The organism is Streptomyces sp. NPDC006743, assembly GCF_040703815.1.
GTDB lineage: Bacteria > Actinomycetota > Actinomycetes > Streptomycetales > Streptomycetaceae > Streptomyces.
Genome location: NZ_JBEYJA010000035.1, coordinates 1 through 57,032, shown reverse-complemented (window position 1 = coordinate 57,032; position 57,032 = coordinate 1). Strand labels below are relative to the sequence as shown.

The window sequence follows — 57,032 nt, the reverse complement described above, 5'->3', positions numbered from 1 at the left end:
GGGAGGGACGTACGGCGAGGACGAGAAGACAAAACGCACAACTGTCCCCAACCCCGACCGGTGACTGCGCTCGCACACCCGACTCGCGTATGGTCACGCTCATCTACCCCCGGCGACCCGTGGTGCATCCGTGATCCGATTCGACAATGTCTCCAAGGTCTACCCCAAGCAGACCCGCCCCGCTCTCAGGGATGTCTCCCTGGAAGTCGAGAAGGGCGAGTTCGTGTTCCTCGTGGGGTCCTCCGGCTCCGGAAAGTCCACCTTCCTGCGGCTGATCCTCCGCGAGGAGCGGTGCAGCCACGGTCAGGTGCACGTCCTGGGCAAGGACCTCGCGCGGCTGTCCAACTGGAAGGTGCCGCAGATGCGCCGCCAGCTGGGCACCGTGTTCCAGGACTTCCGCCTGCTGCCGAACAAGACGGTCGCGGAGAACGTGGCCTTCGCGCAGGAGGTCATCGGCAAGTCGAAGGGCGAGATCCGCAAGTCCGTGCCGCAGGTGCTGGACCTCGTCGGGCTCGGCGGCAAGGAGGACCGCCGGCCGGGCGAGTTGTCCGGCGGTGAGCAGCAGCGCGTCGCCATCGCGCGGGCGTTCGTGAACCGGCCCAAGCTGCTGATCGCCGACGAACCCACCGGCAACCTCGACCCGCAGACCTCCGTAGGCATCATGAAGCTGCTCGACCGGATCAACCGGACGGGCACCACCGTGGTGATGGCGACCCACGACCAGAACATCGTGGACCAGATGCGCAAGCGCGTCATCGAGCTGGAGAAGGGCCGCCTCGTCCGCGACCAGGCGCGCGGCGTCTACGGCTACCAGCACTGAGAAGTCCACGACGGAAAGGCTTGACCAGACGCCATGCGCGCCCAGTTCGTCCTGTCGGAGATCGGTGTCGGTCTCCGCCGCAACCTGACGATGACGTTCGCCGTCATCGTCTCCGTGGCCCTGTCCCTGGCCCTGTTCGGCGGCTCGCTGCTGCTGAGCGACCAGGTGACCAAGATGAAGGGCTACTGGTACGACAAAGTCAACGTGTCGATCTTCCTCTGCAACAAGAGCAACGCCGAGTCCGACGCCAACTGCGCCAAGGGCGCGGTCACCGAGGACCAGAAGAAGGCGATCCTCGCCGACCTGCAGAAGATGCCGGTCGTGGAGAAGGTCACGTACGAGTCCCAGGACGAGGCGTACAAGCACTACAAGGAGCAGTTCGGACACTCCCCGCTGGCCGCCTCGATCACGCCGGACCAGATGCAGGAGTCGTACCGGATCAAGCTGAAGAACCCGGAGCAGTACCAGGTCATCGCCAGCGCCTTCAACGGCCGTGACGGCGTGCAGTCCGTGCAGGACCAGAAGAGCATCCTGGACAACCTCTTCACCCTGCTCGGCTATCTGAACTGGGCCGCCCGGGGCGTGATGGCGGTGATGCTCACCGTGGCGACGCTGCTGATCGTCAACACCGTGCGGGTCTCCGCGTTCAGCCGCCGCCGGGAGACCGGGATCATGCGCCTGGTGGGCGCCTCCGGCTTCTACATCCAGGCGCCGTTCATCATGGAGGCCGCCGTCTCCGGGCTGATCGGCGGCCTGCTGGCCTCCTCCTTCCTGGTGACCGTGCAGTACTTCGTGATCGACCACGGAGTGGCGCTGTCCTCCAAGCTCCAGCTGATCAACTTCGTGGGCTGGGACGCGGTCCTCACCAAGCTCCCGCTCATCCTCGCCGCGAGTTTCCTGATCCCCGCGCTCGCCGGGTTCCTCGCGCTGCGCAAGTACCTGAAGGTCTGACACACGACGACGGGGCCGCACCGCCGAGCGCGCGTGCGGCCCCGTCGCGTTGTCCTAGACTCACCGCCATGTCAGGCCGTGACCCGTTCTGCCCGCCCCGCCGCAGCCGCTCCGGGGCAGGTCTGACGTTGGTGTTCGTGGGGGTCCTCGTGGCCGGGGCGGCGACCGGTTCGCTGCCGGGGCACGAGCGCAAGTCCGCTGCGGCGGCAGGCCGTTCGGCGCCGCCCGGGTACGCGGACGGGCCGTCGTCCGGCTCCTCCGCCGCCTCCGGGCCGCCGGCCGCCGCGGACGGCCACGAGCAGGTGGCGCGGGCCGCCGCCGAGGCCATGGCCGCGGGCAAGTCCCCGATGGAGGCCGCCGAGCACGCCGTCAGCCGCAGCGGCGACCGCTGGGGTGCCGTCTACTCCCCGGGCGACTTCGCGCAGTTCCAGGATTCCCTGGCCGGCCGGTACACCGGCGTGGGCCTGTGGGCGCGGCGCGAGCGGGACGGCCGGATCGACGTGATGAAGGTGCAGACCGGCTCGCCCGCCGCCGACGCGGGGATCAGGGCCGGTGACCGGCTGCGCAGTGTGGACGGGGAGAAGGTGGACGGGCTGCCCGTCACCGACGTCGTCTCCTTGCTGCGCGGTGACGCCGAGGGCGCGGCCGCCGGCACCTCGGTCACCCTGGGGCTCGAGCGCGGCACGCGCACCTGGACGCGCACGCTGCGGCGGGCCCGGCTGTCGACGGACCCCGTCACCGTGCGGCGGCTCGCCGACGGGACGACGGTCATCAGGATCAGCGCCTTCACCCGGGGCGTCGGCGACAAGGTCCGTACGGCCGTACGGACCGCGCGGCCCGGCTCCGGGATCATCCTGGACCTGCGCGGCAACTCCGGCGGTCTGGTCACCGAGGCGGTCACCACCGCCTCCGCCTTCCTCGACGGCGGCCTGGTCGCCACCTACGACGTCGACGGCGAGCAGCGCGCCCTGCACGCCGAGCCCGGCGGCGACACGTCCAGGCCGCTGGTCGCGCTCGTCGACGGCGGCACGATGAGCGCGGCCGAGATGCTCACCGGGGCGCTCCAGGACCGCGGCAGGGCCGTCGTCGTCGGCTCCCGGACCTTCGGCAAGGGCTCGGTGCAGATGCCGACGCGGCTGCCCGACGGGTCGGTCGCCGAGCTGACCGTCGGCCACTACCGCACCCCGGGCGGGCGCGGCGTGGACGGCCGCGGCATCACCCCCGACCTGGACGCGGGGCGCGACCCGGTGGGCCGGGCCCGTACGGTCCTGACCGGACTGGGCGACCCGTCCTGACCCGGCGGCCCGGCCGGCCGGTCCGGGTGAGCCCCAGGGAACCGGGGGCGTGGGGGAAATGGACTTTCCGCGCACCCCCTGTGTGGTGCCAAAATGGTCGGCACTATGGCTAAGGAAAAAGGGCGCAAGCTGATCGCGCAGAACAAGAAGGCGCGGCACGACTACCACATCCTCGACACCTACGAGGCCGGTCTGGTCCTCACCGGCACCGAGGTGAAGTCGCTGCGCCAGGGGCGGGCCTCGCTGGTCGACGGCTTCGTGCAACTGGACGATCACGAGGCGTGGCTCCACAACGTGCACGTCCCGGAGTACAGCCAGGGCACGTGGACCAACCACAGTGCCCGGCGCAAGCGGAAGCTGCTGCTGCACCGCGAGGAGATCGAGAAGCTGGAGGCGAAGTCCCAGGAGACGGGCCACACCATCGTGCCCCTCGCCCTGTACTTCAAGGACGGCCGCGCCAAGGTCGAGATCGCGCTGGCGAAGGGCAAGAAGGAGTACGACAAGCGGCAGACCCTGCGCGAGAAGCAGGACCGGCGCGAGGCGGAGCGGGCGATGTCGGCGGTGCGGCGCAAGCAGCGGGCGTAGCGGGCGCCCGGCGGACGCGGGCAGGCCAGGACGCCAGGACGCCGGGAATAAGCTGGCAAGGACCCGCGTTGGTCACGTACGATGGCATCGCACCGCACAGCCGGTGCAGGCTCCCTTCTCCGGAAGGGTCCCTCTCCGGAGGGTTTGAAAAATCAACATGGGGATGATCGGTTTCGACAGCGGCTGTCGAAGCAGGGGAAGCGTGTCGAGGAAGCGGCCATGATCTCGTAAACCACAGGCCGAAAAAAATAATCGCCAATACCAAGCGCGATTCCTCCCAGCAGGCCTTCGCCCTCGCTGCCTGATCTCAGGTAGCGACCGCGAGCCTCCTATAAGGGAGTGTCAGCCCGGGGCTGTTCCCGACCCGGATCCTGGCATCAGCTAGGGGACTAAACCTTGATCCCGGTCACGGGGTGAAGAGGGAAACCAAACAGTGACTGAGCCCGTCGGAGACTTGTCCGCGTGATCTCCGGGGCCGAGAAAATCGAAGCGGACTGCACACGGAGAAGCCCTGGTTCCGCACCGTTGGACGCGGGTTCGATTCCCGCCATCTCCACTCGCCCGCACCCGCGGGTACCCCATGTGAGACAAGGCCCTGCCACTTCCGAGCGGCGGGGCCTTCGTCGTGCGGGCGGTGCCCCCTACAGGTAGGTCACCTGGTGCACGTGCAGGCATTCGTGCCGGGGCACCACCAAATACAGGAAGAACCCGCCGGGTACGTGGGCGACGTCGCCCTTCGGGCCCGTGCCCTGGTATGCCGTGCCCTCGAGGTAGAAGGCCGCGGCGGCACGGACCAGTTAGTCGGCCTTCTTCTCGACCTCCGCCACGAGTGAGGGCGGGGCACCCCCGATGACGTGAACCTCGCTGGGGTCGTACTCCCACCGCCAGTTCAAGCGGACACCGCCTGTCGGGCCTCGGCCTCGACCGCGTGCAGTTCGTCCATCGCGGTGCGGAACTCGGGGGCGTCCTTGCCGCTGCTCTCGTTGAGGGCAGTGAGCGCGGCGTGGTGGCGCGCGTGGAGGTCCGGGCGTCGTTCGATCTCGACCTGGACCTGCCAGTGGGTGAGCCAGTGCTGGAGGTGGCCGATCCTGCCGTCCTGGATGGCGGTGGCCAGCGCCTGCTCCTTGTGCTGTTCCATCTCACCCAGCCGGTGCGGAGCGACAGGGGCCAGGGCGACCCGGACCGCCTCGGGGGAGCGTTCGGGGCGCGGGACGAGTTCGTGTCCCTGCTCGGGATGCGTGGTCACGCCGGGCTCCTTCGGTGTGCTGTGTGCCCACGGTACTGGCAACCACCGACATCAGCAGGCGGTCCGAGGACACGCGTCCAGCTCGAACCAGACCGTCTTGCCGATCCCGCAGGGCCGGGGTTCCGCTCCCCAGTCGTCCGCCAGTTCGGCCACCAGGGCCAGGCCCCGGCCGGACTCGTCCTCCCATGACGCCTCGCGGGGGACCGGCAGGCTCTCGTTCGCGTCGGTGACCGTGACGCGCAGCCGGCCCGTGTCGTCCAGCACGCAGCGGGCCCAGATCTCGCGCCCCGGCGCCGTCCGCGCGTGCCGGTACGCGTTCGTCATCAGCTCGCTCAGCAGCAGTACGGCCGTCTCCGTCACCTCCTGCGGAACCTTCCACGAAGCCATCTGCTCCCGCAGGTACGTCCGCGCCCGCCCCACGCTGCGGGCGTGGCGCGGCATGCGCCACTCGATGTCACGGGGCAGCGCGCCGGGCGAGCGGCGGGGCGTGGTGCTGGGGGAGGGCGTCGTCGGCATGGGCGTGGGGTTCCTCGCGGGGGGTACGTGTGGGCTCCGTCGTTCGGCGGCACCAGGCTGCGGGCCGCCGCGCCGTCCCGGGAGTGCCCGCGGCGGTACGCGGCGCGGCTGTACACGGACCGTGCGGTGCACGGCGGCCCGCGATGAGATCATGAGGGCTCAGCAACTACACCGCTGTAGAGGAACGCACGCACATGTTCGAACAGCTCAAGAACCTGAAGAACCTCAAGGACAAGGTCGAGGACCTCGCCGAGACCCACGGCGACAAGATCTCCGCCGGTCTGGAGAAGGCCGGCGACTTCATCGACGGCAAGACCGGCGGCAAGCACCACGACAAGATCGACTCCGCCGTCGACAAGGCCCAGGACTACATCGGGAAGCTGGCGGAGAAGGACGAGAAGGGTCCGGAGAAGGACTCCGGGAAGACGGACTGAGCCGTCGGCCGCGCGCCCTTGCGGGTGTAACCCGGCCGAACCGCGGAAACGCCCCGTGGCCGGTGGCTAGCCTCATGGTGGCGAGTCGGGTACACAGCGTGTACGTACGCGCTGTGTCGGCGGGAGGCGGGTGAGGGCGCGTGGCCACGGGGGAGTCCCAGCAGGCGCAGCAGAACTGGCGGTACTGCGGCGGTCAGATCAAGCTGTGGCGCGAGGAGGCCCAGGTCAGCCGTCAGGCCTTGGCGGAGGAGGCCGGGTACGACTACGAGTACGTCAAGTCGATGGAGTGCGGGCGGCGCAGGCCGACGTTGCGGTTGTTGCAGATCGCGGATCAGTTGTGCGGGGCGCGGGGGAAGTTGCTGGCGGGGCACGAGTTTCTGAAACCGGAGCGGTACCTCTCGTACGCCGAGGACTACGTCCAGTACGAGGCCGAGGCGGTTGTGCTCAGTTCCTATCAGCCTCTGCTGATCCCGGGACTGCTCCAGACCGAGGAGACCATCAGGGCTTACCTCAACACCCACTTCCCTCCGTTGGATGACGAGACGATCGAAGAGCGGCTCACAGGCCGCTTGGAGCGTCAATCGCTGCTTGAGCAGCGGACCAAAGCCTTCAATTTCGTCATCGGAGAGCTGGCTCTGCGTAACCAGGTGGGTGGAACCGGCGCGCATGGAAGGCAACTGCGCAGGTTGAACGAGGCGGGCGAGTCGCGCAACGTAACTATCCAGGTGCTGACCTTCGACGGCGCAGGACCCGAACTCGACGGACCCTTCGTGCTGTTGGAGACGGCCGAGCATGAAGCGTTGGTCTACGAGGAAGGGCAAGCGACCGCAAGGCTGTACGCCGACCTCGATAAGGTGAGTACGGTCGCCCAGCGTCATGCGATGATCCTTCGGAAGGCGCTCAGCCCTGACGAGTCGGCGCGTTTCATCGGAAGGTTGGCGGAGGAGCTATGTCCACCGAGCTGATGTGGTTCAAGTCCAGCTACAGCAGCACCGGCGGCGGCGAATGCCTGGAACTCGCCTACGCGTGGCGCAAATCCAGCTACAGCGACTCGGAGGGCAGCAGCGCCTGCCTCGAAGTCGCCGCCACCCCCCACACCATCCACATCCGCGACTCGAAGCTCGGGGCTCGAAGCCCCCGTTTCTCCGTGGGCGCCGATGCCTGGTCGGCCTTCCTCACGCTCGCTGCCTGCGACGAAGCCTGAGCCCCGGGCTCCGGGCCGCGAGACCCGAGCCGCTTCTTGAAGGAATGGGCGGTAGGCCTCAACCCACCCTCCCGCCCTCCCCGTTCCCGCCATGCTGACTTTTCGTGAGCGAGTTGCGACGCACGGTCGCGACCCTCTAGCGTTCGCAGCAACAAACGACCCCGGTCGGGTGCTACCAACACCCGCCGGGGTCTCACCCTCAGATCGAACGCGAGTCGACCCGTGGCTGACGGAAACCTTATCGCTGCCCTGCCCGCACGCGCAGCGCATCCCCTGGCCAAGCCTGGTTACGGCAAGCGGTCCGCCCCGGACCAGGGGCCGCCCCGCGCGGGCGACTTCGACCGGCTGCACGCCCGCGCGGCGTACCTCGCGAGCCTGATCGACCGGCTCGACGAGAACGCGGCGATGGACGCGAAGACCCTCGCCAAGGCGCAACCGCTCTACGGCCAGCAGGCGGTGCGCTCGGCGCTCAACGAGCTGAGCGCGGCGGGGCACTTGCGGCGCGTACGGCGGCGGGTCGCCCCGGCCGACGGCGCGGCGACCGGCACGCGCTGGGTGTTCCTGACGTACTGGTCCCGTACCGCACGGGATGACGAGTGGTGGGCGCGGCTCGTGGAGGGTGACGTGCCGGGCGCGTCCGCCTCCGCGCCCGAGAGCGGGGCCCGCACTCCGGCTGAGCCGCCGTCCGCAACCACCACCGATGACCGACCCTCGACCGCCCGCGACACCCTCGCCCGTCTCGGCCTGCACGACCCCCGCCTCGCCCTCTCCGCCGCCGACTGCGCGGCACTGGAGGAGCAGGCGGCCGAATGGCTGAGGCGCGGAGTGAGCCCGGATCACCTCACGCGCGTCCTGGTCACCGGCCTGCCCGACCACGTCCACGCGCCCGGGGCGTTCGTACGGCGCCGGCTCGTGGACAAGCTGCCGCCCGCCCCGACCGGCCCGCAGGCACCCGCCGCGCCTCCCGCCCTCATGGAGTGCACGGACTGCCGCGTCCCCGGCCGCCCGGAAGCCCTGCGGGGAGGCCTCTGCCGGGCCTGCCGGGACGGGAGCGGGACCGCGCCCTCGGTGTCGCGGGCCCCGGTCCGCGCAGCGGCCCCCGCCCCGGGCCTCCTGCCACCGCACGCCGTACGGGCCCGCGCCGCCGATGCTCGCGCGGCCATCCGCCGCAAGGAACCTGAAACCTGCGGAAAGAACTTGCTCACCTGACGCGCGGGGACGGGCCTGGTGGCGGCCCTGGTGGCCGGCCTGACGGCCCCGGCCGTACAGCGGGCAGTGGGCGAGTCCCTGTGCGAACCCTTTACGCCCCCGTCCCGCCTGAGTAATCTCCCCGCAGAAACTTGCAGCGCCTTTCGCAAGGTTCTGCGGTCGAGTGGCGTGTCTCGGCCCTCAGTTCAGCCACCCGCTCAGCCGTTCCGCCGCTCGCCCCAGCTCCCCCCGTGGCCGTACGGGAGCTTCGTGCTGCCCGGCGGACCCGTCCGAGGAGCCCTCGATGGAGAGAACCCGACCCCGACCACCGCTGTTCAGACCCTTCCGCAGGACAACGCGGCGGGGCGCAGCCACCGCCCTGGCCTCCGTGGCCGCCCTGGCCGCGGGCCTGCTCGCAGCCGGGACGCCCGCCTCCGGTGCCACGGGCGACACCACCGCCACAACCACCACCGGCACCACCACCGCGACCGTCTTCTACTACACCAAGACCCGCGCCTGGTCCTCGTACTACCTGCACTGGGCACCGGACGGCGGCAGCTGGACCACCGTGCCGGGCGTGCGGATGGAGGCCGCCTGCACGGACTGGGTGAAGCAGACCGTCGACGTGGGGTCGGCGGCCGGGCTCCAGGCCACCTTCAACAACGGCACCGGCACCTGGGACAACAACGGCGGCAAGAACTACGACCTGGGCAGCGGCACCGTCACCGTCAAGGACGGCGTCGTCGCGCACAGCGACCCGTGCGGCGCCGACAACGGAGGCCAGGGCGGTGGCAGCGGCGCGCAGAGCGCCACCGTCTTCTACGCCACGACCGGCACCGGCTGGTCCACCGTCAACCTGCACTGGGCACCGAACGGCGGCGCCTGGACCACGGCTCCCGGCGTCGCCATGGACACGGCCTGCACCGGCTGGGTGAAGAAGACCGTCGACCTGGGCACGGCGACGGGCTGGCAGGCCACCTTCAACAACGGCAACGGCACCTGGGACAACAACAACGGCGCCAACTACGCGCTGACCGGCGGCCTCAGCACCGTCAAGGCGGGCAAGGTCACCAAGGACGCGAAGGACCCCTGCGCGGCCACCGCCCCCGACACCACCGCGCCCACCGTGCCCGCCTCCCTGAAGGCCGCCGCGACCGGCACCTCCGTCGTGCTGACCTGGGAACCCTCCACCGACGACACCGCCGTCACCGGCTACCAGGTCACCCGCACGGGCGGGAGCAAGGGCACGGCGGTGATCAGCACCGGCTCCACCGTCTACTCCGACACCGGGCTCGAAGCGGACACCCCGTACACGTACACGGTCCGGGCGGTCGACGCGGCGGGCAACACCTCCGCCGCCTCCGCGCCGGCGAACGCGACGACCGGCCAGGCGCCGCCCCCGGCCCAGCAGGGCACCATGCTCGGCGGGGACCCGCGCAAGGACCCGATCTACTTCGTGCTGACCGCCCGCTTCTACGACGGCGACAGCGGCAACGACCGCGGCGGCAGCCAGGACGTCACCTCCGGCAACGCGGCCGACCACGACCCCATGTTCCGCGGCGACTTCAAGGGCCTGGTCGAGAAACTCGACTACATCAAGGCCCTCGGCTTCTCGGCGGTCTGGATCACCCCCGTGGTCCTCAACCGCTCCGACTACGACTACCACGGCTACCACGGCTGGGACTTCTACAAGGTGGACCCGCGCCTGGAGTCGGCGGGCGCCTCCTACCAGGACCTCATCAACGCCGCCCACGCCAAGGGCATGAAGATCTACCAGGACGTCGTCTACAACCACAGCTCCCGCTGGGGCGCCAAGGGCCTGTTCGTGCCGACCGTGTACGGCGTGCGCGACTCCCAGTGGTCCTGGTACTACGACGAGAAGCAGCCGGGCTTCGAGTACGACGGGCTGACCGTCGAGCCCAAGTCGGGCAAGTCCTACTACAACGGCGACCTGTGGTCGACCGCGGAACCCTCCGGCAACACCTGCCTGAACTGGGGCAGGCCCACCGGCCAGAAGAGCCCCGAGGGCTACACGCTCTACAACTGCCAGTGGCCCAGCCCCACCAGCGGCATGTTCCCCTCGAAGTACTACCACCAGTGCTGGATCGGCAACTGGGAGGGCGAGGACTCCCGCTCCTGCTGGCTCGCCGACGACCTCGCCGACTTCAACACCGAGAACCCCGAGGTGCAGAACTACCTCATCGGCGCCTACGACAAGTACATCGACATGGGCGTCGACGGCTTCCGCCTCGACACCGCCGTGCACATCCCCCGCCTCACCTGGAACCGCCGCTTCCTGCCCGCCGTCCAGCAGCGCGTGGCGCAGGACTGGGGGCCGGACAAGGCGCAGGACTTCTTCGTCTTCGGCGAGGTCGGCGCGTTCGTCAACGACAAGTGGAACCGCGGCTCGGTCAACCACTCCGCGCAGTTCTACACCTGGAAGGAACGCAAGGAGTACACCGCCGACGACACCCAGGCCGCCCTCGACCAGTACACCTACGAGGAGCAGCTGGGCACCGGGCAGCAGCCCACCTCCACCAACGCCTTCCTGAACGGCAACAGCTACCACACGCCCGACCACTCGAAGTTCTCCGGCATGAACATCATCGACATGCGCATGCACATGAACTTCGGTGACGCGCACAACGCCTTCTCCAACGGCAAGGACTCCGACGACTCCACCAACGACGCCACGTACAACGTCGTCTACGTCGACAGCCACGACTACGGACCCAACAAGTCGAGCGTGCGCTACGACGGAGGGCAGGACGCCTGGGCCGAGAACATGGCCCTGATGTGGACCTTCCGCGGCATCCCGACCCTGTACTACGGCTCGGAGATCCAGTTCCAGGCCGGGAAGACCATCGACTGCGGCCCGCGCTGCCCGCTGGCCACCACCGGCCGCGCGTACTACGGCGACCACCTCGAAGGCACCGTCACCGCCTCCCGGTTCTCCCAGGCCGACAGCGCGAGCGGGGCGGTCGCCACCACCCTGGCTCAGCCCCTGGTCAAGCACCTTCAGCGGCTGAACCAGATCCGGCGCGCCGTGCCCGCGCTCCAGATGGGCCAGTACTCCACCGAGGGCGTCTCGGGCGGCGGCATGAACTTCAAGCGCCGCTACACCGACGCGGCCGGCGGCGTGGACAGTTTCGCGCTGGTCGCCGTCACCGACGGTGCCACCTACACCGGCATCCCGAACGGCACGTACAAGGACGCCGTCACCGGGGACGTCCGGCAGGTCACCGCCGGCACCCTGACCGTCGCCGCCCCGGGCAAGGGCGACCTGCGGGTCTACGTGCTCGACCTGGGCGGCAAGAACGCGGCGCCCGGCAAGGTCGGCACCGACGGGCCGTACCTGAAGTAGGAGCGACTGAAGACACCTGAGAGGCGGAACGGGTCTGAAGGGGGCCCGACCGAGCCTGAAGGGCACCGCCCCTGCCGGAGAGACCGGACGGAGACGAGGCGACCGAAACCGGATGGTTTCCAGCCAACGGCGAATCGGTCAATTCCGTTCACCATTGATCTTTCACGGTGGGGGCGTCCTCCGCGGGCGTACGTTCATGACCGCCGAGCACGGTGTGACAAGGGGGGCGCTCGGGCAGGTGGGGGCCTGTTCCGGCGACGCGGGCTCGGGGTCGTAGGCGCGCCCGGAACACTCCCGTGGGGGAAAGAACGTGCGCGTGAAAAAGGGGCTGGAACAAGCCCAACCCGTATGGCCCGAAGCCGCGTCGGCGACTGGACCGGTGCCTGTCGCCGACGGCGGCGCGCCGGACGCGCCGAGCGCTCAGGGGGGCGACGGCGCCCAGAGATTCCCGGAGACCGGTGCCGTGCCCGCGCTGCGGGTCGAGGACCCGTGGCAGGAGCCCCGGCCCCGCGGCCCCGTCCCGGACGAGCTGACCGTCCGGCTCGACCGCACCGGACGCACCGCAAGTGCCGGGGAGGAGCCGGACGGCCGCGGCGGGGAGCGGGGGCCCGGCGGCTGTGACGGGCCGGTCTTCGTCGACGCGTCCGGCCGCCGCAGCCGCCGGTTCCGCCGGATCGGGATGGCGGCCGGGCTGAGCTGCGCGGTCTACGCCGCCGTCATCGTCGTCACCCTCGCGTCCGGCAACTCGGCCGCACCCTGGCTGCCCGTGCCGGGCCAGGCGGACGACCGGCCCGCGAGCAAGGTCGACACCTCGGCGGAGCCGTCGGACCCGGCCGGTGCGCCCGGTGCGGGTACGGGCGCCGGGGTGGGGGTGGGCGTCGCCGTACCGGGTGCGCCGGGCACGTCCGGGCTGCCGGGGGTGCCCGGCGTGTCCGCACCGGCCGCCGGCGGCGCCGGGCCGACGCCGGGCGCCACCGGTGCCGCGGCCGGTCCGTCCGCCGGGCCGCACCGGCCGGGAGCCTCGACGCCCCCGCGGTCGGCCACCTCGGGAACCGCCGGGGCCCGGCCGCCGGGTCCGGGCACGGGCGGCGGCCCGGTCACCGAGCCGAGCCCGCCACCGGCCACCCCGTCGACCGGACCGGCGGCACCGGGCACCGGGGACGGCGGCTCGCCCAGCCCCGACCCGTCGGCCTCGGCGGGCGACGCCGGCGGTGGGGGCGGAAGCGGCGGCGGCAGCGGGGTGGGCAGCGGTGCCAGTGGCGCCGGCGGTTCCGGCGCGCCGGGAACGGTCGCGGACGGTCCCGGCACCCCGGTGCCGGTGACGTCGGCCCCCGGCCCCACCGGAGCCCCCGGACCCACCACCGCGCCCGGCCCGAGCACGGCCCCGGGCCCCGCCACCGGCACGCCCGCGGCCCCCGCCTCCCCGGAGCACCTCGCCTGATGGCCGCCCACCGTGATATCGGCTCCGACTCCGGCCGTCCCGCCGGCCCCGGTGTTCCGGGCCGCCGGGCCGCCGGCCGCTCCGGTGCCCGGCCTCGTCCCCGCTCCCGTTCCCGCCGCGTCCCCGCCCGCCGGCGGTTCCGGCTTCCGCTGCGGCTGCTCGTGCCCGTGCTCCTCCTCGCCGCGCTGATGGCGATGCTGGTGCTGCGCGGGTACGTGCACAGCGAGGTCCTGGCCGACCACCGCGTCCGGCCCGAGGCGGCCACCGACCGGGTGCCCGGCCGGATCCTCGCAGGCGGCCCGGTCATCGACACCCGGCACGGGCGGGCGACCAGCCTGCGCGTGCCCCGCCACCGGCTCGTCCTCACCTTCGACGACGGCCCCGACCCGACCTGGACGCCCCAGGTGCTGGACGTGCTCAAGAAGCACCACGCGCACGCGGTCTTCTTCGTCACCGGCACCATGACCTCGCGCTACCCGGACCTCGTCCGGCGCATGGTCGCCGAGGGGCACGAGGTGGGACTGCACACCTTCAACCACCCCGACCTGTCCTACCAGTCCAAGCGGCGCATCGACTGGGAGCTGTCGCAGAACCAGCTCGCCATCACCGGCGCGGCCGGGGTGCGCACCTCGCTGTTCCGGCCGCCGTACTCCTCCTTCGCGAACGCCATGGACGACCGTTCCTGGCCGGTGACCGAGTACATCGGCAGCCGCGGCTACATCACCGTCGTCAACACCCTCGACAGCGAGGACTGGCAGAAGCCCGGCCCGGCGGAGATCGTCCGGCGGGCCACCCCGAAGGACGGCGAGGGCGCGGTCGTCCTCATGCACGACTCCGGCGGCGACCGCCACCAGACCGTGCGGGCACTCGACCGCTACCTGCCGGAACTCCAGGCGCGCGGCTACCGGTTCGACAACCTCACCGAGGCGCTCGGCGCCCCCAGCGCGCTCACCCCGGTCACCGGCGCCGGGCTGTGGGAGGGCAAGGCATGGATCTTCCTGGTCCAGGCCTCCGACGACCTCACCGACGGGCTGGGCGTGTGCCTGGCCCTGGTCGGCGCCCTGGTCATCGCCCGGTTCGCGCTGATGCTGCTGCTCTCCGCCGCGCACGCCCGGCGGGTGCGCCGCCCCGGTTTCCGCTGGGGCCCGCCGGTCACCGAACCGGTGTCCGTGCTGGTCCCGGCGTACAACGAGGCCAAGTGCATCGAGAACACGGTGCGTTCCCTGACGGCGGGCGAACACCCCGTGGAGATCGTGGTCGTGGACGACGGCTCGGCCGACGGCACGGCGGACCTCGTCGAGGCCATGGACCTGCCCGGCGTACGGGTGGTGCGCCAGCGCAACGCGGGCAAGCCCGCCGCCCTCAACCGCGGTATCGCGCACGCCTCCCACGACCTGATCGTCATGATGGACGGCGACACCGTCTTCGAGCCCGCCACCGTCCGCGAACTCGTCCAGCCGTTCGGCGACCAGGAGGTCGGCGCGGTGGCGGGCAACGCCAAGGTGGGCAACCGGGACACCCTCATCGGCGCCTGGCAGCACATCGAGTACGTGATGGGCTTCAACCTCGACCGCCGCATGTACGACGTCCTGCGCTGCATGCCGACGATCCCCGGCGCCATCGGCGCGTTCCGCCGCTCCGCCCTGGAGCAGGTCGGCGGCATGAGCGAGGACACCCTCGCCGAGGACACCGACATCACCATGGCGCTGCACCGCGCCGGCTGGCGTGTCGTCTACGCCGGGAACGCCCGCGCCTGGACCGAGGCCCCCGAGTCCGTCCAGCAGCTGTGGTCCCAGCGCTACCGCTGGTCCTACGGCACCATGCAGGCGATCTGGAAGCACCGCGGCGCACTGCTGGAGCGCGGCCCCTCCGGCCGCTTCGGCCGCGTGGGCCTGCCGCTGGTCTCCCTGTTCATGGTGGTCGCCCCGCTCCTGGCGCCGCTGATCGACCTGTTCCTCCTCTACGGCGTGATCTTCGGCCCGACCGCGAGGACGGTCGCCGCCTGGCTGGGCGTGCTCGCGATCCAGGCGTTCTGCGCGGCCTACGCCTTCCGGCTGGACCGCGAACGCATGACGCACCTGATATCGCTGCCGCTCCAGCAGATCCTCTACCGCCAGCTCATGTACGTCGTCCTGCTCCAGTCCTGGATCACCGCCCTCACCGGCGGCCGGCTGCGCTGGCAGAAGCTGCGCCGCACCGGCGTGGTGGAGGCCCCGGGCGGCCCCGCGCCCCGGGATCCCGGCGGCCCGCTGAGCACCCCGACCGCCCGGAGGCCGGTGGCATGACCCAGACCCTCGCCCCGAAGCCCGCCGCCGGTCCGCGCGGTCCGGCCGGCCGTGACCGCTACCTGGACCTGCTGCGTGCCCTCGCCCTGTTCCGGGTGGTCCTCTACCACCTGTTCGGCTGGGCCTGGCTGACCGTGCTCTTCCCGTCGATGGGCGTGATGTTCGCGCTGGCGGGGTCCCTCATGGCCCGCTCCCTGGACCGCCCCGCCCTGAGCGTGATCAAGGGCAGGCTGCGCAGGCTGCTGCCCCCGCTGTGGGCGTTCGGCGCGGTGCTGCTCCCGCTGATGCTGCTGGGCGGCTGGAACCCGCTGAAGGACCCCGACCTCGGCGGCGCCCTCGGGCCGGCCAGGCTGCTCGACTACGTCGTCCCGCTCGGCGCCCCGCCCTACCCCGCGCACCTGGGCTCCGACTCGGGCCTGCTGGAGGCGGCCTGGCCGGACGACGCGGCGGGACCGCTGTGGTACCTGCGGGCCTACCTCTGGTTCGTCGTGGCCTCCCCGCTGCTGCTGCGCGCGTTCCGCCGGGCGCCCTGGCCGACCCTGCTCGCCCCCCTCGCCCTCACCGCGGTGCTCGCCACGGGCCTGCTGCGGATCCCCGGTGAGACGGGGGAGGCGGTGACGGACTTCGCCGTGTACGGCGGCTGCTGGATGCTGGGCCTCGCCCATCACGAGGGCTTCCTGACGCGGGTCCCGCGCTACCTTGCCGTCTCCGCCGCCGCCCTGCTGATGGCGCTGGGCCTGTGGTGGGCCGCCGGTCACCAGGGCCCCGACGGCTGGGACCTGAACGACATCCCGCTCGCCCAGGCGGCCTGGTCCTTCGGCGCCGTCGTGATCCTGCTCCAGTACGCCCCGGCGTGGCGGGAGTTCCCGGCCCGGCTGCGCCGCTGGCGCAAGCTCATCACCCTCGCCAACAACCGGGCCGTCACCGTCTACCTCTGGCACAACCTCCTCATCACCATCACGGTCCCGCTCCTCGACCAGGCCTACGACCTGCCGTTCCTGCGGAGCGAGGGCGCCTCGTCGCTGCTCGACCGGACGTACGGCCTGTGGATGTCCGTGCTGGTGTGGCCGCTGATCGCCGCCGTGGTCCTCGCCTTCGGCTGGATCGAGGACCTGGCGGCCCGGCGCAGGCCACGGCTCTGGCCGACGGGGACGGAGCACCGGCGGCGGGCCGAACCCGCCCTCTCACCGCCGCACCCCGCGGCGTGAGACCGACGTTCCCTGGAGGTCACCCACCGCCACAGCGCCGAAACGCCGTCTTCCTACCTTCGGGAGCCAGGCACTCGGCACACGTGGAGGCGGGATGGCGGGCAGGCGTTGGATCGAGGAGTGGGACCCCGAGGACCGGGCCTTCTGGGAGGCGGGGGGCAGGCGGACCGCCCACCGGAACCTGTTCTTCTCCGTGCTCAGCGAACACATCGGGTTCTCGGTGTGGACCCTGTGGTCCGTGCTCGTGCTGTTCATGGGGCCCGAGTACGGGCTGACGGCGGCCGACAAGTTCCTGCTCACCTCCGTGGTGACCCTGGTGGGCGCCGTGGCACGGGTGCCGTACACCTTCGCCGTGGCGCTCTTCGGCGGCCGGAACTGGACGATCGTCTCCGCGAGCCTGCTGCTCGTGCCGACGGTGGCCGCCTTCGTGGTCATGCACCCCGGCACCTCCTTCGCCGGCTTCCTGTGGGTCGGGCTCCTCGCCGGGATCGGCGGCGGCAACTTCGCCTCCTCCATGACCAACATCAACGCCTTCTTCCCGATGCACAGGAAGGGGTGGGCGCTCGGGCTCAACGCCGGGGGCGGCAACATCGGCGTGCCCGTCATCCAGCTCGCAGCCCTGGCCGTCATCGGGGCGGGCGGCGGACCGCGTCTGCTGCTCGGGATCTACATCCCGCTGATCGTCGTCGCCGCCGTCCTGGCCGCGCTGTTCATGGACAACCTGGCCTCCGTGCGCAACGACACCGGCGCCGCCGTGGACGCCGCCAAGGACGCCCACACCTGGATCATGTCCTTCCTGTACGTGGGGACCTTCGGGTCGTTCATCGGCTACAGCTTCGCCTTCGGGCAGGTGCTGACCAGCCAGTTCGGCCGCACCCCGCTCCAGGCCGCCTACCTCACCTTCATCGGGCCGCTGCTCGGCTCGCTGATCCGGCCCGTCGGCGGCAGGCTCGCCGACCGGTTCGGCGGGGCGCGCATCACCCTGTGGAACTTCGTCGCCATGGCCGCCGCCACCGGCGCCCTCGTCGCCGCCGGGCTGCACAGGTCGCTGCCGCTGTTCGTGGCCGTCTTCGTCGTCCTGTTCGTGCTCAGCGGGCTCGGCAACGGGTCGACGTACAAGATGATCCCCGGGATCTTCCGGGCCAAGGCCCTCGCCCGGGGACTGGCCGGGGAGGAGGCGGCGGCGTACGCGCGGCGGCTGTCGGGCGCCTCCATGGGGCTCATCGGGGCCGTGGGCGCCCTCGGCGGGGTCGGCATCAACCTCGCCTTCCGCCAGTCCTTCCTCTCCTACGGCTCCGGCACCGGCGCGTTCGTCGCCTTCCTGGCCTTCTACGCCGTGGCCTTCGCGGTCACCTGGGCCGTATACCTGCGCCGGCCGGACGGCGACCGGGCCCCGGCGGCCACCGACACCACCGGGACGCAGCCGCGGCTCGGCTACGCCGAGGTGTGACGCCGCCCGGCCGCAGGTGCCACGCCATCCGGCGGGGCCGGGACGTAACACTGGTGACATGCCGGTGAACCGAGCCCGTCACGCGCGGTTGACAGGCTCTTGCGGCAGGACGGTACGCAACAGCGGGACGAGTCGAGCGCGGGACGATGAACCATGGGCGAGGTCGAAGAACAGCAGCGGAGCGGAAACGGGCAGGCCGGGCCCCTGGCCGGGTTCACCGTGGGGGTGACGGCGGCCCGCCGCGCCGACGAACTGGGCGCCCTGCTCCAGCGGCGCGGCGCCTCGGTCGTGCACGCGCCCGCGCTGCGCATCGTCCCGCTCGCCGACGACGGTGAACTCCTCGCGGCCACCGAGGAGATCATCGGGCAGGCACCCGACGTCGTGGTCGCCACCACCGCGATCGGTTTCCGCGGATGGGTGGAGGCGGCCGACGGATGGGGGCTGGGCGAGGCGCTGCTGGGCCGGCTGCGGGAGGTCGAACTGCTGGCCCGCGGACCCAAGGTCAAGGGCGCGATCCGGGCCGCCGGACTCACGGAAGAGTGGTCGCCGGCCTCGGAGTCCCTGGCCGAAGTGCTCGACCGGCTGCTGGAACAGGGCGTGGACGGGCGCCGGGTCGCCGTCCAGTTGCACGGGGAACCGCTGCCCGGGTTCGTGGAGGCGCTGCGGGCGGGCGGGGCGCAGGTCGTACCGGTGCCGGTGTACCGGTGGCTGCCGCCGGAGGACCCCGGGCCGCTGGACCGGCTGCTGGACGCCGCGGTCGGCGGCGGGCTCGACGCGCTCACCTTCACCAGCGCCCCGGCGGCCGCCTCCCTGCTGTCCCGGGCGCGGGAACGGGGGCTGCTGGACGCGCTGCTGGCCGCGCTCGCCCATGACGTGCTGCCCGCGTGCGTGGGGCCGGTGACCGCCGTGCCGTTGCAGGCGCACGGCGTGGAGAGCGTGCAGCCGGAGCGGTTCCGGCTCGGGCCGCTGGTGCAGGTGCTGTGCCAGGAACTGCCGGGGCGCGCGAGGACGTTGCCCGTCGCCGGGCACCGGGTGCAGATCCGCGGGCACGCGGTGCTGGTGGACGGCGACCTGAAACCCGTACCGCCCGCCGGGATGGCGCTGCTGCGGGTGCTCGCGCGGCGCCCCGGCTGGGTGGTCTCCCGCGCCGACCTGCTGCGCGCCCTGCCCGGCGCGGGCCGGGACGAGCACGCGGTGGAGACCGCCATGGCCCGTCTGCGCACGGCGCTCGGCCTGCCCAAGCTGATCCAGACGGTGGTCAAGCGCGGCTACCGGCTGGCACTGGATCCGGCGTCGGACGCGAAGTACGCGGACGGGTAGCGGCGGCAGCAGTGGCGGTAGCGGTGGCGGCAGCGACGGGGCGCCCGGGCTGGGCAGGCCGGGGGCGCCGTCACCGGGCGTTTCCGGACGCCCGCGCAGTCCGTCGGCGTCCGGGTGTGTGTCGCCGTCCGGGCGCGTGTGTCGCCGTCCGCGCACGGCCGGGCGCGAGGGAAGACGGGGGCGCCGGGCGCGGGGGACGCGGGGCGGTCGGGGGGCTTCCGGCCGTGGGGGCGGGCGGGCACTGTGGGAGGGAACGGTTCCCCAGCCCTGACGAGCACCCCGCCGCCCGGTCCCCCCGGCCGGCCCGGGGTGTCGCCCCCTAGGCGGTGACAGGCACATGGCACTGGGTACGGCCACGCGGACGGCCACGGACACGGCCACACGGACGGTCACGGACGCGCTCCTCGAGGAACTGCGCTTCGACGCCGGGCGGATCTGTCTGGACCTCCTCTCCACCACCCACCCCGAGGAACGGCTCGACTCCCTCCCGCCGCTGCGCGCGTGGATCACGGGCGCGGGCCTGGTCCCGCCGGGCACCGGCCTCGGCCACGCCGACCCCGGCTGGCTCGCGGACTTCCGCGAACTGCGCTCCCGCATCGGCCAGTTGGTCCGCGGCCACCTCGACGGGCCCCCGTGGCCCGAACCCCGCGCCCGCGACCTCGCCCTGGCCCTGGCCCGGGTCAACGAGGCCGCCCGCGCCGCCCCGCCCGCCCCGCGCGCCGTTCGCGGCGCGGACGGCACCCTGCTGCGGGCCCTGGCCGCGCCGCCCGGGCGCGCCGCCGTGCTCGCGGCCGTCGCCCGCGACGCCCTGGACCTGCTCACCGACCCCGTCGCCCGGGCCGCCCTGCGCCGCTGCGCGGGCGACAACTGCCCGATCGTCTACCTGGACACCTCCCGGGGACGCAGGCGGCGCTGGTGCTCCAGCGAGGTCTGCGGCAACCGCGAGCGGGTGGCCCGCCACCGCCGCCGCGCGGCCCTCGCCCGCACCTGAGCACACCCCGCCTCCGGACGGAGAATCCCCTGGGTCTGAACGCCGCGCCCCCCGCGTCCGTACTCGTGCACGAGCGACCGACCGGGGGACCCCCGGACACCGGAGGTGGGCGTGCGCAAGGATGCGGCCGTGGCGGACGAGCGTGGACCGAGGGCCCGGCCCCGCCTGTCCCCGCGGCCCTCGGGACCCGACGAGGAGCTGGTGCGCGCGCTGTACCGCGAGCACGCCGGCCCCCTGTTCGCCTACGTTCTGCGCCTGGTGGCCGGAGACCGGCAGCGCGCCGAGGACGTGGTGCAGGAGACGCTCATCCGTGCCTGGAAGAACGCCGGTCGGCTCGACCGGGCGGCCGGTTCGGTACGCCCCTGGCTGGTGACGGTCGCCCGGCGCATCGTCATCGACCACCACCGCAGCCGGCAGGCCCGGCCGCAGGAGGTCGATCCGTCGCCGCTGGAGGCCGTCCCCGCGGAGGACGAGATCGACAGGGCGCTGTGGCTGATGACGCTGTCGGACGCGCTCGACGACCTGACCCCGGCCCACCGGGAGGTGCTCGTCGAGACGTACTTCAAAGGGCGCACCGTCAACGAGGCGGCCGAGACGCTCGGCATACCCAGCGGCACCGTGCGCTCCCGGGTCTTCTACGCCCTTCGGTCGATGAAACTGGCTCTGGAGGAGCGGGGGGTGACGGCGTGATGAGCGGGTCCGGGGAAGACCAGGGATTCGGCACGGGCGGTCTGGGCGTGCCGGGCCCCGTGCAGGGACCACCGGCACCGGACGAGCACGAGACCGTCGGCGCCTACGCCCTCGGCATCCTGGACGACGCGGAGGCCACCGCGTTCGAGGCGCACCTGGCGGCCTGCGAGCGGTGCGCGCGCCGGCTCGACGAACTGGCCGGAATGGAACCCCTGCTGGCGGCCCTCGCCGACGTGCCCCGCTGTGACACGGCCGCGACCGGTGAGTCCCTCCCGGCCCGTCCGGGACCGGGGCCGGCGGACCGGCTCGTGGGCGAGGTGGCCCGGCAGCGCGCCCGCAGCCGCCGCCGGAACCTCTTCCTGGCGGCAGCGGCGGCGGTGCTCGTCGTCGGCGGCCCGCTGGCGGTCCACGCGGCCGGCGGCGCGGACGGCGGCGGCGCGGCGGTGGCCGTGAGTTCCGCGCAGGCGGCCTTCCGGTCGATGCCGGACAAGATGACGGCGACGGATCCGGCCACGCACGTCACGGCGACGGTCGCCCTGGAGCGGAAGGACTGGGGCACGAACGCCGTGCTCCGGCTGCGGAACGTGACGGGGCCGGAGCGCTGTTCGCTCGTCGCCGTCGGCAGGAACGGCGAGCGCCAGACGGTCGCCTCCTGGTCCGTCCCGGGCCGCGGGTACGGCGTGCCGGGCGCCGGGACGGAGCAGGCCGGCGAACCCCTCTACGTCAGCGGCGCCGCGGCCTTCGCGCCGGACCAGATCGACCGCTTCGAGGTCATGACCTTCGACGGGCACGAGCTGGTCCGGGTGGAGGCGTAGCGCCGCTCCGGGACCCCGCGGCGGTCCGGTGCCCGCCCGACGCGGGGATACGGCCGGGTCCGGCTTCCGCCGACGGGTTCCCTTCGCGTACGGTTGACGGCTGCCCAGCACGTCAGAAGGGGGCCCGGTGGCCGCTCAGGCTCAACAGGATTCCGCGGTCGGATCGGTTCACGAGGCCACGCGCGAGGCCGCGCGCGCCGCGGAGGCCGACTCGGCCCGTGACCGGGAGATCCGCAGGGAGCAGGAACACCTGGACCGGGTGTACCGGCGCCTCGAGGTGAAGATCCACGAGGCCGAGTTCCTGATGCGGGACGCGGCCCAGCGCGGCCAGGTCGGCACGCCCGGCGCGCTGGCCGAGCGCGACGCGCAGGTGTTCCGGGCGGGCATCCACCTCAACCGGCTGAACAACGAGTTCGAGGACTTCCTCTTCGGCCGGATCGACCTGCTGCTCGGCAAGGACGGCAAGAAGGGCCCCGACGGGGCCTACACCGCCGTCGAACCGGCCGAGGGCGCGGTGCGCGAGGACAACACCGCCGACATCGCCGAGACCCTGCACATCGGCCGCATCGGGGTCCTCGACGAGGAGTACGCCCCGCTGGTCATCGACTGGCGGGCGCCCGCCGCCGCCCCGTTCTACCGCTCCACCCCGGTCGACCCCGGCCGGGTGGTGCGCCGCCGGGTGATCCGCTCCAAGGGGCGGCGGGTGCTCGGCGTCGAGGACGACCTGATGCGCCCCGAGCTGACGGCCTACCTGGACGGCGAGGAGCTGCCCGCGATCGGCGACGGCGCGCTGATGGCGGCGCTCGGCCGCGCCCGCAGCCACAGCATGCGGGACATCGTCTCCTCCATCCAGGCCGAGCAGGACCTCGTCATCCGCGCCCCCGCCGCCTCGGTGGCCTACGTCGAGGGCGGCCCCGGCACGGGCAAGACGGCGGTGGCGCTGCACCGCGCGGCCTACCTGCTCTACCAGGACCGCCGCCGGTACGCGGGCGGCATCCTCATCGCCTCGCCGACGCCGCTGCTCGTGGCGTACACCGAGGGCGTGCTGCCCTCCCTGGGCGAGGAGGGCCAGGTCGCCATCCGGGCGATCGGCTCGCTCGTCGACGGCGTCGAGGCCACGCTGTACGACAGCCCGGCCGTGGCCCGCGCCAAGGGCTCGTACCGGATGCTGAAGGTGCTGCGGAAGGCCGCCCGGGGCGCACTGGAACTCGGTCCCGGCGCCCGGCAGGGCGCGGGCGCCCCCGCCGGGCAGCTCGCCCTCGGTGACGACACGGACGCGGAGCAGGAGTCGCCGGCCCCCGCGGGGCCGCCGACCCGGCTGCGGGTGGTCGCCTTCGGCCGCCGCCTCGAACTGGAGGCCGCGGAACTGGACCGCATCCGGCGCGCCACCCTCGGCGGCACCGCGCCGGTCAACCTGCTGCGCCCGCGCGCCCGCAAACTGCTCCTGGACGCCCTGTGGGAGCAGTCGGGGGCCGCCGGCCGGCACACCGACCCCGAGCTGGCCGCCGAGCTGCGCTCGTCCTTCGACGACGACGTGACGGGCGAGGACTCCTTCGGCGCGTTCCTCGACGCCTGGTGGCCCGAGCTGACCCCCCGCGCGGTGCTCGCCGCCATGGCCGACGAACGGCGCCTGGGGCGCTGGGCCCGCCGGGTCCTCAACCCCGGTGAGGTGCGCAAGGTCGCCCGTTCGCTGCGCCGGGACGGCTGCTCCGTGCACGACATCGCGATGCTCGACGAGCTCCAGGCGCTGCTCGGCACCCCGGCCCGGCCCAGGAAGAAGCGCGAACTGGACCCGCTGGACCAGCTCACCGGCCTGGAGGAGCTGATGCCGGTGCGCGAGGAGACGCAGCGCGAGCGCGCCGAGCGGCTGGCCGAGGAGCGCACCGAGTACGCCCACGTCATCGTCGACGAGGCGCAGGACCTCACGCCGCTGCAGTGGCGCATGGTGGGCCGCCGCGGCCGGCACGCCACCTGGACGGTCGTGGGCGACCCGGCCCAGTCCTCGTGGTCGGACCCGGACGAGGCGGCCGAGGCCCGCGACGAGGCGCTGGGCAGTCGCCCGCGCCGCCGTTTCGAACTGACGGTGAACTACCGCAACCCGGCCGAGATCGCCGAGCTGGCCGCGAAGGTGCTGGCCCTGGCCATGCCGGGGTCCCGTTCGCCCTCCGCGGTCCGCTCCACCGGCGTCCGGCCGCGCTTCGCGGTCGTGGGGGAGTCCCTGGGCGCCACGGTGCGCGCGGAGGCCGAACGGCTGCTGGAGCGGGTGGACGGCACGGTCGGCGTGGTCGTCGCGATGAACCGGCGCGAGGAGGCCCGCCGCTGGCTGGCCGGGCTCGGCGACCGGGTGGTCGCGCTGGGCAGCCTGGAGGCGAAGGGCCTGGAGTACGACGCGACCCTCGTCGCCTCGCCCGCGGAGATCGCCGACGAGTCCCCGGCCGGTCTGCGGGTGCTCTACGTGGCCCTGACCCGGGCGACCCAGCAGCTCACGGTGGTCTCCGGGGAGCGCGACGAGCCGGACGAGGCGGGGGTGCCGGACCTGCTGCGGGACTGACGCCCCCAGGAGGCGGAAAAGGATCGGCGCAGGGGGAATGGCCTTACCGGATCCGTTTGTTAGCCTTGGTGTGGCACCGGCCCGATCCAAGCCCCCGGGCCCAACCTTCGTCGCTACGAGCGACCACTTGCCGCGAGGCGAGCATGGCGGGTCGGTGTCACAAGCCTCCGAGAGGCCCACGTCACGAGGAATGTGACGTGGGCCTCTTTTGTTGCCCGGGCACCTTCCGTGACACCGGGATCTCTCGTATGGTGGAAGTCACTTTCCGAAAACAGCACCTGCGGGTGGGGCGCTCCCGGTGAACACAAAGTCCGCAATCCGGGGCGGCTACCACGTACTCAGGGGTAGGTGCGACGATCGGACGGCACAACTTCGCGACACGGTGAAAGCAGAGGAAGTCGGCCATGGCAACGGCGCCCAGCGTCTCCTACTCGATGACCATCCGGCTGGAGGTGCCCGCGAGCGGAACCGCCGTCTCGCAGCTCACCACCGCTGTGGAGTCCTCCGGAGGCTCGGTGACCGGCCTCGACGTCACCGCGTCCGGCCACGAGAAGCTCCGGATCGACGTCACCATCGCGGCCACCTCGACCGCGCACGCCGACGAGATCGTCGAGAAGCTGCGCGGCATCGAGGGCGTCACGCTCGGCAAGGTCTCCGACCGTACGTTCCTGATGCACCTCGGCGGCAAGATCGAGATGGCGTCCAAGCACCCCATCCGCAACCGTGACGACCTCTCCATGGTCTACACGCCGGGTGTGGCCCGCGTCTGCATGGCGATCGCCGAGAACCCCGAGGACGCCCGCCGCCTGACCATCAAGCGCAACTCCGTTGCGGTCGTGACGGACGGCTCCGCGGTGCTGGGCCTGGGCAACATCGGCCCCAAGGCCGCGCTGCCCGTCATGGAGGGCAAGGCGGCCCTCTTCAAGCGGTTCGCCGGCATCGACGCCTGGCCGATCTGCCTGGACACCCAGGACACCGACGCCATCGTCGAGATCGTCAAGGCGATCGCCCCCGGCTTCGCCGGTATCAACCTGGAGGACATCTCCGCCCCGCGCTGCTTCGAGATCGAGGCCCGGCTGCGCGAGGCGCTGGACATCCCCGTCTTCCACGACGACCAGCACGGCACCGCCATCGTCGTGCTCGCCGCCCTCACCAACGCCCTGCGCGTGGTGGACAAGCCCATCGAGAACGTCCGGGTCGTGATGTCCGGCGCCGGCGCGGCCGGCACCGCCATCCTCAAGCTGCTGCTCGCCGCCGGCGTGAAGAACGCGGTGGTCGCCGACATCCACGGCGTGGTGCACACCGGCCGCGAGGACCTGGTCGACGCCGCCCCCGAGTCGGCGCTGCGCTGGATCGCCGACAACACCAACCCCGAGAACCTCACCGGCACCCTGAAGGAGGCCGTGCGCGGCGCGGACGTCTTCATCGGCGTCTCGGCGCCCAACGTGCTCGACGGGGACGACGTGGCCGCCATGGCGGACGGCGCGATCGTGTTCGCGCTCGCGAACCCCGACCCCGAGGTCGACCCGGCCGTCGCCCGTCAGACGGCGGCGGTCGTGGCCACCGGCCGCTCCGACTTCCCGAACCAGATCAACAACGTGCTGGTCTTCCCGGGCGTCTTCCGCGGCCTGCTGGACGCGCAGTCGCGCACCGTCAACACCGAGATGATGCTGGCCGCTGCGCAGGCCCTGGCCGACGTGGTGACCGAGGGCGAGCTGAACCCGAACTACATCATCCCCTCCGTCTTCAACGACAAGGTCGCCGGTGCCGTCGCCGGCGCGGTCCGCGAAGCCGCCAAGGCGGCCGGCGCGAGCGCCGTGACCAGCGGCACCAGCGCCATCTGAGAAACGGGACGAACCAGTCGGAAAGGGCGCCCGGGCGGCACGCCCGGGCGTGATGATCGCCACGACGCGCCGCGGACCGGCGCGTCGCGGCGGGCACTGTCGGTGCCGCGCCCTATCGTGGCTGGTCACGGTCTGTCGTCTGCGGCTTCGTCCAGACGCGGGACCCGGGGCGCAGGCCCTCTTTTCGTGTGACTCCCAAGGGTGTTCTCACGACTCCTACGGGTGCCGGATTGGCTTTCCCGCCGCAGGTGGGGGCAGGATGCCTCCCTGGGCGCGAGGGTCTGACGAGGGACCCGGGTCCGGGGACCCCCGAGGACCCTGGCAGCATCGGCTTGGCTGGCCCAACATGCGGCTTCGCCGCGTGGCACGCCTCAACGGCAAGAAGAACACGGGAGTAACAACATGAACCGCAGTGAGCTGGTGGCCGCGCTGGCCGACCGCGCCGAGGTGACCCGCAAGGACGCCGACGCCGTGCTGGCCGCGTTCGCCGACGTCGTCGGCGACATCGTCTCCAAGGGGGACGAGAAGGTCACCATCCCTGGTTTCCTCAACTTCGAGCGCACCCACCGTGCCGCTCGCACCGCCCGCAACCCGCAGACCGGCGAGCCGATCCAGATCCCGGCCGGCTACAGCGTGAAGGTCTCGGCGGGCAGCAAGCTCAAGGAAGCCGCCAAGGGCAAGTGACCTTGCCGCCGTACGCCACGGGACGGCGTACGGGGCCCGGCAGGGCCGAAAACGCCAATGGGGCGGCCCCCTCCGCGGGGGGCCGCCCCATCGCCGTACAGACCCTCGGACGACCGGCCGCCGGCCCGCCCGGCCGGGCGGCGGCGCGACGGCGGCGGCCGGGGCCCGGCCGCGCGCCCGGGGCGGCCGTGAGCGCTCAGCCGGGCCGCCGGCCGGGACCGGGCCGCCCGGGGCCGGCCGGGCCCCTCACCGGGGCCGGCGCGCCCGGGGCGTTCAGCCGAGCGCCTGGCCCGGCAGCTCGACCTTCGCGCCCAGCTCGACCAGCTTCTCCATGAAGTTCTCGTAGCCGCGGTTGATCAGGTCGATGCCGTGGACGCGCGAGGTGCCCTGCGCCGCCAGCGCGGCGATCAGGTAGGAGAAGCCGCCGCGCAGGTCCGGGATGACCAGGTCGGCGCCCTGGAGCCGGGTCGGGCCCGACACGACCGCGGAGTGCAGGAAGTTGCGCTGGCCGAAGCGGCAGTCGGAGCCGCCCAGGCACTCGCGGTAGAGCTGGATGTGCGCGCCCATCTGGTTCAGCGCGGAGGTGAAGCCGAGCCGGGACTCGTAGACCGTCTCGTGGATGATCGACAGGCCGGTCGCCTGGGTCAGCGCGACCACCAGCGGCTGCTGCCAGTCGGTCTGGAAACCGGGGTGCACGTCCGTCTCCAGCGCGATGGACTTCAGCTGCCCGCCGGGGTGCCAGAAACGGATGCCCTCGTCGTCGATCTGGAACGCCCCGCCCACCTTCCGGTAGGTGTTCAGGAACGTCATCATCGACCGCTGCTGGGCGCCGCGGACGTAGATGTCGCCCTCGGTGGCCAGCGCCGCCGAGGCCCAGGACGCCGCCTCCAGGCGGTCGGCCAGCGCGCGGTGGGTGTAGCCGCCGAGCTTGTCCACACCGGTGATGCGGATCGTGCGGTCGGTGTCCATCGCGATGATCGCGCCCATCTTCTGCAGCACGCAGATGAGGTCCTCGATCTCCGGCTCCACGGCCGCGTTGGACAGCTCGGTGACGCCCTCGGCGAGCACCGCCGTCAGCAGTACCTGCTCGGTCGCGCCGACGGACGGGTAGGGCAGCCGGATCTTCGTGCCGCGCAGCCGCTGCGGCGCCTCCAGGTACTGGCCGTCCGCCCGCTTCTCGATCGTCGCGCCGAACTGCCGCAGCACGTCGAAGTGGAAGTCGATGGGCCGGCCGCCGATGTCGCAGCCGCCGAGGCCGGGGATGAAGGCGTGGCCGAGCCGGTGCAGCAGCGGGCCGCAGAACAGGATCGGGATGCGGCTGGAACCCGCGTGGGCATCGATGTCAGCCACGTTGGCGCTCTCCACCCGGGTCGGGTCGAGCACCAGCTCGCCCGGCTCCTCACCCGGGCGGACCGTCACCCCGTGCAGTTGCAGCAGGCCGCGTACGACCCGCACGTCACGGATGTCCGGCACATTGCGCAGCCGGCTCGGTTCGCTGCCCAGCAGAGCGGCGACCATGGCCTTCGGTACGAGGTTCTTCGCACCCCGGACACGGATCTCGCCCTCCAGCGGGGTTCCGCCGTGGACAAGCAGTACGTCATCAGTGCCGTTGACGGTCATGTATCTCGCGTTCCGATGAGGTGGGCAGGGGAGCGGCCGGTCACTTCGGGCCGGGAGCCGGAGAGGACAGCGTAATCGCCGGGCGGCCCCCTGAAGTAAGCCCGTGCGCCGCCCGCCGCGTCATGGCTGTGTCACAACACGATGCGTCGGGGAACGGGCACGCGCGGTCACCGCCGCGGCCGTGCGCCCGCCGCGCCCCCGCACCCCGTGCGCACCCTCACCCCGGTAGCCGGATTGGCCCCCCACGCCGGGGGAAGATGCGGGATCATGTCAGGCATGACCGAGGTGTCCTCGCTCACAGGGCGGCTGCTCGTGGCAACGCCCGCCCTGGCGGACCCGAACTTCGACCGTGCGGTGGTGCTCCTTCTCGACCACGACGAGGAGGGCTCCCTCGGTGTCGTCCTCAACCGCCCCACCCCCGTGGACGTGGGCGACATCCTGGAGGGCTGGGCGGCCCTCGCCGGGGAGCCCGGCGTCGTCTTCCAGGGCGGCCCGGTCTCGCTGGACTCCGCACTCGGCGTCGCCGTCATCCCGGGCGGCGGCGCGGGAGAGCGCGCGCCGCTGGGCTGGCGGCGGGTGCACGGGGCGATCGGTCTCGTCGACCTGGAGGCCCCGCCGGAGCTGCTCGCCTCCGCCCTGGGCTCGCTGCGGATCTTCGCCGGGTACGCGGGCTGGGGCCCCGGCCAGCTGGAGGACGAGCTGGGGGAGGGTGCCTGGTACGTCGTCGAGTCGGAACCCGGAGACGTCTCCTCGCCGTCGCCGGAGCGGCTGTGGCGCGAGGTGCTGCGCCGCCAGCGCAGCGAACTGGCGATGGTCGCCACCTACCCGGACGACCCGTCGCTCAACTGAAGTCCGTGCGCTTCAGTACCCTTGCCGTATGAGCACTCTCGAGCCCGAGCGCGGCACTGGTACGGGAACCCTCGTAGAGCCGACGCCGCAGGTGTCCCACGGAGACGGCGACCACGAGCGCTTCGCCCACTATGTCCAGAAGGACAAGATCATGGCGAGCGCCCTGGACGGGACGCCCGTCGTCGCGCTGTGCGGCAAGGTGTGGGTGCCGGGCCGTGACCCGAAGAAGTACCCCGTGTGCCCGCTGTGCAAGGAGATCTACGAGTCCATGAGCGGCGGCGGCGACCAGGGCAAGGGCGGCGACAAGAAGTAGGCCCCCGGCTCCCGCCGCCCGTCCGGGCCTCCGGGCCGACCTGGGCCCCCGAGTGCGTTTCGCGCACTTCGGGGGCCTTTGTGCTGCCCGGCGTTGCACAGGGTGCGTCCGGCGGTCACAGAGTGGTTGAGACCTCTTGTGGGGCCGTTCACCGAGTCCCTAGCCTCCGGTGTGTTGTGCAGAGCAAAACCGCCATTGCATATGTTGCAACACCCTGACCGGAGGATCGCTCCATGAAGCTCTCCGCAAGAATCCCCGGCCGGCTCGCCGTACTGCTGGCCGCAGCCGCCGTGACCGCCACCGCCTGCGCGCCGCAGACGTCCGGCAACTCCTCCCCGGACAAGGACGAGAAGACCGGCACGCTGCGCCTGTGGCTCTTCCAGGAGGTCGGCAACAAGCCCAAGGAACAGGTGGTCGACCAGGTCCTCGCCGGCTTCCGCAAGGCCCACGCGGACACGAAGGTCACCGTCGAGTACATCCCCGTGGAGACCCGCGCCCAGCGGATCAAGGCCGCCTTCAACGACCCGAAGAGCGCCCCCGACGTCATCGAGTACGGCAACACCGACACCGCCGGCTACGTGAAGGACGGCGGACTCGCCGACGTCACCGCGGAGTTCGGCGCCTGGGACGAGGCGAAGGACACCGACCCGACCGCCCGCCGGTCGGTCACGGTGGACGGCAAGGTCTACGGCGCCCCCTACTTCGTCGGCGTCCGCGCCCTGTACTACCGCACCGACGTCTTCAGGGAACTGCACCTCGAGCCGCCCACGACCCTGGCCGAACTGGCCGCCACCGCCCGCAGGGCACGGGCCGCCCGGCCCGGCCTGTACGGCCTGGCCGTCGGCGGCGCCTACACCTACGGCGCCCTGCCCTTCGTCTGGGCCGGCGGCGGCCGGGTCGCCACCGAGAAGTCCGGCTCCTACACCTCCGCCATCGACAGCCCCACGGCCCGCAAGGGCATCGAGGCGTACACGTCCCTGTTCGGCGACGACAACTGCCCCGCCGCCAAGTGCGCCGGCATGACCGGCAACGACACCATCACCGCCTTCGCCGCCGGCAAGGCCGCCATGGCGATCGGCGGCGACTTCAGCCACCAGGCCGTCGAAGCCGGCCAGGTCAAGGGCAAGTACGCGGTCGTGCCGCTGCCGGGCGTCCGGCCCGGCTCCGTCGCACCGGCGTTCGCGGGCGGCAACAACATCGGCGTGCTCAGGAGCACCGCGCACCGCACCCTCGCCGTGGACCTGATGAAGCGGCTCACCTCGAAGAAGACCCAGGGCGAGATGTTCGGCGCGATGGGCTTCCTGCCCACCTTCAAGGACGTGCGCGACCAGGCCGCCGCGAAGGAGCCGTTCGTCAAGCCGTTCGTCGACACCCTCGCCGCGGGCACCGAGTTCGTCCCGGCCACAGCTGCGTGGTCCCAGATCGACTCCTCGCAGGTGCTGCCGACCATGCTCCAGGAGATCGTCAGCGGCAAGAAGGACGTCGAGGCCGCCACCGCTGACGCGGCGAAGAAGATGAACGACGCGTTCGGCGCCGCCGGATGACCGCTGCGCCCATGAGCCCGGGTGCCGCGCCGCGGACGCGTGCGCCGGCGCGCCGCGGCTCCCCGCCCCGCACCCCGCGCCCTGTGAAGGGCACCGCCGCCGTCCCCTGGCTGTACCTCGCGCCCGCCCTCGCCGTCCTCGGCGGACTGCTCGTCTACCCCGTCTACCAGCTCGGCCTGATCTCCTTCCTGCGGTACACCCAGGCCCAGGTCAGCGGCGGCGAGCCGACCAGCTTCCGGGGCCTGGGCAACTACGCCGACCTCCTGCGGGACGACCAGTTCTGGCGGGTCCTGCTGGCCACCGTGGTGTTCGCCGCGGCCTGCGTGCTCTGCACCCTCGCCGTCGGCTGCGCGCTCGCCGTGCTCCTCACCCGGGTGCGCGCCGTGCCCCGCCTCGCGCTGATGCTCGCCGCCCTCGGCGCCTGGGCCACCCCGGCGGTCACCGGCTCCACGGTCTGGCTGCTGCTCTTCGACGCCGACTTCGGGCCCGTCAACCGTGTCCTCGGGCTCGGCGACCACTCCTGGACGTACGGGCGCTCCAGCGCCTTCCTCCTCGTCCTGCTCGAAGTGGTCTGGTGCTCCTTCCCGTTCGTCATGGTCACCGTCTACGCCGGCATCCGCGCCGTGCCCGCCGAGGTGCTGGAGGCCGCCGCGCTGGACGGCGCCTCCCAGTGGCGGATCTGGCGCTCGGTGCTGGCCCCGATGCTGCGGCCGATCCTGGTCGTGGTCACCATCCAGTCCGTCATCTGGGACTTCAAGGTCTTCACCCAGATCTACGTGATGACGGGTGGCGGCGGCATCGCGGGCCAGAACCTCGTCCTGAACGTCTACGCCTACCAGAAGGCGTTCGCGTCCTCGCAGTACGGCCTCGGCTCCGCGATCGGCGTGGTGATGCTGCTGATCCTGCTCGCCGTGACCCTGGTCTACCTGCGGCTGCTGCGCCGCCAGGGGGAGGAGCTGTGAACCTCGCGCGCGCGTGGGTGCGCCGTCCGGGACGGCTCGCGGCCGAGGCGTCGGCACTGGCCGTCGCGGCCGTGGTCGCCTTCCCGCTGTACTGGATGGTGCTCAGCGCCTTCAAACCGGCCGGGGAGATCGAGTCGGCGAAGCCGCGCCCCTGGACGACGTCCCCCTCGCTGGACTCCTTCCGACGCGTCTTCCAGCAGCAGGAGTTCGGCCGCTACTTCCTCAACAGCCTGATCGTCGCGGCCACCGTCGTGATCGCCTCCGCGCTGATCGCGTTCCTCGCGGCGACCGCCGTCACCCGCTTCCGCTTCAGGTTCCGCACCACCTTGCTGATCCTGTTCCTGGTGGCCCAGATGGTGCCCGTGGAGGCGCTCACCATCCCGCTGTTCTTCCTGATGCGGGACTTCGGCCAGCTCAACACCCTGGGTTCGCTGATCCTGCCCCACATCGCCTTCTCGCTGCCGTTCGCGGTCTGGATGCTCAGGGGGTTCGTGAAAGCCGTACCGGAAGCACTGGAGGAGGCCGCCTTCATCGACGGCGCGAGCCGTGCGCGGTTCCTGTGGCAGATCCTCTTCCCGCTGGTCTTCCCGGGGCTGGTGGCCACCAGCGTGTTCTCCTTCATCTCGACCTGGAACGACTTCCTGTTCGCGAAGTCGTTCATCATCAGCGACACCTCCCAGTCGACGCTGCCGATGGCGCTGCTGGTCTTCTACAAGCCGGACGATCCCGACTGGGGCGGCGTGATGGCCGCCTCCACGGTGATGACGATCCCGGTCCTGGTCTTCTTCGTACTCGTGCAACGACGACTCGTCTCCGGCCTCGGCGGAGCGGTGAAGGACTGACGTGACTGACGTGAACGGCATGACCCCCGTGACCGGGGTGACCGAGCTGTCCGACGAGCCGGCGGGCCTGATCCCCCGGCCGGGGCGCATGACGGCCGACGAGGAACGGTTCCTCGACCTGGGCCCGGACACCACGGTGTCGGCGGGCGAGGGCACCGCCCGCACCGAACGCTGGCTGCGCGCCACCCTCGGCGCCGCCACCGGACTGCCGCTCGCCCCCGCGCCGGACGGCGACGGCGCCCTGCGGCTGCGCCTGGACGAGGCCGTCACGCGCGACCTCGGCGCCGAGGGCTACCGGCTGACGGTCACCGCGCGGGGCGCGGACCTCGCGGGCGGCGGCCCCGCCGGCCTCTTCTGGGGCGCCCAGACACTGCGTCAGCTCCTCGGCCCGGCCGCCTTCCGGCGCGCCCCGCTGCCCGGCGCACGGTGGCGGCTGCCGCTGACCGGGATCGAGGACACCCCGCGCTTTCGCTGGCGCGGCCTGATGCTGGACGTCGCCCGGCACTTCATGCCCAAGGACGGCGTCCTGCGCTACCTCGACCTGATGGCCGCCCACAAACTCAACGTGCTCCACTTCCACCTGACGGACGACCAGGGCTGGCGCGTCGAGATCAAGCGGTACCCGAAGCTGACCGGGACCGGCTCCTGGCGCCCGCGGACGAAGTTCGGCCACCGCGCCTCCCCGCTGTGGGAGGACAAGCCGCACGGCGGCCACTACACCCAGGACGACATCCGCGAGATCGTCGCCTACGCCGCCGAGCGGCACATCACCGTGGTCCCCGAGGTGGACGTGCCCGGGCACTCGCAGGCCGCCATCGCCGCCTACCCGGAACTGGGCAACACCGACGTCGTCGACACCACCGCCCTCGGCGTCTGGGACGACTGGGGTGTCAGCGAGAACGTCCTCGCCCCCACCGACGGCACCCTCCGCTTCTACGAGGGCGTCTTCGAAGAACTGCTCGAACTCTTCCCCGCCGACGCGGCCCCGTTCTCGGGCTTCTTCCACATCGGCGGCGACGAGTGCCCCAAGGAGCAGTGGCGCGCCTCGGCCACCGCGCAGGCCCGCATCAAGGAACTCGGACTGGACGGCGAGGACGGACTCCAGTCCTGGTTCATCCGCCACTTCGACACGTGGCTCACCGCGCGCGGGCGCCGGCTCATCGGCTGGGACGAGATCCTGGAGGGCGGTCTCGCCGAGGGCGCCGCCGTCGCCTCCTGGCGCGGCTACGCGGGCGGGATCGCCGCCGCACGCGCCGGTCACGACGTCGTCATGTGCCCCGAGCAGCACGTGTACCTGGACCACCGGCAGGACGCGGGTGCCGACGAACCGGTGCCGATCGGCTTCGTCCGCACCCTGGAGGACGTCTACCGGTTCGAGCCGGTTCCGCCCGGCCTGGAGGCCGCCCACGTCCCCCATGTCCTGGGCACCCAGGCCAACGTGTGGACCGAGGTGATGGAGAACCCCGCGCGCGTGGACTACCAGACCTTCCCCCGGCTGGCAGCCTTCGCCGAGGTCGCCTGGAGCGATTTGCCCCCCTCACCGGAACGGGACTTCGCCGGCTTCGAGCGGCGGATGACCGCCCACTACCGGCGCCTGGACGCCCTGGGCGTCGGCTACCGCCCGCCCGCCGGACCGCACCCCTGGCAGCGCAGGCCGGGCGTGCTGGGACGCCCCATCGACGGGCCGCCGCCGGTCAGGTAGCGCGCGGGCCCGTAGGGGCCGCGGGGCCGCGGGCGGCCGGGCGGCGGGTTCCGTGCCCGCGGTCCGCTGTCGTGCGCGGTCCCCCGCGGCCGCACCGGGGCGGTCACCGGCCGCCGCCGGCCGGGCCGGTGTCCCGCGGTCCGGGCCGGCGCGCCCCCGCCGTCCCGGCCGGAGCGCATGCTGTCTCGAACTGGTAGCGGAAAAAGCCCGCAAGAGTCAGCGAACAGCGCTAATTCGCTCGCACCGGTGATCCCGTGTCAAAAGGGACCATGTCCCCGATGAGGTGGGCGAATGCCTCCCGGCGGACCCGTGTCCGCGAGCCCTGCGAAGATGTGCCAGAGTTGCCACGTCCGCCCTGTCAGGCCGTACCGTACGGCAGCACGGGTGGGACCAGTGGGGCAGCGGGAAGGGGCAGCCGGTTTGACCACGCACGCACCACGGGCGGCGCAGGCCGTCACGCTGCCCACGACGCTGGACGAGGCGGTGGCGGCACTCACCGCCATGCCCGCCGCCGTACCCGTGGCGGGCGGCACCGACCTCATGGCCGCCGTCAACTCCGGGCAGCTCAGGCCCGCCGCGCTGGTCGGCCTCGGCCGGATCAGCGAGATCCGCGGCTGGCAGTACCAGGACGGGCACGCGCTGCTCGGCGCGGGCCTCACGCACGCGCGCATGGGCCGGCCCGACTTCGCCGCCCTGATCCCGGCGCTGGCCGCCGCCGCGCGCGCCGCCGGTCCGCCGCACATCCGCAACGCCGGGACCCTGGGCGGCAACATCGCCTCGGCCGCCCCCACCGGGGACGCGCTGCCGGTGCTGGCCGCGCTGGAGGCCACCCTGATCGTCGCGGGCCCGGGCGGGGCCCGCCGCGAGGTCCCGGTCTCCCACCTGCTGGCCGGCGTGGAGATGCTCCGCGCAGGCGAACTCATCGGCTACGTGCGGCTGCCGCTGCTGCACGCCCCCCAGGTCTTCCTGAAGGCGACCGGCCGTACGGGGCCCGGCCGCGCGGTCGCCTCCGTGGCGCTGGTCCTCGACCCGGCCCGGCGCGGCGTGCGCTGCGCGGTCGGTGCCATAGCGCCGATGCCGCTCAGGCCGCTGGACGCCGAGCAGTGGGTGGCCCAGCTCATCGACTGGGACAACAACCGCGCGATCGTCCCCGAGGCGCTGGACGCCTTCGGCGAGTACGTGGCCGCGGCCTGCATCCCCGACCCCGTCCCGGCGGAGGACGGCTCGGTGCAGCAGCTTCCGCCCGCCGTACTGCACCTGCGGCGCACCGTCGCCGCGCTGGCCCGACGAGCACTGGGGAGGGCGCTGTCGTGACCGACGACCAGCACGGACAGGACGCGCCCCACGGCGGCGGCCGCTGGGACCCGTTGCCGCAGGGCGACTACGACGACGGCGCGACCGCGTTCGTGAAGCTGCCCGAGGGCGGCATCGACGCCCTCCTGGCCGCCGACAGCCCGCTCGCCGCGCCCGGGCACGGCTACGTGCCGCCGCAGATAACGGTCACCTCCGCCCCGGCCGAGGCCACCGACCCGGCGGCGACGGGCACCTGGGCCGTCCCCGGCGTGCCGGCCGCGCCCGCGCAGGGCGCCGGGTGGCCCGACCCGAACGCGGTGCCGCGGCGCGGCGACGAGGAGGCCGGGACGGGCGCGGGCGAGGGGTTCACCTACCGGCCCGAGGCGACCCAGCAGTGGAACTTCCAGGAGATGCAGGGGCATCAGGAGGCCCCTGGGTATCAGGAGGCCCCGGGTCACCAGGATTTCTCCGGGCACCAGCAGTTCCCCGGCCACCAGGAGTTCCCCGGACCGGGGGAGACCGACGGGCACCAGGAGGTTCCCGGGCATCCCGGGGGCCGGCCCGGCGGGGCCGCGACCGGGCACGACGTGACCGGGCAGTGGTCGATCCCGGTCGCCGGCGGTGACATCCCGGACGAGTCCGGCGAGTTCACCACGTCGTCCCTGATCGAGCAGTGGGGCGGCACGCCTCCGGCCACCCTCCCCGGCGGCGCCCCCGCCCCGTGGGCCACGGAGACCGCCGGGCACTCGTGGGGCCGGACGGCGCAGGAGCCCGCCCCGGGCGCGTACGGGAGCGACCCCTCCGACCGGTCGTACGGTGCCGGGCTGCCCGCACCGGCCCCGGAGCACGCGGCCCCGGAGCACGCGGCCCCGGAGCACCCGGCCTCGCAGCACGCGGCTCCCCACCACCCGGCCCCCGAACACCCGGTGCACGCCCCCGGGCAGCACACCGAGGCCGGACCCGCGCCCGCGCCGGGGACGGCACCGCAGGCACCCCCCGGCACGCCCGAGGAGGCACCGGCGCCCGAGGCGCCCGACGCGCCCCGGGAACCGTCCGGCCACCAGGAACCGTCCGGCCACCAGGCGCCCTCCGAGGACCAGGTGCCCGCCGCGCCCGAAGCGCCCGCCGGGCTCGTGACGGACCCGGACCCGGCGCCGGACGCCCCGGGGACCGAGCCCGCCTCCGCGTCCGCGCCCGCCGCCGGACACCAGGCGGAGGAGGACCCGCGGGAGCGGCCCGCCGACGCACCGGAGGCCGCGCAGACCGACGGAGAGCCCGCGCGGACCGGCGCAGAGCGGCCGGAGGCCGGTGGAGAGCCCGTAGCGGCCGCGGACGGCCCCGCTGAGCCGCCCGCCGGTCCCGCCCCGGCCGAGGGCGCCGCCGCGGAGCCCCAGGCCGCCCAGGAGCCCGCCACGGCCCCGGAGACCGGCGCGGGGCCCGCGGAGACCGGCGCCGGACCCGGCCCGGCCCCCGCCGCGGACGCGGCGCCGGACGCGGACGCCGGTCCCCACGAGCCGTCCGCCCGGCAGGAGACGGCGGCCGAGCCGGACCCGCAGGACACGCCCGCCGCGCCGCCGCAGGACGAACACCCCCTCGCCTCCTACGTGCTGCGCGTCAACGGCGTGGACCGGCCCGTCACCGACGCCTGGATCGGCGAGTCGCTGCTGTACGTGCTGCGTGAGCGGCTCGGCCTGGCGGGCGCCAAGGACGGCTGCTCGCAGGGCGAGTGCGGCGCCTGCAACGTGCAGGTGGACGGCCGCCTCGTCGCCTCCTGCCTGGTGCCCGCCGTCACCACCGCGGGCAGCGAGGTCCGTACGGTCGAGGGCCTGGCCGCCGACGGGCAGCCCTCGGACGTGCAGCGGGCGCTGGCGCGCTGCGGCGCCGTGCAGTGCGGTTTCTGCGTGCCCGGCATGGCGATGACCGTGCACGACCTGCTGGAGGGCAACCCGGCGCCGACCGAGCGGGAGACCCGGCAGGCCCTGTGCGGCAACCTGTGCCGCTGCTCGGGCTACCAGGGCGTCCTGCGGGCGGTCGGGGAGGTCGTCGCCGAGCGCGAGGCGGCCGCCGCCGAGCACCTGGAGAGCGAGCCCGGCGCGGCCGGGCAGACCGGGGCCGGGCACAGCGGGGCGGAGCACGAGGAGGCGGGCGCCGGCGAGCCCCGCATCCCGCACCAGGCGGGCCCCGGCGCGGGCGGCGTCCACCCGTCCGCCTTCGACACGCCCGACCCGTACGCCCCCCACGAACCACCGCACCACCCGCACGACCCCTACGGCCAGGACGGAGGCCAGGCGTGAGCAACGAAGCCGCCACCGCCGCCACCGCTTCCGCTGCGGAGACCGCGCCCGCGTCACCGGAACCGCTGCCGCACGGCATCGGCTCCTCGCTGCCGCCCGCCGACGCCCGCGCCAAGACGGAGGGCACCTTCCCCTACGCCGCCGACCTGTGGGCCGAGGGCCTGCTGTGGGCGGCCGTGCTGCGCTCACCGCACCCGCACGCGCGCATCGTGTCCATCGACACCTCCCACGCGCGCGAGATGCCCGGTGTCCGCGCGGTCGTCACCCACGAGGACGTGCCCGGCCGCCCCCTGTACGGCCGGGGCGTGGCCGACCGGCCCGTGTTCGCCTCCGACGTCGTACGCCACCACGGCGAGCCCATCGCCGCCGTCGCCGCCGACCACCCCGACACCGCGCGGATGGCCGCCGCCGCCGTCATCGTCGAGTACGAGGTGCTCGACCCGGTGACCGACCCGGAACACGCCTTCGAGGCCGAACCCCTGCACCCCGACGGCAACCTGATCCGGCACATCCCGCTGCGCCACGGCGACCCGGAGGCGGCCGGCGAGGTCGTCGTCGAGGGCCTGTACCGCATCGGCCGCCAGGACCCGGCACCCATCGGCGCCGAGGCCGGGCTCGCGGTCCCCCGTCCCGACGGCGGTGTCGAGCTGTACGTGGCCTCCACCGACCCGCACGCCGACCGCGACACCCTCGCCGCCTGCTACGGCCTGGCTCCCGACCGCGTGAAGATCGTCGTCACCGGTGTGCCGGGCGCGACGGCCGACCGCGAGGACCAGGGCTTCCAGCTCCCGCTGGGTCTGCTGGCGCTGCGCACCGGCTGCCCGGTGAAGCTGACGGCGACCCGCGAGGAGTCGTTCCTGGGCCACGTGCACCGCCACCCGACCCTCCTGCGCTACCGCCACCACGCGGACGCCGAGGGCAGGCTGGTGAAGGTCGAGGCGCAGATCCTGCTGGACGCGGGTGCCTACGCCGACACCTCCGGCGAGGCCCTGGCCGCCGCCGTGTCCTTCGCCTGCGGCCCCTACGTCGTCCCGCACGCGTTCATCGAGGGCTGGGCGGTACGCACCAACAACCCGCCCTCGGGCCACGTGCGCGGCGAGGGCGCCCTCCAGGTGTGCGCCGCCTACGAGGCGCAGATGGACAAACTGGCCAGGAAACTCGGCGTCGACCCGGCCGAACTGCGCCTGCGCAACGTGCTGGCGACCGGCGATGTCCTGCCCACCGGGCAGACGGTGACCTGCCCGGCCCCGGTCGCCGAACTGCTCCAGGCCGTCCGGGACCACCCGCTGCCGCCGCTGCCCAAGGACACCCCCGAGGACGAGTGGCTGCTGCCCGGCGGCCCCGAGGGCGCGGGCGACCCGGGCGCGGTGCGCCGGGGCGTGGGCTACGGCCTGGGCATGGTGCACATGCTGGGCGCGGAGGGCGCCGACGAGGTCTCCACGGCCACCGTGAAGGTCCACGACGGCGTCGCGACCGTCCTGTGCGCGGCCGTCGAGACCGGCCAGGGCTTCACCACGCTCGCCCGGCAGATCGTCCAGGAGACGCTGGGCGTCGACGAGGTCCACGTGGCCCCCGTCGACACCGACCAGCCCCCCGCCGGCGCGGGCTGCCGCGGCCGGCACACGTGGGTGTCGGGCGGCGCCGTGGAGCGGGCGGCGAAGATGGTCCGCACCCAGCTCCTGCAGCCCCTGGCGCACAAGTTCGGCATGTCCACCGAACTGCTCCAGATCACCGACGGCAAGATCACCTCCTACGACGGCGTGCTGTCGACCACGGTCACCGAGGCCATGGAGGGCAAGGAGCTGTGGGCGACGGCACAGTGCCGCCCGCACCCCACGGAGCCGCTGGACGAGGCCGGCCAGGGCGACGCCTTCGTGGGCCTCGCCTTCTGCGCCGTCCGCGCGGTGGTGGACGTGGACATCGAACTGGGCTCGGTACGGGTGGTGGAGCTGGCGGTGGCCCAGGACGTGGGCCGGATCCTCAACCCCGCGCAGCTCGCCGCGCGCATCGAGGCGGGCGTCACACAGGGCGTGGGCATCGCCCTCACGGAGAACCTGCGCACCCCGCGCGGTCTGGTCCGCCACCCCGACCTCACCGGCTACGCGCTGCCGACGGCCCTGGACGCGCCCGACATCCGGATCGTGAAACTGGTCGAGGAACGCGACGTCGTGGCCCCCTTCGGCGCCAAGGCGGTCAGCGCGGTCCCGGTGGTCACCTCGCCGGCGGCGGTCGCCTCGGCGGTGCGCGCCGCCACCGGCCGCCCGGTCAACCGGCTGCCGATCCGCCCGCAGGCCGCGGTCGTCACCGGCAGGTGACCCCCCGTTCCCCGGGCGTTCACGCAGGCCGGGGGCGTTGTCAGTGGGGCGGCGTAGTGTGCTGGGCAGTGGGGACGACGGTGCCCGCCCGCCGCGTGCGGGCCCGGCCGCGCCCCGCCCCGGACCGGGCCCGCCCGTGTCCGGGACCGTTCAGCACGGGGGACACGGGGGACAGATGAGCACGACCGGCACCGCCGCCGCGGTGATCACCCGACGCAGGGCCGGCCTCGGCCCCTGCGCGGGCCTCGAACCGACTGCCGGTCTTGAGCCGTACGCCGGTCCTGAGCCGTGCGCCGGTCTTGGACCGCATGCCGGTCTTGAGCCGTGCGTCGGCCCCGTACCGCGCGCCGGTCTCGGACCGCATGCCGGTCCTGAGCCGCGCGCCGGTCTCGGACCGCGCACCGGTACCGGACCGCACGCCGGCCGCGGCCGGTTCGGCCCGGATGCGGTCGCCGAGGCGTCCCGCAGACTCCTCACGGTGTCCTGTGCGGGTAAGGGCGGCGGCGAGGCACCGCCGTTGCGGCAGACCGCCGCCCCGATCCGCCGCCCGGCCCTGATCACCGGCCCCGGCACGCGCTCGGGCCTCACCCTCGACCTGCCCGCCCGCCTCCTCGAGGAAGAGTTCGGGCGCGGCCGCGTCGCCCGCTTCGAGGACGTCGACTTCCCCGCCACGCTCACCCACGAGCCGACCCGCCGCTTCCTGCGCGAGACGGGCCTGCCCGAGGACGGCCTCCTCTTCCGCCTGGACACCGACATCCCGCTGCCCACCCTCGCCGAGTACTACGCCGACGAGGAGTCAGCGGGCCTCCCGCCGGCCGGACTCCCGCTCCCGGCCGACCGGTTGATACGCCTGGGCCGTCTCGCCGAGGACAACACCCTGGTGCTGGACGGCGGTACGGGCGCGGTGTGGAACCGGAGCGAGCCGGAGGCCGCGCTCCGCCCGCTCGACACGGACGTCTCCGTCCTCGCCTTCACCCTCTGGCTGCTGCACCGCAAGAGGCGGACCGGTGTCCAGACGGAAGCGGGCGGAGCGCCCTGAAGCACCCCGCCCGCCGCATCCCCCGAGACATCACGGCCAGGAGGCCGCATCTGGAGGCCGTGGCGGGAATCGAACCCGCGTAAGTCGCTTTGCAGGCGACTCCCTGAACCACTCGGGCACACGGCCGTGTTCGTGACGCCGACTGCTCGTCCCGGACTCGGTTCCTCGACCGTAGGGCGGGCGCGGGCGGTGACTCAAGGAGAAAGCGGGCGCCGCAACGGGACCGCCACACGCCGTTCATGAACGGGACGGGGAAGGAGGACGCCGTGCGTCCGGTCGTACGACCGAGGTCCCGGACCGGGACCGACTCCCGACAGGGGTCAAAGCCGCTTGCGGACCTTACCCTGACGACCATGACCGCCCTCGAACCACGCGACACCGACGTCGCAGGCATCCCTGAACCACGCACGACGCCCGCCTCACCGGAGGTCGCGGCCGAGGACGCCGGCTCGGTGCTCGGCCGCGCCCACCGGGCACTGAGCATCGGCATCGTCTCCGTCGTCCTGCTGATCGCCTTCGAGGCGACCGCCGTCGGCACCGCGATGCCGGTCGCGGCGCGCGAGCTGGACGGGGTGTCGCTGTACGCGTTCGCGTTCTCGGGGTACTTCACGACCAGCCTGTTCGGGATGGTGCTCGCCGGGCAGTGGTCGGACCGGCGCGGCCCGCTGGGCGCGCTCACCGCCGGCATCGGCGCGTTCGCCGCCGGACTGCTGCTGGCCGGGACGGCGGGCACGATGTGGGTCTTCATCCTGGGCCGGGCCGTTCAGGGCCTCGGCGGCGGACTGGTCATCGTCGCCCTGTACGTCGTCGTCGGACGCGCCTACCCCGAGCGGCTGCGCCCGGCGATCATGGCGGCGTTCGCGGCGGCCTGGGTGGTCCCCTCCATCGTCGGCCCGCTCGCCTCCGGTGCGGTCACCGAGCACCTGGGCTGGCGCTGGGTGTTCATCGGCATCCCCGTGCTGGTGGTCCTCCCGCTGGCGATGGCCCTGCCGCAGATACGGCGGCGGGCGTCCGGCCCGGTGGGGGAGGGCGGCGGCGAGGACACCTCGCCGTCCTCCGCCCGGCGGCGCATCCGGCTCGCCCTCGCCGTCTCGCTCGGCGCGGGACTCCTCCAGTACGCGGCGCAGGACCTGCGGTGGGCGGCGCTGCTCCCGGCCGCGGCGGGCGCCGCGCTGCTGGTGCCGGCCGTGCGCGGGCTGCTGCCGCACGGCACGTACCGGGCGGCGCGCGGGCTGCCGTCCGTGGTGCTGCTGCGAGGCGTCGCCGCCGGGTCCTTCATCGCCGCCGAGTCCTTCGTCCCGCTGATGCTCGTCACCCAGCGCGGGCTGTCCCCGACCCTGGCCGGGTTCTCGCTGGCCGCGGGCGGCGTCACCTGGGCCCTGGGGTCGTGGGTGCAGGCCCGGCCGCGCGTGGCACCGTACCGGGAGCGGCTGATGACGCTCGGGATGGTGCTGGTCGCCGCGGCCATCGCCACCGCGCCGAGCGTGCTGATCCACTCCGTGCCCGTGTGGACGGTCGCCGTCGCCTGGGGCTTCGGCTGCTTCGGCATGGGCCTGGTCATCTCCTCCACCAGCGTGCTCCTGCTGCGCCTGTCCGCCCCCGAGGAGGCCGGGGCCAACTCGGCGGCCCTCCAGATGTCCGACGCCCTCTCCAACGTCCTCCTGCTGGCCGCGGGCGGCGCCGCCTTCGCCGCGCTGGGCGGCGGCACGGTGTCCCACGCGACAGCGGCCGCGACGAGCGGTTCCGGCGCCCACCCGGCCGCGTTCGCGGCGGTGTTCCTGCCGATGGCGTGCGTGGCGCTGGCGGGGGCGTGGGTCACCGGCCGGCTGCGGACCGGTGAGGGGGGCGAGCGGTGACGCGGAGCCCGCGCGGCCGGTGAAGGGGGCGGTGCGGCCGGTGTCGCCCGCCGGCCGTGTGGCGCCCCGCGCGCGGATCACGCGGGCCGGACGCCGAGGACCGGTACCGGTGATCTGTGACCCGCGTCGCACCCGTGCCCGGTGGAGTGTCGTCGGCTCGGGAGAGGGGTGAGGACACCGGTAGGGTGGCCCGGTTGTCATACGTAGCCGAGACCGACCCGCACCACGAACCCGGAGACCGTGACTACCGCCCGCCCGTCGCCCGCCACCACCCTCAACGGAGGGCCCTCCGGGCCCACACCCATGTCTGCCACCTCCTCGCACTCGCACCACCTCTCGCCCGCCTTCCCCGGCCGCGCACCGTGGGGAACCGCCAGCAAGCTGCGTGCCTGGCAGCAGGGCGCCATGGAGAAGTACCTCCAGGAGCAGCCGCGCGACTTCCTCGCGGTCGCCACCCCGGGCGCCGGGAAGACCACCTTCGCGCTGACCCTCGCCTCCTGGCTGCTGCACCACCACGTGGTCCAGCAGGTGACCGTGGTCGCACCCACCGAGCACCTGAAGAAGCAGTGGGCCGAGGCCGCCGCGCGCATAGGCATCAAGCTGGACCCCGACTACAGCGCGGGCCCGCTCGGCCGGGAGTACCACGGCGTCGCCGTGACGTACGCGGGCGTCGGCGTGCGCCCCATGCTGCACCGCAACCGCGTCGAGCAGCGCAAGACCCTCGTCATCCTCGACGAGATCCACCACGCCGGTGACTCCAAGTCGTGGGGCGAGGCCTGCCTGGAGGCGTTCGAGCCCGCTACCCGCCGGCTCGCGCTGACCGGTACGCCGTTCCGCTCGGACACCAACCCCATCCCCTTCGTCACGTACGAGGAGGGCAACGACGGCATCCGGCGCTCGGCCGCCGACTACACCTACGGCTACGGCTCCGCCCTGAGCGACGGCGTCGTCCGCCCGGTCATCTTCCTCTCCTACAGCGGCAACATGCGCTGGCGCACCAAGGCCGGCGACGAGATCGAGGCCAGGCTCGGCGAGCCGATGACCAAGGACGCGGTCAGCCAGGCCTGGCGCACCGCGCTCGACCCGCGCGGCGAGTGGATGCCGGCCGTGCTGCGCGCCGCCGACCAGCGGCTCACCGAGGTCCGCAAGGCCATCCCGGACGCCGGCGCCCTGGTCATCGCCTCCGACCAGGACTCCGCCCGCGCCTACGCCAAACTGATCCGCGAGATCACCGGCAGCGGCGCGACCGTCGTGCTGTCCGACGACACCGGCGCCTCCAAGCGGATCGACGAGTTCAGCGACGGCGACGACCGCTGGATGGTCGCGGTCCGCATGGTCTCCGAGGGCGTCGACGTCCCCCGTCTCGCGGTCGGGGTGTACGCGACGACGATCTCCACCCCGCTGTTCTTCGCGCAGGCCGTCGGCCGTTTCGTACGCTCCCGGCGGCGCGGCGAGACCGCGTCCGTCTTCCTGCCGACCATCCCGGACCTGCTGACCTTCGCCAACGAGATGGAGGTCGAGCGCGACCACGCCCTCGACAAGCCGAAGAAGGAGGGCGAGGAGGACCCCTACGCCGAGTCCGAGAAGGAGATGGACGAGGCGAACAAGGAGCAGGACGAGGACACCGGCGAGCAGGACACGCTGCCCTTCGAGGCGCTGGAGTCCGACGCCGTCTTCGACCGGGTCCTCTACGACGGCGCCGAGTTCGGCATGCAGGCCCACCCCGGCAGCGAGGAGGAGCAGGACTACCTCGGCATCCCCGGCCTGCTGGAGCCCGAGCAGGTCCAGCTGCTGCTCCAGAAGCGGCAGGCGCGGCAGATCGCGCACAGCCGCAGGAAGCCGGACGACGAGGCGGACCTGCTCGAACTGCCCGCCGAGCGGCGGCCGGTGGTCACCCACAAGGAACTGATGGAGCTGCGCAAGCAGCTCAACACCATGGTCGGCGCCTACGTCCACCAGAGCGGGAAGCCGCACGGCGTGATCCACACCGAGCTGCGCCGCGTGTGCGGCGGCCCGCCGAGCGCGGAGGCCACGGCCGGTCAACTGCGCCAGCGCATCGCCAAGGTGCAGGAGTGGGCGACCCGGATGCGCTGAGGGGCACCGCCCCCGGCGTCCGGGGGCGTGTGAGGACCTTGTGCAGAGGTGTGCGGTACGTATCGGGACGTACGCGAACAGTTCCCATGGGGCACTGCCCGGATTCTGGACGGAGCCTTCCGCTCAGCGAACCGGCTTCGCTACTGTCCCGCTACGCACACGCCCCGTGGCAGCGCCGCCGCGGAGCGCAGCCGTGAAGCGACTGAGTCCGGGAGCGCCCCGGACCGCCGGCCGATCGGCGGCCTCTGTCGCGCGTCACTGACGGGACTCGGTGACGCACCCGCCGCGAGGAGCGCCGCCGACCTCACCACTGAAGGAGTGGGCGTCGTGACCGCGGAGACATCCCAGACGCTCGACCGGGGACTGAGGGTCCTCAAACTGCTGGCCGACACGGACCACGGGCTGACCGTCACCGAGCTGTCCCAGAGACTGGGCGTGAACCGGACCGTCGTCTACCGGCTCCTGGCCACCCTCGAACAGCACGCGCTGGTCCGCCGCGACCTGGGCGGACGCGCCCGCGTCGGACTCGGGGTGCTGCGCCTGGGCCGCCAGGTGCACCCCCTGGTGCGCGAGGCGGCGCTGCCCGCGCTGCGCGCCCTGGCCGAGGACATAGGCGCGACGGCGCACCTGACCCTGGTCGACGGCGCCGAGGCGCTCGCGGTCGCCGTCGTCGAACCCACCTGGACCGACTACCACGTGGCCTACCGGGCGGGTTTCCGCCACTCCCTGGACCGGGGCGCGGCGGGCAAGGCGATCCTGACGGCCCGCCGCCAGCCGGCCGCCGAACCCGGCTACACCCTCACCCACGGCGAACTGGAGGCCGGCGCCTGCGGGGCGGCGGCGCCGCTGCTCGGTGTGAGCGGGGTCGAGGGCAGTGTCGGCGTGGTGATGCTCGCGGACGCCGTGCCCGACCGGGTGGGGCCGAGGGTGGTGGACGCCGCCCGTGAGGTGGCCGAGGCACTCAGGTGACCGTGACACACCGTCGCGTAGATTGAACCCGTGCTCTCTCGCCTCACACGCCCCCAGGCCCTCACCGTCTGCGCGCTGCCCGTCGTGGCTCTGATCGCCACGGCGGTGTTCGCGCCGCTGCCGTTCTCGGTGGCGCAGCCGGGGTCGACGGCGAACGTGCTGGGCACCTTCAAGGGCAACCAGGTGATCACGATCTCGGGGGCGCCCGTCCGCGACACCACGGGCCAGCTGCGGATGGTGACCATCGAGGCGACCGGTCCGGACGCGCACATCTCGCTGGGCGACGTGATCGACGGCTGGTTCGCCACCGACCGCGCCGTCATGCCGCGCGACGCCGTCTACCCGAGCGGCGACAACGTCCGGCAGATCGAGCAGCACAACGCGGCGCAGATGAAGCAGTCGCAGGACGCGGCGACCCAGGCCGCGCTGAAGTACCTCGGCAAGTCCGGCCAGAAGATCGACGTGAAGCTCGACCTCGCCAACGTCGGCGGCCCGAGCGCGGGCCTGCTGCTCTCCCTCGGCATCATCGACAAGCTGCACGGCGACGGCGCCGGCTCCGACCTCACGGGCGGCCGCACGATCGCGGGCACCGGCACGATCAGTCCCGACGGGACGGTGGGCGCGGTCGGCGGTGTCGCCCTCAAGACGCAGGCCGCGCGGCGGGACGGCGCCACGGTCTTCCTCGTCCCGAAGGACGAGTGCAAGGACGCCGCGGCGGAACTCCCCAAGGGCCTCAGACTGGTCCCGGTGACCACCCTGAAGGGCGCGCTCGGCGCCCTGACCGCCCTGCGCGAGGGCAAGGAGTCGGCCGTACCGAGCTGTTAGGCCGCCACGGCCTTCGGCACGGCGGGCGTGGCGGTGGCCAGGCGCAGGCCGACCTCGACGAGGGTCCAGCCGAGCCGGCCCCGCAGGTCGCGCGGCTGCCGGCGCCGCTGCCGTACGTCGCCGGCCAGCCGGTCGGCATCCGCTTCCGCGTGGAGTTCGGCGGCGCGGGCGTGGTGCAGGACGAGGTGGGTCTCGGGATGCATCGGGCTGCTGCCTCTCAGGCCGTGTGGGTGGGGAAGAGGTGGGTGTGCACGCGGACCTGCTCGCGCTCCGGGGTGCCCTCGGCCGGGGCCAGGGCCCGGTAGCTCTCGACCAGCGCGTGCATCTTCTCGATGAGGTCGAGGGCGAGGTCGGGCGTGAGGTGCAGGGTCCAGTCGCTCATGTCGGAGGCGCTGGTCCACGGCTCGGACCAGGTGTTCTTGCCGGCGATCCAGGTCGCCAGTTCCCTGGTGTGCTGGTTGGCGATCTCGTGCAGGAACAGGTCCGCGGCGCCGCGGACCGCCGGGTCGGGGTCCTTGAGCAGTTGTTCGTCGAAGCTCACGCCCCCGTCCGCCGCCTGCCACCAGCGCTCCCTGCCCTTGCCGTGGCCCGGCGCGTCCTCGACGAAGCCGTGGGCGGCGAGCTGGCGCAGGTGGTAGCTGGTGGCACCGCTGGACTCGCCCAGTTTCTCGGCCAGCCGGGAGGCGGTGGCGGGGCCGCCGTGGCGCAGCGCGGTGAGCAGCTGCATCCGCAGCGGGTGGGCCAGCCCTCTGAGGGAGCGGGCGTCGAGTTGCCGGACCGCGTGCTGCGGGGGGCGGGATTCGGCCTCGGGTCGGGAGTGGGGCTCGGACTCGGTCATGGATGCAAAGATAGCCTTGCAAAGAACTCCTTGCAACCACTTCTTTGCAACCGGTCCCGCGCGTGACCCGCTACTCCTCCGCCGCCTGCTCCACCAGCGGGATGATCCGCAGCGGCACCGGGTTCTCCATCACGATCGCCGTGGACGCGCGGACGATGCCCTCGATCCCGACCACCCGGTCGATCACGCGCTGGAGGTCGGCGTTCGAGCGGGCCACCAGCCGGCACAGCATGTCGCCGGTGCCGGTGGTGGTGTGCAGTTCCAGCACCTCCGGCACGGCCGCCAGGTGGGCGCGTACGCCCGCGCCCTGCCCCTGCCGGATCTGCAGCGTGGCGAAGGCCGTGACCGGGTAGCCGAGCGCGGCCGGGTCCACCTCCGGGCCGAAGCCGCGGATGACCCCGCCCGAACGGAGCCGGTCCAGGCGCGCCTGGACCGTCCCGCGCGCCACCCCCAGCCGCCGGGACATCTCCAGCACGCCGACGCGCGGCTCACGCGCCAGCAGCACGATGATGCGGCCGTCCAGATGATCGATCGCCATGAGCCCCGCCTCCCAGGTGGTCATCCTGTACAGACAGCCCGCCGGTCCCGGGCTTTCACTGCTCACTTTGCCCAGTGAATACGCGAACTATTGCGCACCTTGCGGACCCGGGTGACGCTTCCGCCATGACGCAGACCACAGAGCACACTCCCGACGCGACCGCACGGCAGGCCGACCCCTTCCCGGTCAAGGGAATGGACGCGGTCGTCTTCGCCGTGGGCAACGCCAAGCAGGCGGCGCACTACTACTCCACCGCCTTCGGCATGCAGGTGGTCGCCTACTCCGGACCGGAGAACGGCAGCCGCGAGACCGCGAGCTACGTCCTGGAGAGCGGCTCCGCCCGCTTCGTGTTCACCTCGGTGATCAAGCCCGCCACCGACTGGGGCCGCTTCCTCGCCCAGCACGTGGCCGAGCACGGCGACGGCGTCGTCGACCTCGCCATCGAGGTCCCGGACGCGCGCGCCGCGTACGCCTACGCCGTCGAGCACGGCGCCCGCTCCGTGGCCGAGCCGTACGAGCTGAAGGACGAGCACGGCACCGTCGTCCTCGCCGCGATCGCCACCTACGGCGAGACCCGCCACACCCTGGTCGAGCGCACCGGCTACGACGGCCCGTACCTGCCGGGCTTCACGGCCGCCGCCCCCATGGTCGAGCCGCCCGCCCAGCGCTCCTTCCAGGCGGTCGACCACTGCGTCGGCAACGTGGAACTCGGCCGCATGAACGAGTGGGTGGAGTTCTACAACAAGGTCATGGGCTTCACGAACATGAAGGAGTTCGTGGGCGACGACATCGCGACCGAGTACAGCGCCCTGATGTCGAAGGTCGTGGCCGACGGCACCCTCAAGGTGAAGTTCCCGATCAACGAGCCCGCGATCGCCAAGAAGAAGTCCCAGATCGACGAGTACCTGGAGTTCTACGGCGGCGCCGGCGTCCAGCACATCGCGCTGAACACCAACGACATCGTGCACACGGTCCGCCAGATGAGCGCCGCCGGCGTCCAGTTCCTGGACACCCCGGACTCGTACTACGACACCCTCGGCGAGTGGGTCGGGGACACCCGGGTGCCCATCGACACCCTGCGCGAGCTCAAGATCCTCGCCGACCGCGACGAGGACGGCTACCTGCTGCAGATCTTCACCAAGCCGGTCCAGGACCGCCCGACGGTGTTCTTCGAGATCATCGAGCGGCACGGCTCCATGGGCTTCGGCAAGGGCAACTTCAAGGCCCTCTTCGAGGCGATCGAGCGCGAGCAGGAGCGCCGCGGCAACCTCTGAGCCGCTCTCCCGCCGGGACGGGCCGCCCGTCAGGCCGTAGGCTGCCGCCCATGGCCAGGATCAACGACGTGGGCGGCACGGTCGGCTTCGGCCCGGTCGACACCACCGACGACCCCGCGCCCTTCCACGCCGACTGGGAGGCGCGGGTCGTCGGCCTCCTCAACGCCCTGCGCGCGGAAGGGCTGTTCAACACCAACGAGTTCCGGGACGCCATCGAATCGATGCCGCCCACCGAGTACCTCACCACCTCGTACTACGAGCGCTGGTTCGAGGCCATCCGCATCCTGCTGGAACGCAAGGGTGTGCTGAGCCCGGGAGAACTCGATGCCGTCTGACCGCTTCGCCCCCGGCACCCGGGTGCGCACCTTCCCGCACGACCCGCCGCACCACACCCGCCTGCCGCGCTACGCCCGCGGCAAACAGGGCGTCGTGGTCGAACCGGAAGGGCGGGCCCCGCTCGCCGACGTCAGTGCGCAGGGCCGCGCGGACGCGCCCGTCGAGCAGGTCTACGCCGTCCGCTTCGCCGCCCGCGACCTGTGGGGCGAGGGCGACCACCACGTCGTCCTGGATCTGTGGGAGAGCTACCTGAGCGGTGCGGAGGAGCAGCACGATGAGCGGTGACCACGCCGACGCGGCGATCGCCCGGAGGGTACGGCGCCTGGAGGCACTGCTGGAGGAGAAGGGGGTGCTCTCCGGTGCCCGCCTCGACGAGATCATCGACGCCTCCCTCACCGGCGCCTGTCCCGCGAACGGCGCCCGCGTCGTGGCCCGCGCCTGGACCGACCCGGCCTACAGGGCGAGGCTGCTGGCCGACGGCACCGCCGCCGTCCGCGAACTCGGCTACATGGAAGGCTCCTACCAGCGGCTGAGGGTGGTGGAGAACACCGAGACGACCCACAACGTCATCGTCTGCACCCTCTGCTCCTGCTATCCGCTGCGGCTGCTCGGGCCGTCCCCGAGCTGGTACAAGTCCGAGGCCTACCGCTCCCGGGTGGTGCGGGAACCGCGGGCCGTGCTGGCCGAGTTCGGCACGGAACTGCCGGACGGCACGGACATCACCGTGTGGGACTCCAGCGCGGAGACCCGGTACATGGTGCTGCCCCGGCGGCCCGCCGACACGGAAGGCCTCGACGAGGAGCGACTGGCGGCCCTGGTCACCCGCAACGCCCTGATCGGCACCGCGACGCTGTGAGCCGGGACCCCGCCGCGGCCCGCGGGGACCGTGTCGGCCCCCGGGGACCGGGCCGCGGCCTGCGGGGGCCGGGCCGCGGGATCCGGGCGCCGGGTCGCCGCCCGCCCGGACCGCGGCGCCGCCACGGGCACCGCGTCGTCGTCTACTGAGGCTGCGTCGCGGGCTCCCGGGAGGGGGCGGCGGTGAACTCCGCCGCCACGCTCACCCCCTCCGGCGCCTCGGCGGGCACCGGTTCGCCCAGCTCGTCCAGGGCCTCGGCGGCGTCCGGCGCCCACAGCGGCGAGAACCAGGGGTTGGTGCGCAGCGCCTGCGCCAGCTGCCGGCGCGCGGACCCGGACAGCCCGAGGTCCTGCTCGACCATCGCACGGTGGTACTCGTACAGCGCGTTGCGCACCCCGCCGCCCTGCTTCTCGTCCGTTGCCGCCGTGGCGAACTTCAGCGCCTCCTGGTCCTGCCCGTCGCGGTGCAGCGCCCAGCCCAGCGCGTCGGCCACGGCGGTAGAGGGCTGGCGCTGCCACTCGGCGCGCAGCAGCCGCACCGCCTCGCCCGCGTCGCCGTGGTCCGCCTCCAGCCGGCCGAGGACCAAGTCGTCGTCGATCCCGGCCGCCGCGTCCTGGGCGGCCCGCTCGCGCACCCGGTCGTACTGGGCCCCGGCCTGCCCCTCCCGCCCCAGCGACTCGTACAGCTCACCGAGTTCCAGCAGGTGCTCCGGGCGCGGCCGGGTGCCGAGCGCCAGGCCGTAGGCGCGTACGGCCTCCTCGGGCCGGTCCAGCGAGGCCAGCGTGCGGGCCTGCCCGGCGCGGGCGTCGCGCAGCGCGGGATCCAGGCGCAGGGCCGCCGCGAAGTGGCGCAGCGCCTCGTCCAGGGCGCCGCGCTCCCAGGCGTAGCGCCCGGCCTGCTCCAGGTACGCGGCCCGCTCCGCGGGCGCCGTCGCGGCCGCCGCCGCGTCCGCCACCTGCGCCTCGGCGTCCTCCCGCCAGCCGCGATCCCGGTAGACGGCCGCCGCCCCGGCCCGCGCGGCGGGGGAGTGGTCCAGCTTCAGCAGCTCGTCCAGGGAGCGCGCGACCGCCTTGTGGTCGCCGGTCCCCGTACAGGCCTCGATCAGCAGGGCGTACGCCGTCGCCCGCCTCGGCGCCAGCTTCACCGCCGCCTCGGCCCAGGTGCGCGCCGTGGGGAAGTCACGCCGCTGGACGGCCAGCGCCGCGAGCGCGGCCGACGCGTCCGCGCCGCGCTCCGGGCTCAGCCGCAGCGAGGTCCGCAGCGCCCGGTCGGCGGCCGGGAGGTCCGCCGGGTCCGCCGTGCGCCGCCCCCGCTCGACGTACGCCGCCCCCAGCACCGCCCACGCCCGCGCGTCCCGCGGATGCGCCCGCACCCAGCGCTCCCGGTCGGCGATCAGCTCCGTCAGGCCGGGCAGTGCCGCCGGCACTCCGGCCGTCACGGCGCTCAGCGCCGCCGCCTTCCCCGGCGGCCCGGGAGCGGCCGGGACCCGGGGCACGGCCGGCCTTGCCGGCTGCCCCCGGCCCGGCAGCGCCGACCAGACCGCGCCGAGCACCCCGCCCAGCACGGCCAGCGCGACGAGCAGCCGCAGCAGGAGCCGCCGCGGGGGGCGGCGCGGCGGCGCGGGTGCCGTCTCGGGCTGCGGGGACGTGGCCGGACACCGCACAGGCTTCTCCATGGCGCACACTGTGCGCCGCCGCACCGGCCCGGCCCGCGCACGACCCGGCGCCCGCTCCCCACCGCCACCCACCGGACGGAACCGATCCCCACCGGGCGGACGACACCCGGCGGAGACTTTTGCCGGGCGGCCGGCTCCGTCGCCCGCCAGTCCGTACCACCCGGCAGGCGCAGGGATGCCGGTCACGGGGTTCCCACCGGTCGCCGTGGGTGCGAGGCTGTGATCGTGAGCCGTATCCAAGCCGCACCCGACGCAGCCGAGGCCAACCTCACCGACCGGCTCCTCGCGGGCCTGCCGGCCGAGGCGGTCCTCACCGATCCCGACGTCACGGCCTCCTACGCCCACGACATGGCGAGCTTCTGCCCGTCCGGCGCCCCGGCCGTCGTCGTCCTGCCGCGCACCGTGGAACAGGTCCAGCACGTCATGCGGGTCGCCACCGAACTGCGCGTCCCGGTCGTCCCGCAGGGCGCCCGCACCGGCCTGTCCGGCGCGGCCAACGCCTCCGAGGACTGCATCGTCCTCTCCCTGACGAAGATGGACCGGATCCTCGAGGTCAACCCCGTCGACCGCATCGCGATCGTCGAGCCGGGCGTCGTCAACGCCACCCTCTCGCGCGCGGTGAACGAGCACGGCCTGTACTACCCGCCGGACCCCTCCAGCTGGGAGATGTGCACCATCGGCGGCAACATCGGCACCGCCTCCGGGGGCCTGTGCTGCGTGAAGTACGGGGTCACCGCCGAGTACGTCCTCGGCCTCGACGTGGTCCTCGCCGACGGCCGCCTGATGTCCACCGGCCGGCGCACCGCCAAGGGCGTCGCCGGATACGACCTCACCCGCCTGTTCGTCGGCTCCGAGGGCTCCCTCGGCATCGTCGTCCGGGCCGTCCTCGCCCTGAAACCGCAGCCGCCCCAGCAGCTCGTGCTCGCCGCCGAGTTCGCCTCCGCGACCGCCGCCTGCGACGCGGTGTGCCGGATCATGGAGGGCGGCCACGTGCCGTCGCTGCTCGAACTCATGGACCGTACGACGGTCAAGGCCGTCAACGCCCTCGCCCACATGGGCCTGCCCGAGACCACCGAGGCCCTGCTCCTCGCCGCGTTCGACACGCCCGACCCCGCCGCCGACCTCGCCGCCGTCGGCGCGCTGTGCGAGGCGGCCGGCGCCACCCAGGTCGTCCCCGCCGAGGACGCCGCCGAGTCCGAACTGCTCCTCCAAGCGAGGCGACTGGCGCTGACCGCGCTGGAGGCGGTCACGGGCACGACGATGATCGACGACGTGTGCGTCCCGCGCTCCCGGCTCGGCGAGATGCTCGACGGCGTCGAACAGATCGCCGAGAAGTACCAGCTCACCATCGGCGTCTGCGCGCACGCGGGCGACGGCAACACCCATCCCACCGTCTGCTTCGACGCCCAGGACCCCGACGAGTCCCGGCGCGCCCGCGAGTCCTTCGACGAGATCATGGCCCTGGGCCTGCGGCTCGGCGGCACGATCACCGGCGAGCACGGCGTGGGCGTCCTGAAGAAGGAGTGGCTGGCGCGCGAGATCGGTCCGGTCGGGGTCGAGATGCAGCGGGCCGTCAAACAGGTCTTCGACCCGCTGGGCATCCTCAACCCCGGCAAACTGTTCTGAGCCCCCGCCCTCACCGGGCGAGCAGCCCGGCCAGCCCGGCGTCGATGCCGAGCTGCTCGCCCTCGGTGCCCGGCGGCACCACCCGCAGGGTCCGCTCCAGCCACGACGACACCTGCGCGGACGGCGCCTCCAGCAGGGCCGTCCCGGACGGCGAGCTGAGCGCCATCAGCACGAGGCTGCGGCCCTCCGCCTTCGAGGGCCACACCCGCACGTCGCCGTGCCCGCACGGCCGGAACACCCCCTCCACGAGCAGGTCCCGCGCGAACGCCCAGTGCACCGGCTGCCCGGAGTCGACGTGGAAGTCGATGTGCACGGCGTACGGGTCGTCGGTGCGGTAGGCCAGCCGCGCCGGTACGGGGATCCCCCGCTCGGGCGACAGGACCAGCCTCAGCTCCAGTTCACGCTCCACCACCGTGTGCCGCATGGTTCTCGTCCTCTCCACTCGTGCCGCGTGCCGCGTGCCGCGTGCCGCGTACGGACCCGGAACGGACCCGCACCGGTCCAGAGGCGGGACGGCGCCGGGCATTACGCGGGTCCGCGGAGGTTTTTTCCCGCCCGCCCCGCCGTTTCCTCCGCGCGCCCGCGAAAGGTGGAGCACCTGTGCGAGGTTGCCCGGAAAGGAGTGGGTCCGGCGGGACGGGCCGTGCCGGCTGCCCCGGTCTGATAGATGTGGAGGCCCCCAAGACGACCCCCGAGCAGATACGGGACGACGGACATGAGCGCCCCAACCCCCGCACCAGGCGATGACAGGCCCCGCGAGGGGTACTACCCGGACCCGTCCATCCCCGGATACGTCCGGTACTGGAACGGTGCCTCCTGGGTCCCGGGCACCAGCCGGCCGGCACCGGCCGACGGCGAGCCGCTCAGCCCGCCGCCCGGTGTGCGGCCCGCCCGGCCCGCGGTACCGGAGGTCGAGGCGACCGGTCCGCACTTCTTCGACGAGGACCCGCCGGCCGGGCCCGCCCCGGCAGGGGAGTCCTCGGCCGCGCCCGCCCCGGCCGGCCCGGCGTCCGCCGGACAGCCCCGGCCGGCCGCGCCGTGGACCGCCGACGCCGGCCGGCCCGGCACCGGCGGCGACCAGGGCCACGGCGGGTCCTGGAGCGCCCCGGCCGGGCCCGACCCCCGGCTCGCCCCCACCAGCGCCCCGGCGGGCACGGGCCCGGCAGGCTCCGCCGCCCGCGCGGAGGGCACGGCGGGGGAGCAGGACCAGGGCGGCGGTGAGCCCGGGAGCACCTTCGTGTTCCGGCGCCCGACGGCGGCCGACGGCGCGCCCGGCACCCCGCCGGGCGGCGCGTCCGGCGCACCGGCCGCCCCGGCCGCGCCCGGTGTGCCCGGGCCGGGCGGTCCCGTGGACGCCGGCACCATGACCTTCCGTCCCCTCCCTCGTCCCGACGGCCGCACGGGCCCGGCCGCGTCCGGACCCGTGGTGCCCGCTCAGGGCCAGTCCGCGCCGGGAGCGGCCGGCGGCCCGGGCTTCGGCGCCGGGAAGGCGCCCGCCGCCCGCGCCTCGGCCGCCCCGCCCCAGGACCCCGCCCAGCCCCAGGCTCCGGTGCAGGCCCACCCCCAGGGACCGGTACAGGCCCAGGGCCCCGCGCAGATCCAGCCCCCGGCGGGCGCGGCCCCCGCCGCCGGCGCGGTGCCCGCCCCCGCCCCCGGTGTCCCCGCACCCGCTTCTCCCGTCTCTCCCGGCGCTCCACAGCCCCCGCAGTCCGCCGTGCCCCCGCAGTCCGTCGTGCCTCCGCAGTCCGCCGGGCCCCGGCCCGCCGCCGCAATGCCCGGCTCCGTGCCCGCCCCGGTGGCCGGCGGCCCCGGCGGCGGCCAGGCCTCCTGGGCCCAGCAGGTGCACCAGCTCGCCGGCGTCGGAGCCGGAACAGGCGTGGGCGCGGGTCCGGTCCCGGCGGCCGAGGAGCAGCCCGTCGCGCCCTGGAAGTCACCGGTCGAGGACCTCTTCCAGGCGGCGGCCCGGCGGCAGGCTGCGGCGCGGCCCGCCGGTCTGGGCAAGCGGTTCGCCGCCCGCCTGGTCGACACCGTGGTCCTCGCGGGCGTCACCGCCGTGGCCGCCGTCCCGCTCGGCGCCAAGGCGGCCGACCACGTGGACGAGAAGATCGACGCGGCCAAGCTCTCTGGCCGTACGGTCACCGTCTGGCTGCTGGACGGCACGACGGCGGCGTACCTCGGCATCGTCCTCGCCGTCCTCCTGCTCTTCGGTGTGCTCTACGAGGTGCTGCCCACCGCCAAGTGGGGCCGCACGCTGGGCAAGAAGCTGTGCGGTCTGCAGGTGCGGGACATCGAGGGCCACGAGCCCCCGTCGTTCGCTCCCGCCCTGCGCCGCTGGCTGGTGTACAGCGTGCCGGGGCTGCTGTGCGTGGGGGTCGTGGGCGTCCTGTGGTGCGTGTTCGACCGGCCCTGGCGCCAGTGCTGGCACGACAAGGCGGCGCACACGTTCGTGGCGGGGTGACCGGGGCGGCGGCGCGGGACACCCGCGCCGAC

At 73.4% G+C, this 57,032-nt stretch carries 47 protein-coding genes, 1 tRNA gene, 1 other RNA gene and 1 pseudogene; 41 read left to right on the top strand and 9 right to left on the bottom strand.

Annotation, left to right across the window (positions count from 1 at the left end; genetic code table 11):
- The first annotated feature begins 130 nt into the window (after nt 1–130).
- The 5 genes from ftsE (at nt 131) to ssrA (ending at nt 4,210) form a co-directional block, all read left to right on the top strand.
- Nucleotides 131–820: a cell division ATP-binding protein FtsE gene (gene ftsE, locus ABZ719_RS25385; RefSeq protein ID WP_037862576.1), complete on the top strand. Its 690-nt coding sequence runs from the start codon at nt 131–133 to the stop codon at nt 818–820.
- A 33-nt stretch (nt 821–853) separates the two neighbouring features.
- Nucleotides 854–1,771, top strand: coding sequence for a permease-like cell division protein FtsX (gene ftsX, locus ABZ719_RS25380; RefSeq protein WP_037862573.1), 918 nt, complete (start codon nt 854–856; stop codon nt 1,769–1,771).
- Between the two features lie 68 nt (nt 1,772–1,839).
- Entirely contained in the window at nt 1,840–3,066 is a 1,227-nt protein-coding gene (locus ABZ719_RS25375) for a S41 family peptidase (RefSeq protein ID WP_366727477.1), read from the top strand.
- Between the two features lie 105 nt (nt 3,067–3,171).
- Complete coding sequence (gene smpB / locus ABZ719_RS25370) at nt 3,172–3,651, top strand: SsrA-binding protein SmpB (RefSeq protein WP_366727476.1); 480 nt, start codon at nt 3,172–3,174, stop codon at nt 3,649–3,651.
- 159 nt (nt 3,652–3,810) lie between these two features.
- Nucleotides 3,811–4,210: a transfer-messenger RNA gene (gene ssrA / locus ABZ719_RS25365) on the top strand.
- 330 nt (nt 4,211–4,540) lie between these two features.
- Here the strand turns inward: ssrA and ABZ719_RS25360 are convergent.
- Together ABZ719_RS25360 and ABZ719_RS25355 are read right to left on the bottom strand one after the other, a co-directional pair.
- Nucleotides 4,541–4,897 carry a DUF6247 family protein gene (locus ABZ719_RS25360; protein ID WP_366727475.1) on the bottom strand — a complete coding sequence of 119 codons (357 nt, stop codon included), beginning with the start codon at nt 4,895–4,897 and terminating at the stop codon, nt 4,541–4,543.
- Between the two features lie 51 nt (nt 4,898–4,948).
- Nucleotides 4,949–5,413, bottom strand: coding sequence for an ATP-binding protein (locus ABZ719_RS25355; protein WP_366727474.1), 465 nt, complete (start codon nt 5,411–5,413; stop codon nt 4,949–4,951).
- A gap of 194 nt (nt 5,414–5,607) precedes the next feature.
- On the opposite strand from ABZ719_RS25355, the gene ABZ719_RS25350 reads away from it, so the two are divergent.
- From ABZ719_RS25350 to ABZ719_RS25275, 16 genes are all read left to right on the top strand, one after another.
- Entirely contained in the window at nt 5,608–5,847 is a 240-nt protein-coding gene (locus tag ABZ719_RS25350) for an antitoxin (RefSeq protein ID WP_366727473.1), read from the top strand.
- A 140-nt stretch (nt 5,848–5,987) separates the two neighbouring features.
- Entirely contained in the window at nt 5,988–6,812 is an 825-nt protein-coding gene (locus ABZ719_RS25345) for a helix-turn-helix transcriptional regulator (RefSeq protein ID WP_366727472.1), read from the top strand.
- The gene (locus ABZ719_RS25340) at nt 6,797–7,051 is read left to right on the top strand and encodes a DUF397 domain-containing protein (RefSeq protein WP_366727471.1); all 255 of its coding nucleotides are present in this window, start codon (nt 6,797–6,799) and stop codon (nt 7,049–7,051) included. The genes ABZ719_RS25345 and ABZ719_RS25340 overlap by 16 nt, the downstream gene beginning before the upstream one ends.
- A 222-nt stretch (nt 7,052–7,273) precedes the next feature.
- Nucleotides 7,274–8,260 (top strand): hypothetical protein, encoded by a 987-nt coding sequence (locus ABZ719_RS25335; protein WP_366727470.1) that lies wholly within the window; start codon nt 7,274–7,276, stop codon nt 8,258–8,260.
- Nucleotides 8,261–8,543: 283 nt separating this feature from the next.
- Nucleotides 8,544–11,603, top strand: coding sequence for a carbohydrate binding domain-containing protein (locus ABZ719_RS25330; protein ID WP_366727469.1), 3,060 nt, complete (start codon nt 8,544–8,546; stop codon nt 11,601–11,603).
- 379 nt (nt 11,604–11,982) lie between these two features.
- Nucleotides 11,983–13,044 carry a translation initiation factor IF-2 gene (locus tag ABZ719_RS25325; RefSeq protein ID WP_366727468.1) on the top strand — a complete coding sequence of 354 codons (1,062 nt, stop codon included), beginning with the start codon at nt 11,983–11,985 and terminating at the stop codon, nt 13,042–13,044.
- Between the two features lie 188 nt (nt 13,045–13,232).
- Complete coding sequence (locus ABZ719_RS25320; protein ID WP_366727496.1) at nt 13,233–15,329, top strand: glycosyltransferase; 2,097 nt, start codon at nt 13,233–13,235, stop codon at nt 15,327–15,329.
- Nucleotides 15,326–16,537, top strand: coding sequence for an acyltransferase (locus tag ABZ719_RS25315; protein ID WP_366727467.1), 1,212 nt, complete (start codon nt 15,326–15,328; stop codon nt 16,535–16,537). The genes ABZ719_RS25320 and ABZ719_RS25315 overlap by 4 nt, the downstream gene beginning before the upstream one ends.
- Nucleotides 16,538–16,631: 94 nt before the next feature.
- Nucleotides 16,632–17,987, top strand: a complete 1,356-nt coding sequence (locus ABZ719_RS25310) for a nitrate/nitrite transporter (RefSeq protein ID WP_366727466.1) — start codon at nt 16,632–16,634, stop codon at nt 17,985–17,987.
- A gap of 153 nt (nt 17,988–18,140) precedes the next feature.
- Nucleotides 18,141–19,307, top strand: a complete 1,167-nt coding sequence (locus ABZ719_RS25305) for a uroporphyrinogen-III synthase (RefSeq protein ID WP_366727465.1) — start codon at nt 18,141–18,143, stop codon at nt 19,305–19,307.
- A 337-nt stretch (nt 19,308–19,644) separates the two neighbouring features.
- Nucleotides 19,645–20,298, top strand: coding sequence for a CGNR zinc finger domain-containing protein (locus ABZ719_RS25300; RefSeq protein ID WP_366727464.1), 654 nt, complete (start codon nt 19,645–19,647; stop codon nt 20,296–20,298).
- 105 nt (nt 20,299–20,403) lie between these two features.
- Nucleotides 20,404–20,988 carry a sigma-70 family RNA polymerase sigma factor gene (locus ABZ719_RS25295; RefSeq protein ID WP_366727463.1) on the top strand — a complete coding sequence of 195 codons (585 nt, stop codon included), beginning with the start codon at nt 20,404–20,406 and terminating at the stop codon, nt 20,986–20,988.
- Nucleotides 20,988–21,803 (top strand): zf-HC2 domain-containing protein, encoded by an 816-nt coding sequence (locus tag ABZ719_RS25290; protein WP_366727462.1) that lies wholly within the window; start codon nt 20,988–20,990, stop codon nt 21,801–21,803. The genes ABZ719_RS25295 and ABZ719_RS25290 overlap by 1 nt, the downstream gene beginning before the upstream one ends.
- Before the next feature lie 127 nt (nt 21,804–21,930).
- Nucleotides 21,931–24,354: a UvrD-helicase domain-containing protein gene (locus ABZ719_RS25285; protein ID WP_366727460.1), complete on the top strand. Its 2,424-nt coding sequence runs from the start codon at nt 21,931–21,933 to the stop codon at nt 24,352–24,354.
- 404 nt (nt 24,355–24,758) lie between these two features.
- On the top strand, nt 24,759–26,198 hold the full coding sequence (locus tag ABZ719_RS25280) for an NAD-dependent malic enzyme (protein ID WP_366727459.1): 1,440 nt from the start codon (nt 24,759–24,761) through the stop codon (nt 26,196–26,198).
- A gap of 402 nt (nt 26,199–26,600) precedes the next feature.
- The gene (locus ABZ719_RS25275; protein ID WP_037862537.1) at nt 26,601–26,882 is read left to right on the top strand and encodes an HU family DNA-binding protein; all 282 of its coding nucleotides are present in this window, start codon (nt 26,601–26,603) and stop codon (nt 26,880–26,882) included.
- Between the two features lie 273 nt (nt 26,883–27,155).
- Here the strand turns inward: ABZ719_RS25275 and murA are convergent, their stop codons facing one another.
- A complete protein-coding gene (murA, locus tag ABZ719_RS25270; protein ID WP_037862532.1) occupies nt 27,156–28,502 on the bottom strand; it encodes a UDP-N-acetylglucosamine 1-carboxyvinyltransferase in 1,347 nt (448 codons plus the stop codon).
- 276 nt (nt 28,503–28,778) lie between these two features.
- On the opposite strand from murA, the gene ABZ719_RS25265 reads away from it, so the two are divergent.
- From ABZ719_RS25265 to ABZ719_RS25220, 10 genes and pseudogenes are all read left to right on the top strand, one after another.
- Nucleotides 28,779–29,351, top strand: a complete 573-nt coding sequence (locus ABZ719_RS25265) for a YqgE/AlgH family protein (RefSeq protein ID WP_366727458.1) — start codon at nt 28,779–28,781, stop codon at nt 29,349–29,351.
- 28 nt (nt 29,352–29,379) lie between these two features.
- Complete coding sequence (locus ABZ719_RS25260) at nt 29,380–29,664, top strand: DUF3039 domain-containing protein (RefSeq protein WP_026252153.1); 285 nt, start codon at nt 29,380–29,382, stop codon at nt 29,662–29,664.
- A gap of 233 nt (nt 29,665–29,897) precedes the next feature.
- The gene (locus ABZ719_RS25255; protein WP_366727457.1) at nt 29,898–31,208 is read left to right on the top strand and encodes an extracellular solute-binding protein; all 1,311 of its coding nucleotides are present in this window, start codon (nt 29,898–29,900) and stop codon (nt 31,206–31,208) included.
- On the top strand, nt 31,205–32,170 hold the full coding sequence (locus ABZ719_RS25250) for a sugar ABC transporter permease (protein WP_366727456.1): 966 nt from the start codon (nt 31,205–31,207) through the stop codon (nt 32,168–32,170). The genes ABZ719_RS25255 and ABZ719_RS25250 overlap by 4 nt, the downstream gene beginning before the upstream one ends.
- Nucleotides 32,167–33,012, top strand: coding sequence for a carbohydrate ABC transporter permease (locus tag ABZ719_RS25245; RefSeq protein WP_366727455.1), 846 nt, complete (start codon nt 32,167–32,169; stop codon nt 33,010–33,012). Before ABZ719_RS25250 ends, ABZ719_RS25245 begins: the two co-directional genes overlap by 4 nt.
- 19 nt (nt 33,013–33,031) lie before the next feature.
- Nucleotides 33,032–34,714: a beta-N-acetylhexosaminidase gene (locus tag ABZ719_RS25240; protein ID WP_366727495.1), complete on the top strand. Its 1,683-nt coding sequence runs from the start codon at nt 33,032–33,034 to the stop codon at nt 34,712–34,714.
- 420 nt (nt 34,715–35,134) lie between these two features.
- On the top strand, nt 35,135–36,028 hold the full coding sequence (locus ABZ719_RS25235; RefSeq protein ID WP_366727454.1) for an FAD binding domain-containing protein: 894 nt from the start codon (nt 35,135–35,137) through the stop codon (nt 36,026–36,028).
- Nucleotides 36,025–38,301 carry a 2Fe-2S iron-sulfur cluster-binding protein gene (locus ABZ719_RS25230; protein ID WP_366727453.1) on the top strand — a complete coding sequence of 759 codons (2,277 nt, stop codon included), beginning with the start codon at nt 36,025–36,027 and terminating at the stop codon, nt 38,299–38,301. Before ABZ719_RS25235 ends, ABZ719_RS25230 begins: the two co-directional genes overlap by 4 nt.
- Complete coding sequence (locus ABZ719_RS25225; protein ID WP_366727452.1) at nt 38,298–40,616, top strand: molybdopterin cofactor-binding domain-containing protein; 2,319 nt, start codon at nt 38,298–38,300, stop codon at nt 40,614–40,616. Before ABZ719_RS25230 ends, ABZ719_RS25225 begins: the two co-directional genes overlap by 4 nt.
- 427 nt (nt 40,617–41,043) lie before the next feature.
- Nucleotides 41,044–41,616 (top strand): annotated as a pseudogene (locus ABZ719_RS25220) (SUKH-4 family immunity protein); the annotation flags it as partial.
- Between the two features lie 90 nt (nt 41,617–41,706).
- Here ABZ719_RS25220 and ABZ719_RS25215 read toward each other — a convergent pair.
- Nucleotides 41,707–41,781 (bottom strand) — tRNA-Cys (locus ABZ719_RS25215).
- 227 nt (nt 41,782–42,008) lie between these two features.
- On the opposite strand from ABZ719_RS25215, the gene ABZ719_RS25210 reads away from it, so the two are divergent.
- The 4 genes from ABZ719_RS25210 to ABZ719_RS25195 all read left to right on the top strand — a co-directional run bounded on the left by ABZ719_RS25210 (nt 42,009) and on the right by ABZ719_RS25195 (nt 47,399).
- Nucleotides 42,009–43,511 (top strand): MFS transporter, encoded by a 1,503-nt coding sequence (locus tag ABZ719_RS25210; protein ID WP_366727451.1) that lies wholly within the window; start codon nt 42,009–42,011, stop codon nt 43,509–43,511.
- Nucleotides 43,512–43,814: 303 nt separating this feature from the next.
- Nucleotides 43,815–45,605 (top strand): DEAD/DEAH box helicase, encoded by a 1,791-nt coding sequence (locus ABZ719_RS25205; protein WP_366727450.1) that lies wholly within the window; start codon nt 43,815–43,817, stop codon nt 45,603–45,605.
- A gap of 327 nt (nt 45,606–45,932) precedes the next feature.
- Entirely contained in the window at nt 45,933–46,574 is a 642-nt protein-coding gene (locus ABZ719_RS25200; RefSeq protein ID WP_366727449.1) for a helix-turn-helix domain-containing protein, read from the top strand.
- Nucleotides 46,575–46,604: 30 nt separating this feature from the next.
- Nucleotides 46,605–47,399, top strand: a complete 795-nt coding sequence (locus ABZ719_RS25195) for a S16 family serine protease (protein WP_366727448.1) — start codon at nt 46,605–46,607, stop codon at nt 47,397–47,399.
- Here the strand turns inward: ABZ719_RS25195 and ABZ719_RS25190 are convergent.
- From ABZ719_RS25190 to ABZ719_RS25180, 3 genes are all read right to left on the bottom strand, one after another.
- Nucleotides 47,396–47,602 (bottom strand): hypothetical protein, encoded by a 207-nt coding sequence (locus tag ABZ719_RS25190; RefSeq protein ID WP_366727447.1) that lies wholly within the window; start codon nt 47,600–47,602, stop codon nt 47,396–47,398. The genes ABZ719_RS25195 and ABZ719_RS25190 overlap by 4 nt on opposite strands.
- A 14-nt stretch (nt 47,603–47,616) precedes the next feature.
- Nucleotides 47,617–48,237 carry a winged helix-turn-helix domain-containing protein gene (locus ABZ719_RS25185; protein WP_366727446.1) on the bottom strand — a complete coding sequence of 207 codons (621 nt, stop codon included), beginning with the start codon at nt 48,235–48,237 and terminating at the stop codon, nt 47,617–47,619.
- Nucleotides 48,238–48,307: 70 nt separating this feature from the next.
- Nucleotides 48,308–48,775 (bottom strand): Lrp/AsnC family transcriptional regulator, encoded by a 468-nt coding sequence (locus tag ABZ719_RS25180; protein ID WP_366727445.1) that lies wholly within the window; start codon nt 48,773–48,775, stop codon nt 48,308–48,310.
- Between the two features lie 125 nt (nt 48,776–48,900).
- Between ABZ719_RS25180 and hppD the strand changes: the two genes are divergently transcribed.
- From hppD to nthA, 4 genes are read left to right on the top strand one after another with little or no spacing between them, the layout of a single operon-like run.
- Nucleotides 48,901–50,049 carry a 4-hydroxyphenylpyruvate dioxygenase gene (hppD, locus tag ABZ719_RS25175; RefSeq protein ID WP_366727444.1) on the top strand — a complete coding sequence of 383 codons (1,149 nt, stop codon included), beginning with the start codon at nt 48,901–48,903 and terminating at the stop codon, nt 50,047–50,049.
- 50 nt (nt 50,050–50,099) lie between these two features.
- Nucleotides 50,100–50,384 carry an SH3-like domain-containing protein gene (locus tag ABZ719_RS25170; protein WP_037862498.1) on the top strand — a complete coding sequence of 95 codons (285 nt, stop codon included), beginning with the start codon at nt 50,100–50,102 and terminating at the stop codon, nt 50,382–50,384.
- A complete protein-coding gene (locus ABZ719_RS25165; RefSeq protein WP_366727443.1) occupies nt 50,374–50,670 on the top strand; it encodes an SH3-like domain-containing protein in 297 nt (98 codons plus the stop codon). The genes ABZ719_RS25170 and ABZ719_RS25165 overlap by 11 nt, the downstream gene beginning before the upstream one ends.
- A complete protein-coding gene (gene nthA, locus ABZ719_RS25160) occupies nt 50,660–51,241 on the top strand; it encodes a nitrile hydratase subunit alpha (protein ID WP_366727442.1) in 582 nt (193 codons plus the stop codon). The genes ABZ719_RS25165 and nthA overlap by 11 nt, the downstream gene beginning before the upstream one ends.
- 142 nt (nt 51,242–51,383) lie before the next feature.
- Here the strand turns inward: nthA and ABZ719_RS25155 are convergent, their stop codons facing one another.
- Entirely contained in the window at nt 51,384–52,916 is a 1,533-nt protein-coding gene (locus ABZ719_RS25155; protein WP_366727441.1) for a hypothetical protein, read from the bottom strand.
- Between the two features lie 219 nt (nt 52,917–53,135).
- Here ABZ719_RS25155 and ABZ719_RS25150 point away from each other — a divergent pair, with 219 nt between their 5' ends.
- Nucleotides 53,136–54,542 (top strand): FAD-linked oxidase C-terminal domain-containing protein, encoded by a 1,407-nt coding sequence (locus tag ABZ719_RS25150; RefSeq protein ID WP_366727440.1) that lies wholly within the window; start codon nt 53,136–53,138, stop codon nt 54,540–54,542.
- A gap of 10 nt (nt 54,543–54,552) precedes the next feature.
- On the opposite strand, the gene ABZ719_RS25145 is transcribed toward ABZ719_RS25150, so the two are convergent.
- Nucleotides 54,553–54,966 (bottom strand): SsgA family sporulation/cell division regulator, encoded by a 414-nt coding sequence (locus ABZ719_RS25145; protein ID WP_366727439.1) that lies wholly within the window; start codon nt 54,964–54,966, stop codon nt 54,553–54,555.
- A 291-nt stretch (nt 54,967–55,257) separates the two neighbouring features.
- Between ABZ719_RS25145 and ABZ719_RS25140 the strand changes: the two genes are divergently transcribed.
- On the top strand, nt 55,258–57,000 hold the full coding sequence (locus tag ABZ719_RS25140) for an RDD family protein (protein ID WP_366727438.1): 1,743 nt from the start codon (nt 55,258–55,260) through the stop codon (nt 56,998–57,000).
- The last annotated feature ends 32 nt before the right edge of the window (nt 57,001–57,032 follow it).

Excerpts from the sequence above, each read along its gene's own strand:
- ftsX (WP_037862573.1), top strand. The coding sequence starts at position 854 with ATGCGCGCCCAGTTCGTCCTGTCGGAGATCGGTGTCGGTCTCCGCCGC.
- ABZ719_RS25375 (WP_366727477.1), top strand. The coding sequence starts at position 1,840 with ATGTCAGGCCGTGACCCGTTCTGCCCGCCCCGCCGCAGCCGCTCCGGG.
- smpB (WP_366727476.1), top strand. The coding sequence starts at position 3,172 with ATGGCTAAGGAAAAAGGGCGCAAGCTGATCGCGCAGAACAAGAAGGCG.
- ABZ719_RS25355 (WP_366727474.1), bottom strand. The coding sequence starts at position 5,413 with ATGCCGACGACGCCCTCCCCCAGCACCACGCCCCGCCGCTCGCCCGGC.
- ABZ719_RS25350 (WP_366727473.1), top strand. The coding sequence starts at position 5,608 with ATGTTCGAACAGCTCAAGAACCTGAAGAACCTCAAGGACAAGGTCGAG.
- ABZ719_RS25340 (WP_366727471.1), top strand. The coding sequence starts at position 6,797 with ATGTCCACCGAGCTGATGTGGTTCAAGTCCAGCTACAGCAGCACCGGC.
- ABZ719_RS25330 (WP_366727469.1), top strand. The coding sequence starts at position 8,544 with ATGGAGAGAACCCGACCCCGACCACCGCTGTTCAGACCCTTCCGCAGG.
- ABZ719_RS25320 (WP_366727496.1), top strand. The coding sequence starts at position 13,233 with ATGGCGATGCTGGTGCTGCGCGGGTACGTGCACAGCGAGGTCCTGGCC.
- ABZ719_RS25315 (WP_366727467.1), top strand. The coding sequence starts at position 15,326 with ATGACCCAGACCCTCGCCCCGAAGCCCGCCGCCGGTCCGCGCGGTCCG.
- ABZ719_RS25310 (WP_366727466.1), top strand. The coding sequence starts at position 16,632 with ATGGCGGGCAGGCGTTGGATCGAGGAGTGGGACCCCGAGGACCGGGCC.
- ABZ719_RS25305 (WP_366727465.1), top strand. The coding sequence starts at position 18,141 with ATGGGCGAGGTCGAAGAACAGCAGCGGAGCGGAAACGGGCAGGCCGGG.
- ABZ719_RS25300 (WP_366727464.1), top strand. The coding sequence starts at position 19,645 with ATGGCACTGGGTACGGCCACGCGGACGGCCACGGACACGGCCACACGG.
- ABZ719_RS25290 (WP_366727462.1), top strand. The coding sequence starts at position 20,988 with ATGAGCGGGTCCGGGGAAGACCAGGGATTCGGCACGGGCGGTCTGGGC.
- ABZ719_RS25280 (WP_366727459.1), top strand. The coding sequence starts at position 24,759 with ATGGCAACGGCGCCCAGCGTCTCCTACTCGATGACCATCCGGCTGGAG.
- ABZ719_RS25275 (WP_037862537.1), top strand. The coding sequence starts at position 26,601 with ATGAACCGCAGTGAGCTGGTGGCCGCGCTGGCCGACCGCGCCGAGGTG.
- murA (WP_037862532.1), bottom strand. The coding sequence starts at position 28,502 with ATGACCGTCAACGGCACTGATGACGTACTGCTTGTCCACGGCGGAACC.
- ABZ719_RS25265 (WP_366727458.1), top strand. The coding sequence starts at position 28,779 with ATGACCGAGGTGTCCTCGCTCACAGGGCGGCTGCTCGTGGCAACGCCC.
- ABZ719_RS25260 (WP_026252153.1), top strand. The coding sequence starts at position 29,380 with ATGAGCACTCTCGAGCCCGAGCGCGGCACTGGTACGGGAACCCTCGTA.
- ABZ719_RS25255 (WP_366727457.1), top strand. The coding sequence starts at position 29,898 with ATGAAGCTCTCCGCAAGAATCCCCGGCCGGCTCGCCGTACTGCTGGCC.
- ABZ719_RS25250 (WP_366727456.1), top strand. The coding sequence starts at position 31,205 with ATGACCGCTGCGCCCATGAGCCCGGGTGCCGCGCCGCGGACGCGTGCG.
- ABZ719_RS25240 (WP_366727495.1), top strand. The coding sequence starts at position 33,032 with ATGACCCCCGTGACCGGGGTGACCGAGCTGTCCGACGAGCCGGCGGGC.
- ABZ719_RS25210 (WP_366727451.1), top strand. The coding sequence starts at position 42,009 with ATGACCGCCCTCGAACCACGCGACACCGACGTCGCAGGCATCCCTGAA.
- ABZ719_RS25205 (WP_366727450.1), top strand. The coding sequence starts at position 43,815 with ATGTCTGCCACCTCCTCGCACTCGCACCACCTCTCGCCCGCCTTCCCC.
- ABZ719_RS25190 (WP_366727447.1), bottom strand. The coding sequence starts at position 47,602 with ATGCATCCCGAGACCCACCTCGTCCTGCACCACGCCCGCGCCGCCGAA.
- ABZ719_RS25185 (WP_366727446.1), bottom strand. The coding sequence starts at position 48,237 with ATGACCGAGTCCGAGCCCCACTCCCGACCCGAGGCCGAATCCCGCCCC.
- ABZ719_RS25180 (WP_366727445.1), bottom strand. The coding sequence starts at position 48,775 with ATGGCGATCGATCATCTGGACGGCCGCATCATCGTGCTGCTGGCGCGT.
- hppD (WP_366727444.1), top strand. The coding sequence starts at position 48,901 with ATGACGCAGACCACAGAGCACACTCCCGACGCGACCGCACGGCAGGCC.
- ABZ719_RS25170 (WP_037862498.1), top strand. The coding sequence starts at position 50,100 with ATGGCCAGGATCAACGACGTGGGCGGCACGGTCGGCTTCGGCCCGGTC.
- ABZ719_RS25165 (WP_366727443.1), top strand. The coding sequence starts at position 50,374 with ATGCCGTCTGACCGCTTCGCCCCCGGCACCCGGGTGCGCACCTTCCCG.
- nthA (WP_366727442.1), top strand. The coding sequence starts at position 50,660 with ATGAGCGGTGACCACGCCGACGCGGCGATCGCCCGGAGGGTACGGCGC.
- ABZ719_RS25155 (WP_366727441.1), bottom strand. The coding sequence starts at position 52,916 with ATGGAGAAGCCTGTGCGGTGTCCGGCCACGTCCCCGCAGCCCGAGACG.
- ABZ719_RS25145 (WP_366727439.1), bottom strand. The coding sequence starts at position 54,966 with ATGCGGCACACGGTGGTGGAGCGTGAACTGGAGCTGAGGCTGGTCCTG.
- ABZ719_RS25140 (WP_366727438.1), top strand. The coding sequence starts at position 55,258 with ATGAGCGCCCCAACCCCCGCACCAGGCGATGACAGGCCCCGCGAGGGG.